50 protein-coding genes, 1 tRNA gene and 3 pseudogenes (1 of these 54 cut by a window edge) are annotated in these 56788 nt (G+C 69.7%); 33 read left to right on the top strand and 21 right to left on the bottom strand.

Translation table 11 applies throughout. The features are described from left to right. The 6 genes and pseudogenes from trxB to CJ022_RS16045 all read left to right on the top strand — a co-directional run. A protein-coding gene (gene trxB, locus CJ022_RS16070) for a thioredoxin-disulfide reductase (protein ID WP_101927646.1) crosses the window boundary here: on the top strand, positions 1 to 109 show its 3' portion. The gene continues 866 nt to the left of window position 1, outside the view; only the last 109 of its 975 coding nucleotides appear in the window; its start codon lies beyond the left edge, outside the window; its stop codon occupies positions 107 to 109. A 99-nt stretch (positions 110 to 208) separates the two neighbouring features. Next, positions 209 to 1414: a DUF2254 domain-containing protein gene (locus tag CJ022_RS16065; protein WP_101927645.1), complete on the top strand. Its 1206-nt coding sequence runs from the start codon at positions 209 to 211 to the stop codon at positions 1412 to 1414. Then, complete coding sequence (locus CJ022_RS16060) at positions 1411 to 2547, top strand: GNAT family N-acetyltransferase (protein WP_101927739.1); 1137 nt, start codon at positions 1411 to 1413, stop codon at positions 2545 to 2547. Before CJ022_RS16065 ends, CJ022_RS16060 begins: the two co-directional genes overlap by 4 nt. After that, a pseudogene (gene aat, locus CJ022_RS16055) lies at positions 2544 to 3227 on the top strand (leucyl/phenylalanyl-tRNA--protein transferase). Before CJ022_RS16060 ends, aat begins: the two are co-directional and overlap by 4 nt. A 157-nt stretch (positions 3228 to 3384) precedes the next feature. Continuing rightward, the gene (gene infA, locus CJ022_RS16050) at positions 3385 to 3603 is read left to right on the top strand and encodes a translation initiation factor IF-1 (protein WP_101927644.1); all 219 of its coding nucleotides are present in this window, start codon (positions 3385 to 3387) and stop codon (positions 3601 to 3603) included. 139 nt (positions 3604 to 3742) lie between these two features. Continuing rightward, positions 3743 to 5569 (top strand): DUF885 domain-containing protein, encoded by a 1827-nt coding sequence (locus CJ022_RS16045; RefSeq protein ID WP_101927643.1) that lies wholly within the window; start codon positions 3743 to 3745, stop codon positions 5567 to 5569. Positions 5570 to 5672: 103 nt separating this feature from the next. Here CJ022_RS16045 and clpA read toward each other — a convergent pair whose 3' ends face one another. After that, the gene (clpA, locus tag CJ022_RS16040; protein WP_101927642.1) at positions 5673 to 7955 is read right to left on the bottom strand and encodes an ATP-dependent Clp protease ATP-binding subunit ClpA; all 2283 of its coding nucleotides are present in this window, start codon (positions 7953 to 7955) and stop codon (positions 5673 to 5675) included. A 78-nt stretch (positions 7956 to 8033) separates the two neighbouring features. Next, on the bottom strand, positions 8034 to 8354 hold the full coding sequence (gene clpS, locus CJ022_RS16035; protein WP_101927641.1) for an ATP-dependent Clp protease adapter ClpS: 321 nt from the start codon (positions 8352 to 8354) through the stop codon (positions 8034 to 8036). An 81-nt stretch (positions 8355 to 8435) separates the two neighbouring features. Between clpS and CJ022_RS16030 the strand changes: the two genes are divergently transcribed. The 9 genes from CJ022_RS16030 to CJ022_RS15995 all read left to right on the top strand — a co-directional run bounded on the left by CJ022_RS16030 (position 8436) and on the right by CJ022_RS15995 (position 16951). Beyond that, positions 8436 to 8984, top strand: coding sequence for a hypothetical protein (locus tag CJ022_RS16030; protein WP_143704024.1), 549 nt, complete (start codon positions 8436 to 8438; stop codon positions 8982 to 8984). After that, entirely contained in the window at positions 8984 to 9463 is a 480-nt protein-coding gene (locus CJ022_RS16025) for an NUDIX hydrolase (RefSeq protein ID WP_101927639.1), read from the top strand. The genes CJ022_RS16030 and CJ022_RS16025 overlap by 1 nt, the downstream gene beginning before the upstream one ends. Continuing rightward, on the top strand, positions 9460 to 10623 hold the full coding sequence (gene mnmA / locus CJ022_RS16020) for a tRNA 2-thiouridine(34) synthase MnmA (RefSeq protein WP_101927638.1): 1164 nt from the start codon (positions 9460 to 9462) through the stop codon (positions 10621 to 10623). Before CJ022_RS16025 ends, mnmA begins: the two co-directional genes overlap by 4 nt. Further along, a complete protein-coding gene (gene hflD / locus CJ022_RS16015) occupies positions 10623 to 11207 on the top strand; it encodes a high frequency lysogenization protein HflD (protein WP_101927738.1) in 585 nt (194 codons plus the stop codon). The genes mnmA and hflD overlap by 1 nt, the downstream gene beginning before the upstream one ends. Before the next feature lie 373 nt (positions 11208 to 11580). After that, positions 11581 to 12774 carry a methyl-accepting chemotaxis protein gene (locus tag CJ022_RS16010; protein WP_101927637.1) on the top strand — a complete coding sequence of 398 codons (1194 nt, stop codon included), beginning with the start codon at positions 11581 to 11583 and terminating at the stop codon, positions 12772 to 12774. Positions 12775 to 12883: 109 nt separating this feature from the next. Continuing rightward, a complete protein-coding gene (locus CJ022_RS17160) occupies positions 12884 to 13027 on the top strand; it encodes a hypothetical protein (protein WP_158238443.1) in 144 nt (47 codons plus the stop codon). Positions 13028 to 13428: 401 nt separating this feature from the next. Continuing rightward, positions 13429 to 14028, top strand: coding sequence for a manganese efflux pump MntP (gene mntP / locus CJ022_RS16005; protein WP_101927636.1), 600 nt, complete (start codon positions 13429 to 13431; stop codon positions 14026 to 14028). 94 nt (positions 14029 to 14122) lie between these two features. Beyond that, positions 14123 to 16021: a StlD/DarB family beta-ketosynthase gene (locus tag CJ022_RS16000; RefSeq protein WP_101927635.1), complete on the top strand. Its 1899-nt coding sequence runs from the start codon at positions 14123 to 14125 to the stop codon at positions 16019 to 16021. A gap of 48 nt (positions 16022 to 16069) precedes the next feature. Beyond that, complete coding sequence (locus tag CJ022_RS15995) at positions 16070 to 16951, top strand: DUF6999 family protein (RefSeq protein ID WP_101927634.1); 882 nt, start codon at positions 16070 to 16072, stop codon at positions 16949 to 16951. A 92-nt stretch (positions 16952 to 17043) separates the two neighbouring features. Here the strand turns inward: CJ022_RS15995 and CJ022_RS15990 are convergent, their stop codons facing one another. Further along, positions 17044 to 17721 (bottom strand): OmpA family protein, encoded by a 678-nt coding sequence (locus CJ022_RS15990; protein WP_101927633.1) that lies wholly within the window; start codon positions 17719 to 17721, stop codon positions 17044 to 17046. Positions 17722 to 18014: 293 nt separating this feature from the next. Next, entirely contained in the window at positions 18015 to 19430 is a 1416-nt protein-coding gene (locus tag CJ022_RS15985; protein ID WP_101927632.1) for a cryptochrome/photolyase family protein, read from the bottom strand. 216 nt (positions 19431 to 19646) lie between these two features. Between CJ022_RS15985 and CJ022_RS15980 the strand changes: the two genes are divergently transcribed. After that, positions 19647 to 20087 (top strand): SufE family protein, encoded by a 441-nt coding sequence (locus tag CJ022_RS15980; protein WP_101927631.1) that lies wholly within the window; start codon positions 19647 to 19649, stop codon positions 20085 to 20087. After that, positions 20084 to 21325: an MFS transporter gene (locus CJ022_RS15975; protein ID WP_255407596.1), complete on the top strand. Its 1242-nt coding sequence runs from the start codon at positions 20084 to 20086 to the stop codon at positions 21323 to 21325. The genes CJ022_RS15980 and CJ022_RS15975 overlap by 4 nt, the downstream gene beginning before the upstream one ends. A 99-nt stretch (positions 21326 to 21424) precedes the next feature. On the opposite strand, the gene dksA is transcribed toward CJ022_RS15975, so the two are convergent. Then, positions 21425 to 22444, bottom strand: a complete 1020-nt coding sequence (dksA, locus tag CJ022_RS15970) for an RNA polymerase-binding protein DksA (protein ID WP_101927630.1) — start codon at positions 22442 to 22444, stop codon at positions 21425 to 21427. Between the two features lie 94 nt (positions 22445 to 22538). On the opposite strand from dksA, the gene yidD reads away from it, so the two are divergent. The 6 genes and pseudogenes from yidD (at position 22539) to CJ022_RS17615 (ending at position 28997) form a co-directional block, all read left to right on the top strand. Next, on the top strand, positions 22539 to 22718 hold the full coding sequence (gene yidD / locus CJ022_RS15965) for a membrane protein insertion efficiency factor YidD (RefSeq protein WP_233198859.1): 180 nt from the start codon (positions 22539 to 22541) through the stop codon (positions 22716 to 22718). Beyond that, entirely contained in the window at positions 22715 to 24067 is a 1353-nt protein-coding gene (locus tag CJ022_RS15960; protein WP_101927628.1) for a dihydroorotase, read from the top strand. Before yidD ends, CJ022_RS15960 begins: the two co-directional genes overlap by 4 nt. Positions 24068 to 24189: 122 nt before the next feature. Next, positions 24190 to 25011, top strand: coding sequence for a M23 family metallopeptidase (locus CJ022_RS15955; RefSeq protein ID WP_199171578.1), 822 nt, complete (start codon positions 24190 to 24192; stop codon positions 25009 to 25011). A 301-nt stretch (positions 25012 to 25312) separates the two neighbouring features. Next, positions 25313 to 25534, top strand: coding sequence for a hypothetical protein (locus CJ022_RS16965; protein WP_143704023.1), 222 nt, complete (start codon positions 25313 to 25315; stop codon positions 25532 to 25534). Between the two features lie 156 nt (positions 25535 to 25690). Next, positions 25691 to 26941: pseudogene (locus CJ022_RS17620) on the top strand (S8 family serine peptidase); the annotation flags it as partial. 136 nt (positions 26942 to 27077) lie between these two features. Then, positions 27078 to 28997: an autotransporter outer membrane beta-barrel domain-containing protein gene (locus tag CJ022_RS17615; protein ID WP_233198857.1), complete on the top strand. Its 1920-nt coding sequence runs from the start codon at positions 27078 to 27080 to the stop codon at positions 28995 to 28997. A gap of 107 nt (positions 28998 to 29104) precedes the next feature. On the opposite strand, the gene CJ022_RS15940 is transcribed toward CJ022_RS17615, so the two are convergent. From CJ022_RS15940 to efp, 6 genes are read right to left on the bottom strand one after another with little or no spacing between them, the layout of a single operon-like run. Further along, positions 29105 to 29776 carry a phytoene/squalene synthase family protein gene (locus tag CJ022_RS15940; protein WP_101927625.1) on the bottom strand — a complete coding sequence of 224 codons (672 nt, stop codon included), beginning with the start codon at positions 29774 to 29776 and terminating at the stop codon, positions 29105 to 29107. Then, complete coding sequence (locus tag CJ022_RS15935) at positions 29773 to 30474, bottom strand: phosphoglycolate phosphatase (RefSeq protein ID WP_101927624.1); 702 nt, start codon at positions 30472 to 30474, stop codon at positions 29773 to 29775. Before CJ022_RS15935 ends, CJ022_RS15940 begins: the two co-directional genes overlap by 4 nt. Beyond that, on the bottom strand, positions 30471 to 31196 hold the full coding sequence (ubiG, locus tag CJ022_RS15930) for a bifunctional 2-polyprenyl-6-hydroxyphenol methylase/3-demethylubiquinol 3-O-methyltransferase UbiG (RefSeq protein ID WP_101927623.1): 726 nt from the start codon (positions 31194 to 31196) through the stop codon (positions 30471 to 30473). Before ubiG ends, CJ022_RS15935 begins: the two co-directional genes overlap by 4 nt. A 10-nt stretch (positions 31197 to 31206) precedes the next feature. After that, positions 31207 to 32550 carry a TRZ/ATZ family hydrolase gene (locus tag CJ022_RS15925; RefSeq protein WP_101927736.1) on the bottom strand — a complete coding sequence of 448 codons (1344 nt, stop codon included), beginning with the start codon at positions 32548 to 32550 and terminating at the stop codon, positions 31207 to 31209. A gap of 2 nt (positions 32551 to 32552) precedes the next feature. Then, a complete protein-coding gene (locus CJ022_RS15920; RefSeq protein ID WP_233198847.1) occupies positions 32553 to 33386 on the bottom strand; it encodes a PA3715 family protein in 834 nt (277 codons plus the stop codon). Continuing rightward, the gene (efp, locus tag CJ022_RS15915; protein WP_101927622.1) at positions 33383 to 33949 is read right to left on the bottom strand and encodes an elongation factor P; all 567 of its coding nucleotides are present in this window, start codon (positions 33947 to 33949) and stop codon (positions 33383 to 33385) included. Before efp ends, CJ022_RS15920 begins: the two co-directional genes overlap by 4 nt. Before the next feature lie 92 nt (positions 33950 to 34041). Between efp and epmB the strand changes: the two genes are divergently transcribed. Continuing rightward, on the top strand, positions 34042 to 35085 hold the full coding sequence (epmB, locus tag CJ022_RS15910; RefSeq protein WP_101927621.1) for an EF-P beta-lysylation protein EpmB: 1044 nt from the start codon (positions 34042 to 34044) through the stop codon (positions 35083 to 35085). 24 nt (positions 35086 to 35109) lie between these two features. After that, positions 35110 to 37191 carry an EAL domain-containing protein gene (locus CJ022_RS15905; protein ID WP_101927620.1) on the top strand — a complete coding sequence of 694 codons (2082 nt, stop codon included), beginning with the start codon at positions 35110 to 35112 and terminating at the stop codon, positions 37189 to 37191. 147 nt (positions 37192 to 37338) lie between these two features. Here CJ022_RS15905 and htpX read toward each other — a convergent pair whose 3' ends face one another. Next, positions 37339 to 38244 (bottom strand): protease HtpX, encoded by a 906-nt coding sequence (htpX, locus tag CJ022_RS15900; protein ID WP_101927619.1) that lies wholly within the window; start codon positions 38242 to 38244, stop codon positions 37339 to 37341. 139 nt (positions 38245 to 38383) lie between these two features. Here htpX and gluQRS point away from each other — a divergent pair, with 139 nt between their 5' ends. The 4 genes from gluQRS to phbB (CJ022_RS15880) all read left to right on the top strand — a co-directional run bounded on the left by gluQRS (position 38384) and on the right by phbB (CJ022_RS15880) (position 41567). After that, positions 38384 to 39316 carry a tRNA glutamyl-Q(34) synthetase GluQRS gene (gene gluQRS / locus CJ022_RS15895; RefSeq protein ID WP_101927618.1) on the top strand — a complete coding sequence of 311 codons (933 nt, stop codon included), beginning with the start codon at positions 38384 to 38386 and terminating at the stop codon, positions 39314 to 39316. Positions 39317 to 39361: 45 nt separating this feature from the next. Next, positions 39362 to 40102 (top strand): beta-ketoacyl-ACP reductase, encoded by a 741-nt coding sequence (phbB, locus tag CJ022_RS15890; RefSeq protein WP_101927617.1) that lies wholly within the window; start codon positions 39362 to 39364, stop codon positions 40100 to 40102. Positions 40103 to 40247: 145 nt separating this feature from the next. Next, positions 40248 to 40751 carry a polyhydroxyalkanoate synthesis repressor PhaR gene (gene phaR, locus CJ022_RS15885; RefSeq protein ID WP_101927616.1) on the top strand — a complete coding sequence of 168 codons (504 nt, stop codon included), beginning with the start codon at positions 40248 to 40250 and terminating at the stop codon, positions 40749 to 40751. Positions 40752 to 40820: 69 nt separating this feature from the next. Beyond that, positions 40821 to 41567 carry an acetoacetyl-CoA reductase gene (gene phbB, locus CJ022_RS15880; protein ID WP_101927615.1) on the top strand — a complete coding sequence of 249 codons (747 nt, stop codon included), beginning with the start codon at positions 40821 to 40823 and terminating at the stop codon, positions 41565 to 41567. Here the strand turns inward: phbB (CJ022_RS15880) and CJ022_RS15875 are convergent. Next, complete coding sequence (locus tag CJ022_RS15875) at positions 41554 to 42483, bottom strand: M48 family metallopeptidase (protein ID WP_101927614.1); 930 nt, start codon at positions 42481 to 42483, stop codon at positions 41554 to 41556. The two genes, phbB (CJ022_RS15880) and CJ022_RS15875, sit on opposite strands and share 14 nt — an antisense overlap. 35 nt (positions 42484 to 42518) lie before the next feature. Then, positions 42519 to 44360, bottom strand: coding sequence for a formylglycine-generating enzyme family protein (locus CJ022_RS15870; RefSeq protein WP_101927613.1), 1842 nt, complete (start codon positions 44358 to 44360; stop codon positions 42519 to 42521). Positions 44361 to 44484: 124 nt separating this feature from the next. On the opposite strand from CJ022_RS15870, the gene rnd reads away from it, so the two are divergent. Both rnd and CJ022_RS15860 read left to right on the top strand, forming a co-directional pair. Further along, the gene (gene rnd, locus CJ022_RS15865) at positions 44485 to 45612 is read left to right on the top strand and encodes a ribonuclease D (RefSeq protein ID WP_101927612.1); all 1128 of its coding nucleotides are present in this window, start codon (positions 44485 to 44487) and stop codon (positions 45610 to 45612) included. A gap of 13 nt (positions 45613 to 45625) precedes the next feature. Then, a tRNA-Ala gene (locus CJ022_RS15860) sits at positions 45626 to 45701 on the top strand. A gap of 244 nt (positions 45702 to 45945) precedes the next feature. Here CJ022_RS15860 and CJ022_RS15855 read toward each other — a convergent pair. The 3 genes and pseudogenes from CJ022_RS15855 to CJ022_RS15845 form a co-directional block, all read right to left on the bottom strand. Next, positions 45946 to 46989, bottom strand: coding sequence for an AI-2E family transporter (locus tag CJ022_RS15855; protein ID WP_101927611.1), 1044 nt, complete (start codon positions 46987 to 46989; stop codon positions 45946 to 45948). A 269-nt stretch (positions 46990 to 47258) separates the two neighbouring features. Further along, positions 47259 to 48711 (bottom strand): annotated as a pseudogene (locus CJ022_RS15850) (protein adenylyltransferase SelO). 17 nt (positions 48712 to 48728) lie between these two features. Beyond that, complete coding sequence (locus CJ022_RS15845; protein WP_101927610.1) at positions 48729 to 49403, bottom strand: glutathione S-transferase; 675 nt, start codon at positions 49401 to 49403, stop codon at positions 48729 to 48731. 223 nt (positions 49404 to 49626) lie between these two features. On the opposite strand from CJ022_RS15845, the gene CJ022_RS15840 reads away from it, so the two are divergent. Next, complete coding sequence (locus CJ022_RS15840; protein WP_101927609.1) at positions 49627 to 51492, top strand: DEAD/DEAH box helicase; 1866 nt, start codon at positions 49627 to 49629, stop codon at positions 51490 to 51492. 211 nt (positions 51493 to 51703) lie between these two features. Further along, entirely contained in the window at positions 51704 to 52378 is a 675-nt protein-coding gene (rnt, locus tag CJ022_RS15835; RefSeq protein ID WP_101927608.1) for a ribonuclease T, read from the top strand. Positions 52379 to 52449: 71 nt separating this feature from the next. On the opposite strand, the gene sugE is transcribed toward rnt, so the two are convergent. From sugE to rnr, 4 genes are all read right to left on the bottom strand, one after another. Further along, positions 52450 to 52764 carry a quaternary ammonium compound efflux SMR transporter SugE gene (sugE, locus tag CJ022_RS15830; protein ID WP_101927607.1) on the bottom strand — a complete coding sequence of 105 codons (315 nt, stop codon included), beginning with the start codon at positions 52762 to 52764 and terminating at the stop codon, positions 52450 to 52452. Positions 52765 to 52920: 156 nt separating this feature from the next. Further along, a complete protein-coding gene (locus CJ022_RS15825; RefSeq protein ID WP_101927606.1) occupies positions 52921 to 53190 on the bottom strand; it encodes a CBU_0592 family membrane protein in 270 nt (89 codons plus the stop codon). Between the two features lie 90 nt (positions 53191 to 53280). After that, positions 53281 to 54045: a 23S rRNA (guanosine(2251)-2'-O)-methyltransferase RlmB gene (rlmB, locus tag CJ022_RS15820; RefSeq protein ID WP_101927605.1), complete on the bottom strand. Its 765-nt coding sequence runs from the start codon at positions 54043 to 54045 to the stop codon at positions 53281 to 53283. Positions 54046 to 54158: 113 nt separating this feature from the next. Further along, positions 54159 to 56648, bottom strand: a complete 2490-nt coding sequence (gene rnr / locus CJ022_RS15815) for a ribonuclease R (RefSeq protein WP_425490833.1) — start codon at positions 56646 to 56648, stop codon at positions 54159 to 54161. Between the last annotated feature and the right edge of the window lie 140 nt (positions 56649 to 56788).

Below are 56788 nucleotides of genomic sequence, written 5' to 3'. Positions count from 1 at the left end.
CGCGGCCGGCGACGTCGCCGACCAGCACTATCGTCAGGCGATCACCTCCGCCGGTTTCGGCTGCATGGCCGCGCTCGATGCCGAGCGTTTCCTCGACCAGAAGGGCTGACGCCCGCATGGCGCGCCGCGCCGCCGGCTGCCCGCACGGGGGCCGTCCGGCGTGACCCTGGAACAGCTGCGTCGATTCGTGCGACGGCTCGGTCGTCGCATGTGGGTACGCGCCACCCTGTACTGCGCGGTGGCGGTGCTGACGGCGCTGGTGGGCGCGCTGGTCAAGACCTGGATTCCCGAGTCGCTGGCGGGACGCATCGGCGCCGATTCGGTCGGCAATCTGCTCGGCATCCTCGCGACCTCGATGCTGGCGGTCACGACGTTCTCGCTGTCGACGATGGTCTCGGCCTACAGCTCGGCGTCGAACGGCGCGACGCCGCGGGCGACGCGCCTGCTGATCGCCGACAGCGCCGCGCAGGGGGCGCTGTCGACCTTCATCGGCGCGTTTCTGTTCTCGGTCGTCGGCCTGATCGCGCTCAGCACCGGCATCTATGGCGACAGCGGACGCGTCGTGCTGTTCGCGGCCACCGTCGGCGTCATCGTGCTGATCACCCTCACGCTGCTGGCGTGGATCGAACAGCTGGCGAGCTTCGGCCGGGTCGGCGCGACGATCAACCTGGTCGAGCGCGCGACACGCGAGGCGCTCGACACGCATCTCGAGGATCCCTACCTCGGCGCTGCACCGGGGGCGATCTCACCAGAAACGGGCCACGCCATCGAATCCGATGCGATCGGCTACGTCGAACACATCGACGTCGCGCGACTGGCGGAACTCGCCGAGGACGCCGGCCTGGTGCTCCACCTCGCGCTGCGCCCCGGCGTGTTCGCGGTGCCGGGGCGCCCGCTGCTGCGCTGCGAAGGCGGCCCACTGGACGCGAAGACCGCAGACGCGCTGCGCGAGGCGTTCACGATCAGCGACGAACGCAATTTCGATCAGGATCCGCGCTACGGGCTCGTCGTGCTGACGGAGATCGGCACGCGCGCCCTGTCGCAGGCGGTCAACGACAGCGGCACCGCGATCGACGTCGTCGGTACGGCCACGCGCCTGCTGTGCGAATGGGCACGGGCGCCGACGGCAACGCCCGAGACCCGCTACGGGCGCGTGTTCGTCCCGCCGCTGGCCATCGAGGATGCGTTCGACGATGTCTTCCCGTTGCTGGCACGCGACGGTGCCGGCAGCCTGGAAGTCGGGATCCGGCTGCAGAAGGGACTGGCGGCCATCGCAGCGGCCGGCGACCCGCGTTTCGCGGCTGCCGCGGCCCATCACGCCGCGCTGGCGCTGGCGCGCGCGGAAGCGACGCTGACCTTCCCGCCCGATCTCGACGCCCTGCGCCATTGCGCGGCGAAGACGGAGCGCCCGTGAACGACATCCGGATCCTGCGCGGACTCGATGCGATCCGTGCCGCCGACTGGGATGCACTGGTGCCGGACGGCAATCCCTTCGTGTCCCACGCGTTCCTGTCCGGGCTGGAGGCGCACGGCTGCCTGCGCGACGACTGGGGCTGGACGCCGCAGCACGTGACGCTGTGGTCCGACGACAGGCTGGTCGCCGCGGCACCCGCCTACCGCAAGACCAACTCGCATGGGGAATTCGTCTTCGACCACGCCTGGGCACGGGCCTATGCGCACTACGGACAGGACTACTTTCCGAAGCTGCTGGTCGCGGCGCCCTACTCGCCTGTCACGGGTCCACGCCTGCTGGCCGTCGACGCCGCCGCGCGCACTGCGCTGGTCGCGGCGCTGGAGACGACGACGCGGGACGCGGCCTGGTCGTCGGCCCACGTCAATTTCCACACCGAAGACGAGCAGGCCGCATTCGACGACCGCTGGCTGGCGCGCATCGACGTGCAGTACCACTGGCGCAATGCCGCCGGCTGGGCCAGCTTCGACGACTACCTCGCGGCGATGGACCACAAGCACCGCAAGAACATCCGCCAGGAGCGCGCCAAGGTCGCGCGCGCCGGCGTCACGTTCCGGGTGGTCCACGGCGACGAGGCGAGCGCGGCCGATCTGGCGACGATCCACCGGTTCTATCTGCAGACGTTCGCCGAGTACGGCAATTCGCCCGCACTGACACTGCCCTTCCTGGAACACCTGGCCCGCGCGATGCCCCGCCAGCTGGTGATGATCCTAGCCGAGGCCGACGGGGCGGCGATCGCCGGCGCGCTGTGCCTGCGCAGCCGCGACACGCTCTACGGTCGATACTGGGGCGCGCTGGCCACCCTGCCCGGCCTGCACTTCGAGACCTGCTACTACCAGGGCATCGACTACTGCCTCCGCGAAGGCCTGCAACGCTTCGAACCCGGCGCCCAGGGCGAGCACAAGCTGGCGCGCGGCTTCCTGCCGACGCTGGTCCACAGCCGCCACTGGATCGCCGATCCGCGCTTCGCCGACGCGCTGCGCGGCTGGTGCGCCGACGAGGCCGGGTCGATCCGCGACTACGCGGCGACGCTCGCACGCCACAGCCCGTTCCGCGATCCGCCGCCCGCCCAGTGAGCCTGCACCTGCCGCGTCTGCAGGACGATCCCCGGGCGCCGTTTCCGCCGGTCGAGACCGCATTGCGGCGTCCCGACGGATTGCTCGCGTTCGGCGGCGACCTCTCGGTGCCGCGGCTCTGCAACGCCTAGTGGTCGCCCGATCCGCGTGCGGTGTTCGAGACCGCGGCCTTCCGCCTGCCCCGGCGGTTCCGTCGCACGCTCCGCGCCAGCTCCTGGCACGTTAGTGCCGACACGGCGTTCGCGGCCGTCGTCGACGCCTGCGCCACGGCGCCCCGCGCCGGCCAGGACGGCACCTGGATCACCCCGGCGATGCGCGAGGCCTATCGCGCCCTGCACGCCGCCGGCCATGCGCACAGCGTCGAGGTCTTCGATGGCGCGCGGCTCGTGGGCGGCATCTACGGTGTGGCCATCGGCCGGATGTTCTTCGGCGAAAGCATGTTCAGCGCGGTGCCGGGCGGCTCGAAGGTCGCGCTGGCGATGCTGGCGCGGCAGCTGGCCGCATGGGAGATGCCGCTGCTCGACGCCCAGCTGGAGAACCCGCATCTGCAGCGCCTGGGCGCAGCAGCGTGGCCGCGGCCCCGGTTCGCCGCGGCGATCGCGCCCCTGGTCGAACAGGATCCTGTCAGCGACTGGTCGCCCCGGTTCGGCGTCCAGCCTGCGAGCGCGCTCGCGGGCTGAGGCGACGGAATGCGAGACCGGAGACGGTGCGGGGGCGATCCGTTGGGTCAGTTCGCGCCGTCGTCTTTTGCATCGTCACCGGCCGCGTGCGAGAATGCCCCGCTTCACTGCGGCGCGCGCTCGCGCGCCCTTCCACACAGACGAGTAATCACGACGCATGGCGAAAGACGACGTCATCGAATTCGAAGGCACGATCTCCGAAACGCTCCCGAACACCATGTTCCGGGTGAAGCTCGAGAACGGCCACGAAATCATTGCGCATATCTCCGGACGCATGCGCAAGAACTACATCCGCATCCTGACCGGCGACAAGGTCAAGGTCGAGATGACCCCTTACGATCTGAGCAAAGGCCGGATCACCTACCGCATGAAGTAAGCGCGGATCCGAGACATCCTCGAAGGCGGCCCCAGGGGCCGCCTTCGTCGTTTCGGCGGGACGCGACCATCGGCACATGGCGGGCCACGCGCGCGGCGCGCTACGCTCGGGCTCACCTCTGGCCCACCGGATTCTGCCCATGCCCAAGCTGCCCGCCCTGAGCGCCCTCGCGCTCGCCCTCGCGCTCGTCCTTCCCACCGCCGCGGCCCAGGCGCCCGCCGCGCCTGCTGCGCCCGCTGCGATGACGGTCGCACCGCCGTCCGCGGAAACCGCGCGGCTGAATACCTGGCTCGACGCCCAGTACGAAACCGCGTTGCAGTTCAGCCCCATCGGCCTGACCTTCCTCGGGCGCAAGGAGCTCTACGACCAGCTCGACGACGTCTCCGACGCCGGCATGGACCGGCAGATCGCCTGGCGCCGCGCCAGCGTCGAGGAGATGGCGCGCACCTTCGACCGCGATGCACTGGATCTCGAAGGCCGACTGTCCTACGACCTGTGGAAGCTCGAATACGAAGACGCCGTGGCCCAGCTCCCGTTCCGGCGCAACGCCTATGCCTTCACCCAGATGATGGGGCCGCAGGCGATGCTGCCGACGCTGCTGATCAACTTCCACCGCGTCGATACCGAAGCGGATTACCTCGCCTACATCCAGCGTCTGCGGGCGCTGCCCACGATGTTCGACACCCTGCTCGGGCAGGTCGCCCAGAGTGCGGAAGCCGGCATCCGCCCGCCCCGTTTCGCCTACGACGGCATCATCGGCGACCACACCGCACTGTGGGCGGACCTCGTCAAGAAGGCCGATGCGCTGCGCGACGCCGGCACGATCGACGCGGCCCGCGCCGACGCGCTGAAGGCCGACGCGCGCACCGCCCTGCTCGAATCGGTCGGACCGGGCTACCAGCGCGTCATCGCCTGGTACGAGGGCGACATCGACAACGCACTCGAGAACCCGGCCGGCGTCAGCACCACCCAGCCCGGCGGCGCTGCGTACTACGCGGCGCAGCTGCGCCAGAACACCAGTACCGACCTGACCCCGGACCAGGTCCACGACATCGGCCTGCGCGACGTCACGCGCCTGCATGCGGAGATGGATGCGATCCGCGAGGAAGTCGGTTTCGATGGCGACCTGAAGGCGTTCTTCCGCTTCATCGCCACCGACCCGCAGTTCAAGTTCCCCGATACCGACGCCGGCCGTCAGGGCTATCTCGATGAATCCACCCGCCTGCTGGCGAACATCAAGCAGCAGCTGCCACAGTTCTACGGCCTTCTGCCGAAGGCCGACCTCGTCGTGCGCCGGGTCGAGTCGTTCCGTGAGGAACCGGGCGCGGCGCAGCACTACTTCCCCAGCAGCCCCGACGGCACGCGGCCGGGGATCTACTACGCCCATCTGTCGGACATGAACGCGATGCCGAAGCCGGAGCTGGAAGTCATCGCTTATCACGAGGGCCTGCCCGGGCATCACATGCAGATCGCGATCGCACAGGAACTGACCGGCGTGCCGCAGTTCCGCACCCAGTACCGCAGCACCGCCTACAGCGAAGGTTGGGGCCTGTACTCGGAGTGGCAGGCCAAGGAGATCCCCGGCACCTATGCCGATCCCTATTCCCGCTACGGCCAGCTGAGCTCGGAGCTGTGGCGCGCGGTGCGTCTGGTCGTTGACACCGGCATGCATGCCAAAGGCTGGACCGAGCAGCAGGCGGTCGATTATTTCAACGCCAATACCGGCTTTCCGCAGGCGACGATCCGCTCGGAAGTGCAGCGCTACCTGTCGTGGCCCGGCCAGGCGACGGCCTACAAGATCGGCATGATCCGCATCCAGGAACTGCGCGCGTCGGCGGAGGAACGCCTCGGCGACCGCTTCGACGTCCGCGGCTTCCATGACGCGGTGCTCGGCGGCGGCGCGCTGCCGCTGAACCTGCTGGAGGCGCGTGTCGACGCCTGGATCGATAGCGTCGAAGCAGGCTGAGGCCACGCCGGGGGCGTCGGCGGGAGTCGACGCCCTCCCATGAAAAAGGCGCCCCGCGGGGCGCCTTTTTCGTTTCGCATGGTTTGCAGACCAAGGCCTGCGGTCACTCCACCGTCGCGGTCAGCAGCTTCTCCGGTTCGGCGAACGCATCGACGACCAGCTCGCCGTCGCGGACTTCGATGGTCACGCGGCCGCCATCGGCCAGCTTGCCGAACAGCAGCTCGTCGGCCAGCTTGCGCTTGATCTTGTCCTGGATGACGCGCGACATCGGTCGTGCGCCCATCTGCGGATCGAAGCCGTGCTTGGCCAGCCAGTCGCGCGCGTCCGGCGTCGCCGACAGCGCGACGTTCTTCTCGTGCAGCTGGCTTTCCAGTTCGATCAGGAACTTGTCGACCACGCGCAGGATGTGATCGAGGCCCAGCGACTGGAACTGCACGATCGCATCGATGCGGTTGCGGAACTCCGGCGTGAAGGCCTTGCGGATGACTTCCATCGCATCGCTGCGGTGGTCCTGGTGGGTGAAGCCGATAGACCGGCGCGACGCCTGCGTGGCGCCGGCATTCGTCGTCATCACCAGGATGACGTTGCGGAAGTTCGCCTCGCGCCCGTTGGTGTCCGTCAGCACGCCGCGGTCCATGACCTGCAACAGGATGTTGAAAATGTCCGGATGGGCTTTTTCCACCTCGTCGAGCAGCAGCACGCAGTGCGGCGTCTTGACGATCTTTTCCGTCAGCAGACCGCCCTGGTCGAAGCCGACGTAGCCTGGAGGCGCGCCGATCAGACGGCTGATCGAATGCGCTTCCATGTATTCGGACATGTCGAAGCGCACCAGCTCGATGCCGAGCTGCAGTGCGAGCTGCTTGGTGACTTCGGTCTTGCCGACACCGGTCGGACCGGCGAACAGGAAGTTGCCGATCGGCTTGTCGGGGCTGCCGAGACCGGAGCGCGACAGCTTGATCGCCGATGTCAGCGATTCGATCGCCGCGTCCTGGCCGAAGATCACCATCTTCAAGTTGCGCTCGAGATGCTCGAGCACGTCCTTGTCGCTGGCGCTGACCTGCTTGGCCGGAATGCGCGCCATCTTGGCGACGATCGTCTCCATCTCCTCGACGTCGATCAGCGCCTTGCGCACGCCCTCGGGCAACAGCCGCTGGCGGGCACCGGCCTCGTCGATGACGTCGATGGCCTTGTCCGGCAACAGACGGTCGGCGATGTGCTTGACCGACAGATCGACGGCGGCCTGAAGTGCCTCGTCGGCATAGGTCACGCCGTGGTGCGCTTCGTAGCGCGGCTTGAGGCCGAGCAGGATTTCATAGGTCTCGCCGACGGTCGGCTCGACGATGTCGATCTTCTGGAAGCGCCGCGCCAACGCCCGGTCCTTCTCGAAGATGCCGCGGTATTCCTGGAACGTGGTCGAGCCGATGCAGCGCAGCTCGCCCGACGAGAGCGCCGGCTTGATCAGGTTGGACGCGTCCATCGTGCCGCCCGACGCCGAGCCGGCGCCGATGATGGTGTGGATCTCGTCGATGAAGAGGATCGCACCCGGATGCTTCTTGATTGCAGCGAGCACGGCCTTCAGGCGCTTCTCGAAGTCGCCGCGGTACTTGGTGCCTGCGACCAGCGCGCCGAGATCGAGCGAGAAGATCGTCGCGTCGGCCAGCACCTCGGGTACTTCGCCGTCGACGATGCGCTTGGCCAGGCCTTCGGCGATCGCGGTCTTGCCTACGCCGGCTTCGCCGACGTAGAGCGGGTTGTTCTTGCGGCGGCGGCACAGGACCTGGATCGTGCGCTCGACTTCCTCGGCGCGGCCGACCAGTGGATCGATCCGGCCTTCGCTCGCGGCGTTGTTGAGGTCGCTGGCGTACTCCGCCAGCGCGTCGCCCTTGGCCTCGCCCTCGCCGTCGCCCTTCGCCGCGCCGGCTTCGTCGCCGCCGCCTTCCGCTTCTTCGCCACCGCTCTTGGCGATGCCGTGCGACAGGTAGTTCACGACATCCAGGCGGGTCACGTCCTGCTGGTTGAGGTAGTAGACCGCGTGCGAGTCCTTCTCGCCGAAGATCGCGACCAGCACGTTGGCGCCGGTCACTTCCTTCTTGCCTGACGACTGCACGTGGTAGACCGCGCGCTGCAGCACGCGCTGGAACCCGAGCGTCGGCTGGGTGTCGCGGGTGTCATCTTCGGCGAGCTTGGTCACCGATGTCAGGATGGCCTGTTCCAGATCCGCGCGCAGCCGATCGAAATCGGCGCCAGTGGACTTGAACACCGCTTCGGCGGACGGGTTGTCGAGCAGCGACAACAGCAGATGTTCGACCGTCATGTACTCGTCGCGCGCTTCGCGGGCGCGCTTGTAGCACTGGCCGATGGTGAACTCGAGATCTTTGCTGAACATGGGGCGTTTGCCTCCGGAAGCACTATGACCCTAAGTGGGGCCCGGTTCCGGCATTTCCATCCCCGTCCCGCCCCTGTTTTAGGCCTTTTCCATCGTGCACAGCAAGGGGTGAAGGTTGAGTCGCGCGTATTCGTTCACCTGTGCGACCTTCGACTCGGCGACCTCGCGGCTGTAGACGCCGCAGACGCCGCGGCCGCGGGTGTGGACGTGCAGCATCACCTGGGTGGCGCGCTCGATGTCCAGCGCGAAGAACCGGGTCAGGACATCGACCACGAAGTCCATCGGCGTGTAGTCGTCGTTGAGCAGCAGCACCGAATACAGCGGTGGCGGTGCGACCTCGGGTTTGCTGGCTTCGGCCACGGTGCCGTGGTCGTGTTCGTGCTGGTGTTTTCGACTCATGGCGCAATTATAGAGTGCCGGCGCGAATGGACGGGTCCCGCCCCCCCCTTCAGAATGCGCCATTCCATCCAGGTAACGCCCATGTCGATCCGCCCCCCCCGCTCCGTCTCCGTGTCCCTGGCCGCCCTTGCGCTGGCCCTGGCCGCGTCGGCGTCCGCACAGACGCCGGCGCCGGTGTCCGGCGGCGATGCCTTGTCCGGGCAGACCGCGGCGATGCCCGAAGGCGACCCGTCGGTACGCGCCCGGCTGGATGCGCAATCCTTGGGCTACGAAGTCGACGAGGACGGGGATTTCCGGATCGTCGTGGGCTGGCAGCAGGAAGACCGGTCGCAGCTGACCTTCGTCGCGGGCCGGACCCATCCGCTGGACACCGGCGCCGTGCGCGAGGTCTTCTCGGCCGCCGCGCGGGTGCCTGCGGGCGGATTCGGCGCCGAGCAGGCGAACCTGCTGCTGCGCGACAGCCAGACCAACGTGCTGGGCGCGTGGGAGATCGACGGCGACGTGCTGTTCTACGTGATCAAGCTGTACGACGACGCCGACGGCGCGCGCCTGCGGGAAGCGGTCGACATGGCCGCGCAGATCGCCGACGACATGGAAATCCAGCTGTCGGGCGGCAAGGACGAACTGTGATGGCGTATCGACAGGGACGGTTCTGGCAGCCCGACGTCACCGTGGCGACCGTCGTGCTCGACGGCGGACGCGTGCTGTGCGTCGAAGAACGCGTCGACGGCCGCCTGGTGCTGAACCAGCCCGCCGGCCATTTGGAGCCCGACGAGTCGCTGGTCGATGCGGCGCTGCGCGAGACGCTCGAGGAGACCGGCTGGACGGTCGCCCTGACCGGCTTCATCGGCGCCTACCAGTGGAAGTCGACGCCGCGCGCCGACGAAGCCGACGGCCGCCATTTCCTCCGCTTCGCCTTCGTCGCGACACCGGTCTCGCACGATGCCGATCGCGCCCTGGACGACGGCATCGCCCGGGCGCTGTGGATGACGCCCGACGAGCTGCGCCAGGCGCAGACCCGCCACCGCAGCCCGCTGGTCTGGCAGGCGGTGTCCGACTGCCTCGCCGGTCAGCGGTATCCGCTGTCGCTGCTGCAGCACATCGCATGAGTGCGCCCGACGTCATCGTCGGCATGTCGGGCGGCGTCGATTCGTCGGTCGCGGCCCTGCTGCTGCGCGATGCCGGCCAGTCCGTCGCCGGATTGTTCATGCAGAACTGGGCGGAAGACGAGCCGCAGGACGGTACGGGTGCCGCTGCAGGCGCGGGGAATGCGGCCGGGCACTGCCGCGCCGAAGACGACCGCCGCGACGCGGTCGCGGTCTCCGGCCGGCTCGGCCTGCCGATCCATTTCCGAGATTTCTCGTCGGAATACTGGGACGGCGTGTTCGCCCACTTCATCGCCGAGTATGCCGCGGGGCGCACACCGAACCCGGACGTGCTCTGCAACCGCGAGATCAAGTTCAAGCATTTCCTCGACGCCGCGCAGGCGCTGGGTGCGCCGCGGATCGCGACCGGCCATTACGCGCGCGTCGCGCAGGCAGGCGGCCGGTGGCAGCTGCTGCGCGCGCACGATCGCAGCAAGGACCAGAGTTATTTCCTGCACCAGCTGGGCCAGCAGCAGCTGGCGGCGACGCTGTTCCCGCTGGGCGAACTGCCGAAGACGGATGTCCGCGCGATGGCCCGCGCCGCCGGCCTGCCGACCGCGGAAAAAAAGGATTCGACCGGCATCTGCTTCATCGGCGAACGCGATTTCCGCAGCTTCCTCGCCCGGTACCTGCCCGCCCGCGAGGGCGAGATGCGCACCCCCGACGGGCGCCGCGTGGGCACCCATCCCGGCGTCTTCTATTTCACCCTGGGCCAGCGCGAGGGCCTGCAGATCGGCGGCGTGCGCGGCTTCGACGCCGCGCCCTGGTATGTGGTCGGCAAGGATGTGGGCGACAATGTGCTGCTGGTCGCCCAGGGCGCCGACACGCCGTACCTGCTGTCGTCGCGCCTGTGGAGCGAGCCGGCGCACTGGATCGCCGGTGCGCCGTCCGCGCAGCGCTTCCGCTGTACGGCCCAGACCCGCTATCGGCAACAAGAGGAATCCTGCCACGTGACCATCGACGACCAGACCGGCCAGCTCGACATCGCCTTCGACCGCCCCCAGCGCGCCGTGACGCCCGGACAGTCGGTGGTGCTCTATGCCGGCGACGTCTGCCTGGGCGGCGCGGTGATCGCGCGGACCGACGCGCCGCTGGAACTGCGCGCACGCGGGGTGGCGGCATGATGGAGCAACGCGTCCTCGCCCTCGCCGGCCTTGCCCAGGCGCTCAAGCAGGTCCGGCGCATCGCCGAGACCGGCCAGGCCGACGCGGCCGTGCTGTCGACCGCGCTCGACAGCGTGTTCCGCATCGATGCGGCATCGCCCGAGGACGTCTACGGGGGCCGTCAGGCGCTGGTGCCCGGCCTGATGCTGCTGCGCGAGTACTTCGGCAACCAGGGCAGCGACAACCTCCTGCCGCGCCTGGCGCTGTCGGTGATCCAGCTCGAGCGTCGCTTCGTGGCGCACAAGCAGATCGCGGGTGATGTGCGCGACGGCATCCTCGACATCCGCCCGAAGGCCGACGAACTCGGCCACACCCATCCCGAAGTCCTGTCGGCGCTCGGCGCGCTGTATGCCGATACGGTCAGCCACCTGCGGCCCAAAGTCATGGTCCAGGGCAATCCACACTACCTCGGCCAGGCCGACGTGGTCGCCGAGATCCGCGCGGTGCTGCTGGCCGCGCTGCGTTCGGCGGTGTTGTGGCGGCAGATGGGCGGCAGCCTGTGGGATTTCCTGCTGCGTCGTCAGCAGATGCTCAAAGCGCTCTGACACCCGGGTCGCCGCGCGCGACCCGCGTCCAACGGCGAACAAACAGAGCGCTTCGGGTGTGCGGACGCACGGCGGTCAGGGGGTTTCTCAGTTAAGTCATTGCATCGGTGGCCTCGCACGCGCGGGTGCGGCGTCGGCGCGAATCCGGAGCCTCCTCTCGGGCCCTGTTGCGGGCGGCCGGTTCCGGCCGGCTCCAATCCGCGGGCCGGGCAGGCTTACGGGCCGCGCCGGCTTTGAGTCGGCGCGCCGTGCGCTGTCGAGTCTGAACGCATGCGGCGTCCACGCGGGCCAGTCGCCATCGCGCGCCATCCGCGCTAAAGCCGTCGACCGTGGTGCCGATACCGGGAATGTAAGAATCTCCCTGAGAGCGCCCATGTACGTACGCATCCTGATCCGCCTCGCCGCGCCGCTGGCGCTGACGCTGCTTCTCCCGCTGGCGTTCGCGCTCGACTGGCCCGCGCCGGTCCGCTGGGCGATTCTGTCGACCTTCCTCGCCAGCTGGCTCGTTCTGGGCGCGTGGATCGTCCGGCGCGACACCCGGCGCTCGCCCGAGCAGCAGAAGGTCATGAAGGAACAGGACCAGCTGCTGACCGAGCTGCGCCAGTTCGTCGGTACCGAGATCGAGGGCTCGCGCGTCGAAGTGGAGCGCGCCCGCGAACTGATCCGCCAGGCCGTCGGCGCCCTCGGCAGCAGCTTCGACGCGATGAACCGCAAGTCGCGGCAGCAGTCGCAGGCGATGAGCCGGTTGCTCGACCACACCAGCGATCAGGACGGCATGGGCGGCGCCGACGTCGCCCGCTTCGCCCAGCACGCCAGCAGCCGCATGGAGCAGCTGGTCGAAGCGCTGGAGCAGGTCAGCGGCCAGAGCGTCACCACGGTGACCCACATCGACGAGATGGCCGGCCATCTCGACGGCATCTTCGCCTTGCTCGAAGACGTCAAGTCGATCGCCGACCAGACCAACCTGCTGGCGCTCAACGCGGCGATCGAAGCAGCGCGTGCCGGTGAGGCCGGTCGCGGCTTCGCGGTGGTCGCCGACGAGGTGCGCAACCTGTCGGAACGCTCGACTGCGTTCAACGAACAGATCCGCAAGCTGGCGCATTCGTCGAAGGAATCGATCGCCAAGGTCCGCGATACCGTGTCGAGCATGGCCTCGCGCGATCTCGATCGCTCCCGCGAAGCCCGCGCCGAAGCGGCCGGCATGCTGAACCAGGTCGCCGGCATCAACCGCTCGCTCGGCGACGGCATGCGCGAGATCTCGGAGTGCGGCAAGGCCATCGATGCCAGCGTCACCGATGCGGTGCGCGCGCTGCAGTTCGAGGACATCGCAACCCAGGCCCTCGGCGGCGTGCACTCGCACCTCGAGCGGCTCAACGCGATCAACCGCGAGGCGATCGAACTGCAGGAACTGCTGCATCGCAACGGCGGCGTGCTCGACGACGAAATGATGCACGCCCTGCAGCGCATCGGCCAGCGTCTGCGCGATTCGCGCAGCACCTGGGAGAAGCCGCCGCACAAGCCGGTCGCGCAGGAATCGATGGGATCCGGCACCGTCGAGTTGTTCTGACTTGGACGGCGGCGGCGCCAGCGCGGGGGACACCACGGGCACCGCGTCCGGGACGGGCGGTGCCGCCGCGCCACCCACCGGTGCCGGTGAGGAGCGAACTTCGCCCTGCATGCCGCTGGATCTGCTGCAGCGGTTGGAGCGCGCATCGCGGGAAGAACTCGAGAGACTCGCGGTCGCGCTGCCACCCCTCGCCGCGACGCCGCGGCGAGATCCCGTCGAAGCGGTCATCGCCTGGGATCTCGCAGGTCTCTGATCATTGACGCGCCGCGGCACCGCGTCACGCGCAGGCAGGCGCACCACGCGACGCAGTCTTCCGAACTCCACGCTGACATCGCGCACGCGCAGCCGCGACGCGCACGACGACACCACCGTCTACCGCACGCGATCCGCATCGACACACGACCATACCGCGTCAGCGCTATGACGCATGTCACCGGCTATACGTGTGCATCGCGGAAACGACGCTGCTAGCATGCGCCACCCCTTGGGGAGTAGCCGGCTTCCGCCACGCGGAAGCGTCTGCGTCAACACACTCGATCCGATGCGATCGTGGCGCAGATCACCAGTCCAGGTTGGCGAGACCAGCGGCATGCCGGCGCAACGAAGGTTGGGCGTGCCGCATGCCGACGTCCGTCCGCCCGGCCTCGAGTTCCCATGTCCCTGCTGTCGATCCTGCTCATCGGCTTCGCGATGTCCACCGACGCCTTCGCGGCGGCTGTCGGCAAGGGCGCGGCGATGCGGTCTCCGCGATTTCCCGACGCCCTGCGCGCCGGCGTCATCTTCGGCGTCATCGAGGCGCTGACGCCGATCATCGGGTGGGCCCTCGGCCTGGCGGCCGCCGCCTACGTCACGCGATGGGACCACTGGATCGCGTTCGTCCTGCTCGCCGTGCTCGGTGCGCGCATGATCCACGCCGGCCTGCGCGAGGATCCCGCGGACGACGCGTCCGACGCGTCCGACGCCGATCAGCACCATGGCTTCTGGAACCTGGCCACGACCGGCTTCGCCACCAGCATCGATGCGATGGCGATCGGCGTTGGGCTCGCGTTCCTCGACGTCAACATCGTGCTGGTCGCGTCGATCATCGGCCTGTGCACGCTGGTGATGGTCACCACCGGCATCATGCTCGGGCGTGCGCTGGGCGCGCTGGTCGGCAAGCGTGCGGAAATCGTCGGTGGCGCGGTCCTCATCGTCATCGGCTGCGTGATCCTCTACGAGCATCTCAGCGGCGCAGGCGGCCTGCCCGTCGGCTGACGCGCGTCGCTCGGGGGCCGCTCGCGCACTGCGCCGACTGCGCGCGGCCAGGCGCGTCGGGTATAAGGATGCGGTCCCGTTTCCGGTGCCCTGCATGCATTTCGACGCCGTCTACATCACCGCCACCGGCGCCTGCTTTCCCGGTGCGCCGATCGACAACGCCACGATCGACGACTACATCGCGCCGATCAACGCGATGTCCCCGAGGATCCGCCGCCGGATCCTCGCCGAGAACGGCATCCGCACCCGGCACTACGCGCTCGATACGGACGGCAACAGCACGCACACGACGGCCGGACTCGCCGCGGCGGCGATCCGCGACTGCATCGGCGACGCTCCGGGCGCGCTCACGGACATCGATCTGCTGGCCGCCGCCACGTCCTGTGGCGATCTGCTGCTGCCGGGCTTCGCCAACCAGGTGCAGGCCGCGCTCGCCGCGCCCGCGATGACCACCGCCAGCCATCACGGGGTCTGCGCGTCCGGCATGGCGGCGCTGCAGCACGCGGCGCTGGCGCTGCAGCACGGCGCGCACCGGAACGCACTGGTCACCGCCGCCGAGTTTCCCTCGCGTCTGTTCAAGCGCTCGCGTTTCGCACCCAGTGGCTACAACGCGGATTTCGACGCGCACTTCCTGCGCTGGATGCTGTCCGACGGCGCCGGCGCGTGGCGGCTGTCGCGCACCCTGCCCGCGTCCGGCATCGCGTTGCGGCTCGACTCGCTGCATCTCAAATCGTTTTCCGGCGAAATGCCGCTGTGCATGCAGGCCGGTCTGTCCGCCGACGGGCGCCGCTGGGGCGACTATCCGGACTTCAGCGCCGCCGACGCGGACGGCGCGATGCTGCTGCGCCAGGACATCCGCCTGCTGCCGCAGCTGTTCGACGTCGCGACGCACGAATACGTGCGGCTCGCACGCGAAGGCGCCATCGAGCCGGACCGGATCGATCACTTCCTCTGTCACTACTCGTCGCAGAAGTTCGCGCCGGTGGTGCGTCGCTGCCTGCAGCTCGCGCAGCTCGAGATTCCCGAAGCGCGCTGGTACAGCAATCTCGCCGACCGCGGCAATCTCGGCGCCGCCTCGATCTTCACGATGCTGCACGACTTCCTGCGCGAGAAGTCGCCGCGTCCTGGCGAACGGATCCTGCTGTTCGTGCCCGAGTCCGGCCAGTTCAGCGTCGCGTTCGCCACGCTGACCGTCGTCGATGCAGCCACGGCGCAGACGCCCGCCACGTCGGACGCGCGCGTCGGGCCATCGCCCGGCGTGTCGATCGAAGCAACCGGGACCGACGCGCTGCCACCACCACCGCATGCACCGGATCCGGCGACCCAGCTGCCGGAAGTCGCGCGTCTGCTGCGCGAGCTCGCCGGCGTCTGGCATGACTACCGCAGCCAGGTCTGGCAGACGCCGCTGGTGCGCAAGATCCGCGACGGCAGCATCGACAAGGCCGACTACGTCGCGTGGATGGCGCAATGGGTGCCGCAGGTGCGCGAGGGCAGCCTGTGGATGCGCGAGGCCGCCGATCACCTGACGCCGACCTACGCCGCGCTGCGCGAGACCGTCCACCACCACGCCGACGACGAGCAGTACGACTACAACGTGCTGTTCGAGGACTACCACGCCGCCGGTGGCGACGCGCCGTCGCTCGACGCCCTGCGGCGCAATCCCGGCGGCGAGGCGCTCAACGCCTATCTGCATGCGCGCGCCTCGCAGCCCGACGCGGTCGGCCTGCTGGGCGCGATGTACATCATCGAGGGCACGGGCCAACGCATCGTGCCGGCGCTGCTGCCGCTGCTGCGCCAGCGCCTGGGCTGGCTCGGCAAGAGCTTCCGGTTCCTCGCGTATCACGGCGAGAACGACGTCGCGCATCTGGCCCGCTGGCTCGAGGCGCTGGACGTAGTCCTCGCGATCGGGGGACGCGCGGCCGCCGACGAGATCCTCGACGATGCGCGTCACGTCGCCGTGCTCTACGCACGCCAGCTGGCGATGATCCGCTGATATGCGCGCCCCCGACTCGACGCCCGCACACGTGGCAGGAGCCCTGCGATGAGCAAGACCGAAGACTGGCTGCACACGCCGCACGACCCGCGCGATCCCAATCCGTGGCTCGCGCTGTACCTCGACGCCAGCGGTCCGCTGGCGGATGCGGTGAAGCAGGCCTGGCTGACGGATGCCGCGTCGCGCTCGCGCCAGTTCGTGCTGCCCGTGGTGCGTCCGCTGGCGCGGCTGTCGATCGTGCTGATCCAGATGCTGAAGATCGTGCTGCCCGACGGCTTCACGTCCTCGAAGTGGCTGCATCGCACGATCGTCTGGGGCATGAAGACCTTCGTCCGCCCCGAAGCCAACTGGCTGATCCTGCGGCACTTCCATCTCGGCTCGCAGGTGCTGGCCTTCATCGGCCGCAACGCCCTGCCGGGCCAGGACCTGCCCTCGCACCCGCTGCAGCCGCGCGACATCGATGCCCTGCGCGACGACGTCTTCCTGCAGCACGACCTCAACCTGTTCAATTTCATCATCCATCTGAACCAGGCGCTCGGCGGCCGGCCGATCACGCCGCCGGCGACGCTGGACTTCTCGATGCTGCACCAGCCCGACCTGCCGCTCGCGGACATGCCGCGCCGTTGGACCAATTTCATCGACCTGCAGACCGCGATCGAGGTCTATACGCCGGTCTACCAGCTGTTCCTGACCGACAACGACTTCTGGCGCGCGACCAATTCGCTGCAGCTCGACGAGATCGTCGGCATCTACGCCTCGACGCTGCTGCAGCGCCCGGACTATCTGGTGTTCCTCAACAACAAGCACCCGCTGGTGCCCCTGACGACGCTGCGCGCCGGGTACCGGCTGGTGCTGCACGGCCTGTCGACCGAGATGCTGCACGCGCTGTTGAGCCGGGCGAAGGACGCGCACCCCCAACCCGTGGCCTGACGCCCGCGCAAACGGAAGGGCCGCTTGCGCGGCCCTTCCGGAAACACACCGCCGTCCCGACATCGGACGCGGCGGTCACGCACGCATGTCGATCACGACTGCAGCGGCACCACGCGGATCTCGACGCGACGGTTCAGCGCGCGGCCCTGGTCCGTGCTGTTGTCGGCGATCGGGCGCGACTTGCCGAAGCCGACGATCTCGAAGCGCTGGCGCAGCAGGCCCTGGCCCATCAGGTAGTTGCCCACCGAGTTGGCACGCTGCTCGGACAGACGCTGGTTCACGGCGTCGCTGCCGACGCTGTCGGTATGGCCGGAGATCTCGACGATCGTCTGGTCGTACTCGGCCAGCGTGCGGGCGACGTTGTTGAGCGCCGGGTAGAACTGCGACTTCAGGTCGGACTTGCCGAAATCGAAGGTCACGCCGTCCGGCAGGTTGAGCTTGATCACGTCGCCTTCGCGATCGACTTCGATGCCGGTGCCCTGGGTCTGGCGACGCAGTTCGGCTTCCTGGCGATCCTGATAGGCGCCGACTGCGCCGCCGGCGAGGCCGCCGACACCCGCGCCGACCATGGCGCGCTGGCGACGCTCGGTGGCGTCACCGCCGCTGAGCAGGCCGGCGACCGCGCCGATGCCGGCGCCGATCAGCGCGTTGTTGCGCGTGCGGTTCGGGTCGTCGGGGGCACTGGTCTGGCCGGTGTAGGTGGCGCAGCTGCTGAGCAGCAGGGCGCTGGCGATGGCGCTGGTGAAACCCGCGGTGGTGAGTTTGCCCATGATCAGGATCTCCTGTGTTGCGAACGGACTTGAGGCGAGCGGACCGTTGGCGGCTCCGCGGATGAGAACGCGGCGACGGTATCGCGGTTCCGATGCATGCGAGGTGACGGGGCGATCGCCTATTCAGCAGGAATTTCGCCAAGGCGTATCCGCATCGCGTGGACACTCGAGAACCTCTGCGCGGCAGCGCGCATGCACAGCGGTTCGCCTGCGGCGGTCCGCATGCTCACGACGTCTTTTCGATGTCGTCGCCGCCGGAGCGCGGCGCTGGCGGAACGACGACGTGCCGGCGGTCAGCGCGTGCGTTGGTACGCCGCCAGCGCCGCCTCGCGTCCGGCAGCGAGATCGACGATCGGCGCCTGCGGATAGTCGGGCGCCTCGCGCGCGAGACGCGTGGGATCGGTCCAGGGACTGAAGCGCAAGGGCACCGGCAGGGCGGCGAGTTCCGGTACCCAACGGGCGATGTACTCGCCGGCCGGATCGAACTTCTGCGCCTGGGTCACCGGATTGAACACGCGGAAATACGGCGCGGCATCGGCGCCGGTGCCTCCGATCCATTGCCAGCCCAGCGAGTTGTTCGCCAGATCCGCATCGACCAGCGTGTCCCAGAACCAGCGCGCGCCTTCGTGCCAGTGCACCCGCATGTGCTTGCACAGGTAGCTGCCGACGATCATGCGCACGCGGTTGTGCATCCACCCGACCTGCCACAACTCGCGCAGGCCGGCGTCGACGATCGGCACACCGGTCATGCCGTCCCGCCAGGCGGCCAGCGCGGCGCCGTTGCGTCGCGCCCACGGGAACGACTTGAACCGCGGATTGAAATCCTCCGCCGGGGTCCTGGGGAAGTGGTGCAGCAGGTGATGGGCGAACTCGCGCCAGCCCAGCTCGCGGATGTAAGCGTCGATGTCGGCTTCGGTGCCGGCGCGGCGTTCGCCCTCCAGCGCCGCGACGACCCGCCACGGCGCGATCTCGCCGAAGTGCAGGTGCGCCGACAGCCGCGACGTGCCGGCCTGGTCGGGCCGATCGCGGCTTTGCCGATACCCGCGCATCGCGCCATCGATGAACACCTCCAGCGCCTCGTGTGCACCCGCCTCGCCGGGCGTCCACAGGGTCCAGAATTCCTGGTCCCAGTCGAGGTCGGGCTGCAGCAGCAGATCGTCCAGCGGGACGCCGGCGGGGCCGTCGGTCACCGCCGGCAGGCTTGCCGGCGCAGGGACGACCGGCGCGGGCTCCCACTGCGTCAATGCCTTGCGCCAGAACGGCGTGAACACTTTGTACGGCCCGCCCTGCCCGGTTTCCAGCTGCCACGGTTCGAACAGCAGCGCACCATTGAAGCTGTCGGCCTGCAGGCCCGACACGCGCAACCTGCGCTTGATCGTCGTGTCGCGACGCTCGATCGCCGGCTCGTAGCGGCGGTTCCAGAACACGGCCTCGGCCTCGCAGGTATCCGCCAGGGTCTGCAGCGTCGCGAGCGTCGGCCCGTGGAAATAGCGCAGCCGGCTGCCGCGCTTGCGCAGCGCCGCATCGAGCGCGGCCAGCGCGCGATGGCGGTAGGTGTTCGAGGCCGCGCCCGGCGCCCAGTCGCCTTCCTCCTCGGGCGCGTGGATGTAGACGCAGACCGGTGCCAGGCCGGCGTCGAGCGCGGCCCGCAGGGCCGGGTTGTCGTCGAGCCGGAGATCGTTGCGGAACCAGACGAGCGCGTTCGCCATCACGCGATACCAGAGGCCGGGGAGCGGGCGGACACGGTAACTGAACCGGGGTGATGGATTCGAGCGTGCACGCGTCGCGGTGTCCGGCCACGCGTCGCCAGCGCACGCGGTTTCCGCTCGGCCTGGCTCACGGGTGTTTCGCGGCCGTTTCCGTCAAAATTGCGGGCCCGGTCTGCGCGCGCCGCGTGCTGCCTCTCGCTTCCCGGTTCCCCCGCTGTGACCCAGACGCCGTTTCCGCTCGAACCCACGCCCGCCGACGCCCAGGCCGCCATCGCGGAAGAATTCGCCTTCTTCGGCGACTGGTCGGAGCGCTACCAGTACCTGATCGATCTCGGCCGCAAGCTGCCGCCGTTCCCCGACGACTGGAAGACCGAGCAGTACCGCCTGCACGGCTGCCAGTCGATGGTCTGGATCGTGCCCTCGGGCGATGCGGACCGGCTCGACTTCGCCGCCGCCAGCGATTCGGCGATCGTCTCGGGCCTGATCTACCTGGCACTGCGTGTGTATTCGGGTCGCAGCGCGCAGGCGATCGTCGAGACCGACGCCGACTACATCGGCGACATCGGGCTCGCCAAGCACCTGTCGCCGACCCGCAGCAACGGTCTGGCCGCCCTGCTCGCGTTCATCCGCGACCACGCGCAACGCACCCTGGGGTGAGCGGCACGCCACCGCCCGCCGCCGACCGCGATCCAGCCGCCGATTCGAGTCGCGCCGCGCCGCTGCGCAACCGCAATTTCCGGATCCTGCTGGGCTACCGCATCTGCACGATCCTGTCGTACCAGATCGTCGCGGTCACGATCGGCTGGCACATCTACGCCGAAACCGGCGATCCCTGGATGCTCGGGCTGGTCGGGCTGGCCGAGGTGCTGCCCTACTTCTGCGTCGCGCCGTTCGCCGGCTACCTCGTCGACCAGCTGCCGCGGCGCAAGCTGGGCATGGCCGCCGCGGCCGGTCTGGCGGTCACGCCGCTGCTGCTGGCGGCGATCGTCCTCGGTGTCATCGAAGGCGGCATCTGGCTGCTGTATCTGCCGATCGTGCTGACCGGCATGGTCCGCGCCTTCCTCGGGCCGGTGTACAACGCGCTGTTCGCGCGGGTCCTGCCGAGGGCGCAGTACGCGCGCGGCGCCAGCCTGGGCAGCATCGTGTTCCAGAGCGCGCTGGTGCTCGGCCCGGCGGTCGGCGGCCTGCTGATCCAGCCGATCGGCATCCCCGGGGTGTTCATGCTCGCGGCAGCGCTGGCGCTGCTGGTGATCGTGCTGCTGGCGCGTCTGGAGGTGACCGAGCCGGCCCGGCAGCTGCAGCGCGACCCCATCTTCGCGAGCATCGCCGAAGGCGCGCGCTTCGTCTTCGGTCACCAGATCCTGCTGGGCGCGCTGGCGCTGGACATGTTCGCGGTGCTGTTCGGCGGTGCGATCTCGCTGGCCCCGGCCTTCATCCACGACATCCTGCATTACGGCCCCGAAGGCCTCGGCATCCTGCGCGCCGCGCCGGCACTGGGCGCGGTGGCGATGGGGGTGTGGCTGGCGCGTCATCCGATCCACGCCGTCGCCTGCTTCGGCGCCTGCATGGTCGGCTTCGGCCTGTCGACGGCGTTCTGGCTGTCGGCATTCTTCCTGCTGCTGTCGGGCATGTGCGACGGCGTGTCGGTGGTCATGCGCTCGACGATCATGCAGCTCGCCACGCCCGACCACATGCGCGGCCGGGTGTCGTCGATCAACGGGCTGTTCGTCGGCTCGTCGAACGAGATCGGCGCGTTCTACATGGGTTCGATGGCGCGATTGCTGGGCCTGGTGCCGGCCGTCGTGCTCGGCGGCTTCGTGACGATGGGCGTGGTCGGCGTCACCGCCAGGAAAGCGCCCGTGCTGCGGCGGCTGGATCTGCGCGACCTGCAGTGACGCGCAAACCCGCAAGGCCTGCGCCCGACCGGGATCGCCCCACAAAAAAGCCCGCCGATCGGCGGGCTTTCTGCGTCACTGCATGGACAGGACCGGCGATCAGTCGCCCATCTGCTTCTGCATGTGCTCCCAGCGTTCCTGCTCGTCGATCGTACGCTCGGCGGTGAGGCGTGCTTCGAGACGGTCGAGACCGATCTCTTCGCCCGAGTCGACGCTGTAACCGTATTCACCCGAGTCGACCCGCTTGAGCGTGCTGTCGATCTTGCCGATCAGCTTGCGGTAGCGGTCGCGGGTGCGCAGCTCGAGCGAATTCTCGGTCTCGCGGGTCGCGCGCTCGGCTTCGTCGCCGACGTCGCGGACTTCGTCCTTCAGGTTCTCGATGGTCTGCTTGGATTCTTCGACCAGGTCCGCGCGCCACTGTTGCAGGCGCTGACGGAAATACTCGAGCTGCAGCGTGCTCATGTATTCCTCGTCGGCGGACGGCTTGTAACCGACCGGCACGATGGGGCGGCCGGTTTCTTCGTCAGTCTTGTACGACACCACTTTCACTTTGCTCCTGGGTGCGGGCTCGGCCTGCCGCGCGACGACCGCGACGGCAACCTTGCCCGTCGGACGTGCGCGCGGCGCGGGCGCCGCGGATTTCGAAACGACCGCCTTCGGCGCGGACGCCTTGGCGGGTGCGGCCTTCGCCGACGACGTGGCGCTGGCGGCGACCGACTTCGCCGGCGCCGCCTTCTTGGCGACCGGCGCCTTGGCGACGGGTGGCGTCTTCGCAGCTGCCTGCTTCGCCGGTGCCGCCTTGGCGGGGGCCGCCTTCTTGGCAGGAGCCTTGGCGGGCGTCTTGGCAGCCGTCGCCTTCTTCGCAGCCGGCTTGGCGACAGGCTTCGCCGCCGCCTTCTTGGCCGGCGCCGACTTCGCGGCGGGCTTCTTGGCGGGCGCGCTCTTGGCCGCAGCCTTCTTCACTGCCGCTTTCTTGGCAGGGCTCTTGGCGGCGGGCTTGGTGGCCGGTTTGGCGGCCTTTTTCGCGGGTTTCTTGACTGCCACGTGCTGCGATCCTTGTCGTTCCCTTGGACGGGGAAGCGGGGTGTTATACCCTGCAAACCCTGCAGCGGCAACCATTCCCCGCCGCGTTGTTCACCGCGTCAGCCGGACCCCCGTGATCGAGCGCTTCCTGATAGTCCTGCTGCGTGGCTACAAGCGTTGGATCAGCCCGATGCTGGGCCAGCGCTGCCGCTTCCATCCCACCTGTTCCGAGTACGCGATGGTCGCCATCGCCCGCTACGGCGCCCTCAAAGGCGGCTGGCTGGCGGCGCGCCGGCTCGGACGCTGCCACCCCCTGCATCCGGGCGGGCTCGATCCCGTGCCGATGCCGAACCAGGACTCCGACCGATGACCGAGACCCTCATCCGCAATGCCCGCCTCGTCAACGAAGGCCGGGTGACCGAAGGCGACCTGCGCATCGGCGCCGACGGCCGCATCGCCGCGATCGGCGGCGACCTCGCCGCGCGCGATGGCGACACGGTGGTCGACGCCGCCGGCCGCTGGCTGTTGCCCGGCATGATCGACGACCAGGTGCATTTCCGCGAACCGGGCATGGAATACAAGGCCGACATGGCGACCGAATCCGGCGCCGCGGTCGCCGGCGGCCTGACCAGCTTCATGGACATGCCCAATACCAGTCCGCCGACGCTCAGTGCCGAGGTGCTGCAGGACAAGTACGACCGCGCCTCGGGCCGCGCCCGCGCGAACTTTGGCTTCTACATGGGCGCGAGCAACGACAACCTCGACCACGTCCGCCGGATCGATCCCCTGACCACGCCGGGCGTCAAGGTGTTCATGGGCGCGTCGACCGGCAACATGCTGGTCGACAATCCGGACACCCTCGACGGCATCTTCCGCGAGACCCCGGTGCCGATCATCACGCACTGCGAGGACACGCCGACGATCGACGCGATCCAGCGCGAGTACGTGGCCAGGTACGGCGACGACATCCCGGCCGAATGCCACCCGGACATCCGCTCGCGCGAGGCCTGCATGAAGTCGACGCAGCTGGCGCTCTCGCTGGCGCGCAAGCACGACACGCGCCTGCACGTGCTGCACATCTCGACGGCCGAGGAACTGGCGCTGTTCGAAGCCGGCCCGCTGGTCGATGCGCAGGGCCGCCTGCGCAAGCGCATCACCGCCGAGACCTGCATCCACTTCCTGCGCTTCGCGCGGCCCGATTACGCGCGCCTCGGCCATCTGATCAAGTGCAACCCGGCGATCAAGGACGAGCGCGATCGCGCTGCATTGCTCAAGGCGCTGGCCGACGACGTCATCGACGTGCTTGCCACCGACCATGCGCCGCACACGCTCGAGGAAAAACAGAATCCCTACACGCGCGCGCCGAGCGGCCTGCCGCTGGTGCAGTTCGCGCTGACGGCCGCGCTCGAATGCGTGCACGAAGGCCACTTCGACATCACCCGCGTGGTGCAGAAGTTCGCGCACGCACCGGCCCAGTTGTTCGACGTCGCCGAGCGCGGCTTCCTGCGCGAGGGCTACTTCGCCGATCTGGTGCTGGTGGAAGACACGCCGTTCACCGTGACCCGCGAGCAGGTGCTGTCGAAGTGCGGCTGGTCGCCGTTCGAGGGCACGACGTTCCGCTCGCGGATCGCGTCGACCTGGGTCAACGGCCGGCTCGCCTGGGACGGCACGCAACTGGTCGGCGCGCCCGCAGGCGCCCGGCTCGCGTTCTCGCGTTGATTGCGTACACCCGACCCGGCCTCGCAAAACACACTGCGCGCGCCGCCGTCACTGACGCCCCCTCGCGGCGTCACGCGCAGCGGATGTCCGTCGCGCCTTCGCACCCGAACCTTCGAGACGACATGACCGCACGCCACCTGTTCGCCACGCTGCTGCTCTGCCTCGCCATCGCCGCCCCGGCGTCCGCACAGGAGCCCACCGCGTCGCGGTTCCCCGCCCAGGTCCAGCAGGGCAGCCTCGTCATCGGCAAGGTGCCGGCCGGCAGCCGGGTCACGTATCGCGACCGGGCGCTGCGCGTCAGCGACTACGGCACGGTCGTGCTCGGCATCGGACGCGACGAGACCGGGCCCGTGCGGATCGCGATCGCAACGCCCGACGGCGCGCAGGAGACCGCGTCGATCGCGATCACGCCGCGCGACTGGCCGGTCGAGCGCGTCAACGGCGTGCCGCCGGCGACGGTCAATCCGCCCCCGGCGATCGCCGAGCGCATCCGCCGCGAACAGGCCCAGGTCACGACGGCGCGCGAACGCGACGATGCCCGCGTCGATTTCGGCAACGGGTTCATCCGCCCGGTCGAGGGACGCATCAGCGGTCGCTTCGGACGCGCGCGTTCCTATAACGGTCAGCCGGGCTCGCCGCATTCGGGCATGGACATCGCCGCGCCCACGGGCACCCCGGTCAAGGCGCCGGCGGCCGGCATCGTGACCTTCGCCGCGCCCGACCTCTATCTCACCGGCGGCACGCTGCTGCTTGACCACGGCCACGGCATCAGCTCCAACTTCCTGCACCTGTCGCGGATCGACCTCCAGGTCGGCGACCGCGTCGAACAGGGCCAGGTCATCGGCGCCGTCGGCGCCACCGGCCGCGCGACCGGCCCGCACCTGCACTGGGGCATGAACTGGCTGGACGTCCGCATCGATCCGCAGCTCGTGCTGGAACGTTGACGCCGCGCGCCGACCACGCCGCGCCCAAAGGTTGCCGCGGTTCGGGAGCGGGATGTCCTCCGCGCAAGGTCCGCGCGTTGGACCGGCGGGCGCAGCGGCTGTTCTCCGGGCGTCCGCGATGACGCGTCGCATCGCCGCGGTGGCGATCGTCCTCGCCTCCGGTCTCGCGTGCAGCACGACCGCGCATCGCGGCGGACCGGAGACACCAGCCCGCGGAAGCACGGCGGCGCACTCGTCCCCGCCCCGCCCGACCCGGGCATTCGTGCCATCGCAGCCCGGCGAGCGCGTTCCCGCGAGCACGGTGTCGCTGCCCGCCCGCGCCGGCGCGGGCACAACGGTGCTGCTGCGTGCGCCGGTGGGCAGCCAGGTCGACGCCTTCGGCGGGTCCCATCGCGTGCCCGCGTCGGGCCAGCTCGCGTTGACGGTTCCCGATGACGTCGAAGGCCGCGTCCCCGTGCGCGTGCAGCGTCCGGCGGGTCCGGCGCTGGTGCTGCAGCTGCATGTGACGCCGCCCGTACCCTGAGCGCGCGTCACAGTCCGCGACATCCGGGACGCGATTCGCACGCGCCCTGCCCTGCGGGGCTTGCGCCGGCGGGCCATAACGCGAGAGTCTCGAAAAACCGGACACCGTCGCAGGACGGGCCGGTTTTTTTTCTCATCCAGACACACAGGACCTTGCATGAAAAGGACGTTGCACCCGATTTCCGCGTTTGCTCGCACGCGCTCCAGGCACTCGCGCCTGTCCACCGCCATCGCCACCGGCCTCGTGGCCCTGATCGCGACGCCTGCCGTCTGGGCGGTCGACAGCGCCGCTGCGCCCGCCCGCGACGACGTGGCGCACACGATTGCCGCCGCCTTCGAGGCCGGCGCGCCGCAGGCGCACGCGGCAGTTCCCGCGCGTGCGCCGTGGTCGATCGATTTCAGCCGCCGCTGGCAGCCCGCCGCCGCCACGACGATCCGCAGCGCGGCAGCGCCGGTCGCGACGCCGGCAGCGCCGCCGTCGGACGACCTGCGCGACGCCGAAGCATGGATCACGCCGGAATTCGAAGGCGACTGGGGACTCCAGGCGATCAACGCGCACCACGCGTATGCGCGCGGCCTCTCGGGTGCCGGCGTGCGGCTCGGCCTGCTGGATTCCGGCGCGGGTCTGGACCATCCGGAGTTCGCGGGCAAGGACCACCGTTCGATCGTGATGGCCGAGCTGCTGGCCGATGGCAGCCGATGCGCCGACGGCACCGTGCTCGCCGGACCGGACGCGTGCTTCTACTCCGAAGGCGACCAGGTCGCGATCGACGCCGAGTACTACGACCCGTCGCTGGCCCAATACTTCCCCAACCCCGCCAACGATTACCTGTGGGGCAACACGTTCTATTACTACGGCAGCCACGGCACGCACGTCGCCGGCACCATCGCGGCCAATCGCGACGGCAGCGGCATGCACGGTGTCGCCTTCGGCGCGGACCTGAGCTCGGCGCGGCTGTTCAACGACAGCCTGACCATCGTCGACGTCCCGTGCTATTTCTTCGGTCAGTGTTCGACCTACGGCACCGGCGCCGACAGCACCGCCTTCGCGCAGATGTACGAGCAGGCCATCGCACACGGCGTGCAGGCGATGAACCACAGCTGGGGCTACACCTACGAGGCCTATACGCCGGACGAGGTGGAGCTCTACCACGAGGCGCTGATGGCGGATCCGGGCATCGCCGCGACTTTCGAGCAGATGGCCGCCGCCTCGCGCGACTCCGGCATGCTGCAGGTCGTGGCGGCAGGCAACAGCGGCGTCAACGCCACGCCGGCATCGAGCCCGCAGGCCAGCGCGCCGGCAACGCTGCCGATGCTCTTCCCCGAGATCGAGCAGTACTGGGTCAGCGTGGTCAACGTCGACCAGCAGCTCGGCCTGAGCAGCCAGTCGATGAAGTGCGGCGTGACCGCGGAATGGTGTCTGGCGGCGCCGGGCTCGTTCATCACGTCGACGGTGTACGCGGGTGACGAGAACATCGTGGCCGACTGGGTGGTCGACGCCGGCGGCAACCTGCGCTTCGAATGGCGCCCAGGTCCGCGACGTGATGCTGACCACGGCGACCGACCTCGGCGAAGAAGGCGTCGACGAGATCTACGGCTGGGGTCTGCTCGACCTCCGGAAGGCGATCGAAGGGCCGGGCCTGCTGCGCGTCGACACCGACGTCGACATGCGCACGGTCGCCGGCGGCCACAAGGTCTGGGAAGGCGGGGCCTGGGACGACTGGACCAACGACATCGGCGGCCCCGGCCGGCTGACCAAGTCCGGCATCGGCTGGCTGCGCCTGTCCGGCGACAACAGCTTCGCCGGTGCGACCGTGACCGACGGCCTGCTGGAACTCGACGGCGACAACGCCCTGACCGGCGACGTCCGCGTCGATGGCGGCGGCCTGCTGGTCAACGGCAGCCTGAGCGGCAGTGCGCTGACGATCGCCAGCGGCGAGGCCGTGGTCAACGGCACCGTCTCCGGTGGCCTGACCCGCGTCGAGCGCGACGGCGTGCTCGGCGGCAGCGGCACGCTCGGCGACACCTGGGTGGCGGGCCTCATTGCGCCCGGCAATTCGATCGGCACCCTGACGGTCGACGGCGACTACACCCACACCGCGGACGCGACGCTGCTCGCGGAGCTGGCGCCGCCGGACCAGGCGGATCTGCTGCGCGTGACCGGGACCGCCGAGCTGCTTGGCGGCACCCTGACCGCGGCGCCGGAACCGGGCACCTATCTGCTCGGCCAGCAGTACCGCGTGCTGACCGCCGACGGCGGTCTGACCGGTGAATTCGACGCCGTCGACGGCTCCGCGCTGTCGCCGTTCCTGTCGCTGTCGCTGCTGTACGCGCCGACGACGCTGGACATCGCCGTCGCCCGCGGCGCCTCGCTCACCACGGCGGCCGTCACCGGCAACCAGCAGGCCACCGCGACGGCATTGGATGCGCTGGCGGACGACCAGGGGCTGCTCGTCCCGTTGACCCAACTGGGCGTCGACGAGGCGCGGGCCGCGTTCGACCAGTTGTCGGGCGAGATCCATGCCAGCGCCCAGCAGGTGCTGATCGACAGTGGCCGGCTGGTCCGCGACGCCGCGCTGTCGCGCGCCGCCAGCGGCCAGGATGGGTTCCGCAGCCAGCACGACGCGGACGCCGGCACCGGCGCCTGGGTCGAAGTGCACCGTCAGGGCGGCCGTATCGCCGGCGACGGCAACGCGGCACGCGTCGACTACAGCGGCACCGCTGCGCTGGTCGGCATCGACCACGTGTTCGGCGACGGCTGGCGCGTCGGCGCTTTCGGCGGCACCGGCACGACCGACTTCGACGCGCGGCTGCGCAGCGCCGAGGGCGAGGTCGACACCCGCCACGTCGGCGTCTACGCGAGCCAGTCGTGGGCCGGGTTCGGCGTGCGCGCCGGCTATTCGTACGCGTGGCACGAGCTGGACGCCGAGCGGCAGGTGGCGTTCGCCGGTTACACCGACGACCTGCGTGCGGGCTACGACGCCACCGCCTGGCAGGGCTTCATCGAAGCGGGCTACCGTCTCGGCTTCGATGCCTGGGAACTCGAGCCTTACCTGCAGTACGCGCATGTGGCGCTGGACACGGACGGCTTCCGCGAAGACGGCGGCGCGGCCGCGTTGCAGGGCCAGGCGACGGACACGCGCCTCGACCTGACGACGGCGGGCCTGCGCTTCAACGTCAATCTGCGCGGCAGCGCGCAGGAGCAGACCTGGTTGAGCCTGCGCGGCAACGTCGGCTATCGCTACGCCGGCGGCGACCAGCACCGCACCTCGCAGGTCTCGTGGGACGGCAGCAACTGGGCCGGCGTACGTGGTCCGGCGATCACCGACGAGGCGACCCTGGTCGAGCTGGGGATCGCGGCGCGCACGTCGGCCAACAGCCTGCTGGAACTCGGCTACAGCGGCGTGCTCGCGGACGACGCCCGCGATCACGGCGCGAACGCACGGTTCTCCGTGCAGTTCTGATCGCGGCGCTCTGTTGAACGAAAGGGAGCGGCTCCGGCCGCTCCCTTTTTTTTTACTGGCGCCGACCCGTCGTCAGGTCGTCCTCGCCTCCCGGACGGACCACCGCCTCAGCCCGCGCGCGCCGCGCGCCAGCTGCGGACCAGCATCGCCGGTGCGGACACCGCGTCGACCTGGCCGCTGCGCGCCAGGATCTGCAGGCGGCCGTGCAGGATGGTGTCGTGGAGACGGCGCGGCCGGGTGCCGCTGCCACGTGCTGGCCAGGCCGCCAGCAAGGCCTCGGCCAAGATGCGACTGCCTGTCAGGAAGGCCTGGGAGGCCAACAGGGGCGCCGCATGCGGATGGACCGCGGCGCTCGCCTGCCCGTTCTCGTCGAACAGATGCCGCTCGCAGGCGGCGACGGCGCGAGCCAGATCCTGCAGCGACGCGAGATGCGCGCCAGCGGCGTCGGGATCCTCGCGCATGGCCGGCAGGTTGCGCAGCGCCAGCGCGAGCGTCTGCCACGGTGCGTCGCTGCGATACAGCGGCACCGCCAGCGGATGGCGACGCGCCTGCTTCGCCCAGCCCTGCAGTTCTTCCTGCCACCACGCGAGCTTGGCCAGACCCGGGGTCGGATCGGCGCCCGCCCACGCGGCGTCGGTCAGCTCGTCGAGCAGGCCGAACCAGGCCTGCAGGCGCGTGCGCTGGGCTTCGGGCACGAAGGCAGCGGCGATCCGCCACTCCGGCCAGCGCGCCTGCCACTTGGCGAGGAAATCGGTGTCGCCGTCGCTCGTGGCGTTCATTCGAATACGGGCCAGGTCGCGGCATCGCACAGCGCCGCGGCGGCGTCGACCATCACGTCGCCGCCCCAGGCGACCGGGTCGTCGTCGTCGAGGCGGTAGCCCCACAACGCGACGACCGACGGCATGCCCGCGGCCTGCGCGGCGAGGATGTCGCGCGCGTCGTCGCCGACGTAGGCGCAACGGTGCGCGGGAATGCCGATCGCGTCGGCGGCATGCAGCAGCGGCAGCGGATGCGGCTTGCGCTCGGCCAGGGTGTCGCCGCCGACCAGCACGCCGCAACGCGTCTGCCAGCCGAGCTGCGGCAGGATGTCGCGCGCCAGATACTCCGGCTTGTTGGTGACGATGCCCCAGGGCGTGCCCGCCGCTTCCAGCGCCGCCAGCATCGCCTCGACGCCGTCGAACAGCACGCTGTGCCGGCCGAGTTCCTGCTGGTAGACCGCGAGGAATTCCGGCACCAGATCGATGACCTGGGCCGGATCGAACTCCGGGAACGCCGCCGACGCCATCGCGCGCGCGCCGCGCGAGACATGCGGACGGATCGCGGCCAGCGTCACCGGCGGCCGCTGGCGGTCGGCGCGCATGCGGTTCACCGTCGCGAGCATGTCCGGGGCGCTGTCGAGCAGGGTGCCGTCGAGATCGAACAGCACGCCGTCGGGAAACCGGGCGCGCGCAGGCGCGGCATCGGAGACGGCGGTCAAGCCGGCTTCCGCGCGCAGGCCAGATAGTTGACGTCGGTCCGCGAGACGATGCGGGCGGCGTTGCGCCACGGTTCGTACATCAGGCCGCTGACGTCCTCGAGCGCCAGCCCGGCATCGCGCAGCCACGCGGCGAGTTCGGCGGGCTTGATGAACGCGTCGTACTGGTGGGTGCCGCGCGGCAGCAGGCGCGCGACGTATTCGGCGCCGACGATCGCCAGTGCGAACGCGGCCGGCGTGCGGTTGAGCGTCGAGACGAAAAGCCGGCCGCCCGGCTTGAGTAACGTCGCGCAGGCCTGCAGGATCGCGCCGGGATCGGGCACGTGCTCCAGCATTTCCATGCAGGTGATCGCATCGAAACTGCCCGGCCGCTCGGCGGCCAGCGCCTCGACCGACTGCACGCGGTAGTCGACCTGCACGCCGGATTCGAGACCGTGCAGTTTGGCCACGCGCACCAGATCCTCGGCCAGGTCGATCGCGACGACCTTCGCGCCGTTCCGGGCCATCGCTTCGCTCAGCAGGCCGCCACCGCAGCCAACATCGAGGACGGCCGCGCCGTCGAGCTGGACGCGCTCGCGCACGTAACCGAGCCGCGCGGGATTCAGCGCGTGCAGGGCCTTTTGCGGCCCGGCCTGGTCCCACCAGCGATTGGCCAGCGCGCCGAACTTGTCGAGTTCGGCCTGGTGGAAGTTGTCGTGTCGTGCGGACTCGTGGGGGGCGGTCATGCGAACCTCGTCAGGCGCGGGTCTGGAGCGTGGAAATACGGTCGCGCCACTGGCGCGCGTTGGCGCCGATCGCGTCGAGGTCGAGGTCGACCAGCACGCGCTCGCGCAGTTTGGACTGCCCGGCGATCCACACGTCGCTGACCTGGTGGCGGCCCGCGGCGTAGACCAGCTGCGACACCACATGGTGCAGCGGCTGGGTCTCGACCGGCGACAGGTCGACACAGATCAGGTCGGCCTGCTTGCCCGGCTCGATCGAGCCGACCAGATGCTCGAAGCCGATCGCCTTCGCGCCGCCCAGCGTCGCCGCGCGCAGCGCCGTGAACGCGTCGAAACCGGCGGCATCGTTGGCGACCGCCTTGGCCAGGATCGCCGCGGTGCGGGTCTCGCCGAACATGTCGAGGTCGTTGTTGCTGGCGACGCCGTCGGTGCCGATCGCGAGCGTCACGCCTGCGCGCTCGAGCGCACAGGCCGGGCAGAAGCCGGACGCCAGCTTGAGATTCGATTCCGGGCAGTGCACGACGCTGACGCCGCGTTCGGCGCACAGGTGGATCTCGGCGTCGGTCAGCTGGGTCATGTGGACCGCGATCAGCCGGTCGTTGACCAGGCCCAGCCGATCCAGGCGCGCGAGCGGACGCTGGCCGTGCTCGGTGATCGACTGCTCGACCTCCTGCGCCGTTTCGTGCAGGTGCAGGTGCACCGGCAGGTCGAGCTGGTCGGCGAGCATGCGGATGCGCTCGAAATTCGCATCGTTGACCGTGTACGGCGCATGCGGCGCGAACGCCATCGCGATCAGCGGATCGTCGCGCCACTGGTCGTGGACCTCACCGGCCTTGTCGAAGTATTCGTCGTCGCTGGACGCCCAGGCGGTGGGGAAATCGATGACCGGCAGACCGATCCGCGCGCGGAAGCCGTGCCGCTTGTAGACGGCGGCCTGCACGTCGGGAAAGAAGTAGTTCTCGTTGACGCAAGTGGTGCCCCCGCGAAGCATTTCCGCGAGCGCCAGGGTGATGCCGTCGGCGACGAACGCCGGGCCGATCACCGCGCCCTCGATCGGCCAGATGTGCTCCTGCAGCCACACCTTCAAGGGTAGGTCGTCGGCGATGCCGCGCAGCAGCGTCATCGGATTGTGGGTATGCGCGTTGACCAGTCCGGGCAGCACCGCCGACTGCGGGCGCGACACGGTCTCCTTCGGCGCGAAGCGGGTGCGCGCCTCGGCGACCGGCAGCACGGCCACGATCTGGCCGTCGTGCACGGCGACCGCGTGGGCTTCGAGCACGACCGCGTGCGGCTCGACGGGGACCACGAAACCCGCCTCGATCAGCAGGTCGATGGTGTGCAGGGGGGCGTCATGCATGTTCATTCGTCCACGGGATCCCGGATCCAGAAAAAGCCGTTGTGCAAGGCATCGACATCGTATCGGGCGCCGTCGTAATGCACGACCCGGCTCGCCCGGCGCTGCGTCGTCACCGCGTCGTCCCCGCTACTGCCCGTCGCGCGTTCGGTGCGCGACACGTTCGCGATCACGCGCAGGTCGGCATAGCCATGGTGCGTGCCCGGCTCCACACCGATGCTGAGGGCCGCGTCTTCGGTCACCAGACGCTGGTCGAGCGTCCAGCTGCAGGGTTCGCCTTCGATCCGTTGCCAGAGCTCGAGATAGCTCGAGAACACGGGCCGCAAGGCGCTGCCATTGCGCACGTACAGGGTGAGTTCGTCATTGAAGCGCCCGTCGGGACAGCTCGCCCCCGGCGCGGCGCTGCGCAGCACCACGCCGAACGCGCGCACGCCGGGGGCGAGGTCGTAGCGCGCGGTGTCGAGGCGCAGGCCATCCGCATCGAGCGCGAAGACCGCGTCTTCCGCCAGATCCGTCGTGTGCACGGCGAGCGGCCGGGTATCCTGCGTCCCGAGTACGGCGACGACCAGGCGCAGTTCGCGCGGCACAGGGGCCTCGGACGCCGGCAACGGATACGCCACCGCCGCGAGCGACAGCGCGGGATCGAACGGCCACACGCGACAGGCCTGGGCCACGAGGGCCGGTGCGCCATCGGCGGGGAGCAGCGACGCATCGGCGAGCGCGCGGATGATCGGCGCAGGACAGGCCTCGGCTGCGAAGACGACGCCCGGCGCGCCAACGGCCGCGAGCAGGAGCGCCAGCGCGCCTGCCCCCGTGCGCCGGGCGCGCGTCGCGATCACTTGACCCGGCTGACGTACTCGCCGGAGCGGGTGTCGACCTTGATGGTCTCTTCCTGACTGACGAACAGCGGCACACGCACCACCGCACCGGTTTCCAGCGTGGCCGGCTTGCCGCCGCCGCCGGAGGTGTCGCCGCGCACGCCGGGGTCGGTCTCGACGATCTTCAGGTCGACGAAGTTCGGCGGCTGCACCGCGATCGGATTGCCGTTCCACAGGGTGACCACGCAGTCTTCCTCGCCCTTTAGGTACTTGGCGGCATCGCCGACGCCGGCCTTGTCGGCCTGGACCTGCTCGAAGGACTCGGGGTCCATGAAGTGCCAGTATTCACCGTCGGCGTAGAGGAAGCGCATGTCGGTGTCCATGACGTCGGCCACTTCCAGCGAATCGGTCGCCTTCATCGTCAGCTCGACGACGCGGCCCGACTTGATGTTGCGGTACTTGATGCGGGTGAACGCCTGGCCCTTGCCCGGCTTGACGTATTCGGTCTCGGTGATCACGCAGGGATCGTTGTTGACCAGGATCTTCTGTCCGTTCTTGACGTCGTTCATGCCGTAGCTGGCCATCTTCGCTCCTGCTGGGCCGCCATCGGCGGCGGCTACACTATGGGGATTGCGGCCGCGGCACGGCCGCGTTCCGCTTCTGGATCACAGTCCCCATGATACCCGCTGCTCCCGCCACGATGCAGCCACGCCGCTGGCAGCAGGCGTGGCGCGACGCCATCCGCGACCCCCAGGACCTGCTGGCGGCGCTCGGCCTCTCCGATGCCGGGCTGCCGGTGTCGACCGCAGCGACGACCCAGTTTCCGCTGCGGGTACCCCGCGGTTTCGTTGCCCGCATGCGCCATGGCGATCCCCACGACCCGCTGCTGCGGCAGGTGCTGCCGCTGGACGCCGAACTGCGCCCCGCGCCCGGTTTCGATTTCGACGCCGTCGGCGACGCGGCCGCCAAGGCCGGCCACGGCGTCCTGCACAAATACGAAGGCCGCGCCCTGCTGATCGCCACCGGCAGCTGCGCGGTGCACTGCCGTTACTGCTTCCGCCGGCATTTTCCGTATGCGGAAGAAACTGCCGCGGCCGCCGGCTGGGCCTCGGCGCTGGCGGTGGTCCGCGACGATCCGAGCATCCACGAGGTCCTGCTGTCGGGCGGCGACCCCCTGTCGCTTGCGACGTCGAAGCTGGCCGAACTCACCGACGCCCTGCGGCACATCCCGCATCTGCGCCGGCTGCGGATCCACACGCGTCTGCCGATCGTGCTGCCCGAGCGCGTCGACACCGAACTCTGCGCCTGGCTGGCCGCGCTGCCCTGGCCGGTCACCATCGTGGTGCACGCCAACCACGCCAACGAGTTCGACGGCACCGTCGACACCGCGATGCGCGACCTGCGCGCCGCCGGCGCGATGCTGCTGAATCAGGCGGTGCTGCTGCGCGGCGTCAACGACGACGTCGACGCGCTCGCCGATCTCGCCGAGCGCGGTTTCGAGGCCGGTGTGCTGCCCTACTACCTGCACCAGCTCGACCGGGTCGCCGGCGCGGCCCATTTCGAGGTGACGGACGCGACCGCATTCGTGCTGCATGCCGCATTGGTCGCCCGCCTGCCCGGCTACCTCGTGCCGCGTCTGGTCCGCGAGGTCGCGGGGGACACGTCCAAGCGCGCCCTGCATGCGCCGGACGATGGACGGAAAGTGGCGCCCGTGGCATAACGCCCACTGCCCTCGGAGACCCGAATGCCGAACCACACCGACACGCCGCTGCGCCTGCTGATCGTCGACGACCGCGTCGAGGATGCCGAGGCGGTCGTCAGCGGCCTGCGCAACGCCGGGATCGCGGTGCGCCCGCAGCGGCCGGCAGATGTCGACGAACTCGAAACGATGATCGGCAGCCAGTCGCTGGACCTGGTGCTCGCGGCGATCGCGTCGACGTCCCTGCCATTCGCACGGGTCATGCAGAGCGTCGCCGGGACCGGCAAGGACGTCGCCGTCATCGCGCTGGCCGACACGCTGGACGAGTCGTCCTACGTCGACACCCTGCTGGCCGGCGCGCGTGCCGTCGCGCTGCGCCATGCGCCGCAGCAGCTGCTGGCCTGCGTGCGCGAACAGTGGGCCGACCGCGACGCGCGACGCGCCCTGCGCCGGCTCGAATCGCGGGTCCGCGAGACCGAGCGCCGCTGCGATGCGCTGATCGATTCCTCGCGCGACCCGATCGCCTACGTGCACGAAGGCATGCACATCCGCGCCAATCCGGCGTATCTGGAAATGTTCGGCTACGAGGCCTTCGAGGACGTCGAAGGCGTCTCGCTGCTGGACATGGTCGCGCCGCAGCACGTCGAGAACTTCAAGACGCTTCTGAAGAGCCTCAGCAAGGGCGAACCGCCGCCGGCGCGCCACGAGATCGAAGCGCGCGACATCGAGGGCAACGTCTTTCCCGCGTCGATGGAATTCGCGACCGCGCAGTACGAAGGCGAACCCTGCCTGCAGGTGGTCTTCCGTCGCCGCGAGCTGATCGACCCGGGCCTCGCCCTGGAGCTGGAGGAACTGCGCCAGCGCGACCAGGTCACGGGCCTGCTGAACCGGCCGACCTTCCTGCGCTCGCTCGAGGACGCGGTCGACGACGCCGCGCAGAGCGACGGCAAGCACGGCTTCCTGATGATCGAGCCCGACCATCACCAGCAGTTGCTCGGCGACATCGGCCTCGACCACGCCGACGAACTGCTGCACGCGGTCGCGGTCCATCTGCAGGCGCAGCTGGGCGACAACGCCACCGCGGCGCGCTACGCCGAGCACACGCTGGCCGTGCTGCTGCACCACGACGGCTACCACGCGACCGCGGCGATGGCCGAACGCATCCGCGAAGCCTTCGCGTCGCACGTGTTCGAGATCGGTGCGCGCTCGAGCGTGGTCACCGTCAGCATCGGCGGCGTCCAGATCGGCGAGAAGATCGCCAACGTCGGCCAGGTGCTGGCGCGCGCCACGCGCTCGGTCGAATCCGCGCTGGGCACCGGCGGCAACCGCTGCGAGATCTTCGATCCCGGTGCGGTCGACCGTGCCGAAGAAGAGCAGGTCCGGGCCTGGGTGGCGAAGCTCCGCAGCGCGCTCGACGATGAAGGTTTCCTGCTGCACTACCAGCCGATCATCAACCTGCAGGGCGACACCGCCCCGGTCTACGAGACGCTGCTGCGGCTCGACGGCGGCGATGGCGAACTGATCGCACCCGGCAGCTTCCTGCACATCGCCGAAGAGAACGGCATGCTGGCCGAGATCGATCAGCACGTCGTCGGCCGCACCATCGCGGCGCTGGGCCAGCGCCTGCGCGAAGACCGTCCGACGACATTGCTGGTGAAGATCAGCCAGGCCTCGCTGGAAGGCGACGCGCTGCCCCGCTTCATCGGTGCGCAGCTGGCCGAGCACCAGGTACCGGGCGAATACCTGGTGCTGCAGTTGCCGGAATCGAAGGTCTTCACGCATCTGAAAGCAACGCAGGAATTCGCCGCCGCGATCGGCGTCTACGACTGCCGCTTCGCGCTCGAGCAGTTCGGCGTGGGCCTGGATTCGTTCCAGCTGCTGACCCATCTGCAGCCGCATCTGCTCAAGCTCGACCGCAGCTTCACCGAGGATCTGCCGCAGAACGCCGAGAACCAGGAACGGGTGCGCGAGATCGCCAAGCGGGCGCGGCAGATCGGCATCCGCACGGTCGCCGAGTTCGTCCAGGACGCGGCCAGCATGTCGATCCTGTTCTCGGCCGACATCGATTACGTGCAGGGCAACTTCCTCGCCGCGCCGACGCCATCGATGAACTACGACTTCGAATAAGCCACCGCGGTCTGCGATGCGCACGAGCCCGCCGCAAGGCGGGCTCTTCGTTTCGGGACACGCCGTCCGCCCTGGGCCCGCGACCGTACTGCGCACAAGAAAAAGCCCGCCATCAGGCGGGCTTTCCGGTGCCAGCATCGCGTAACGTCAGGCGACGATGCCCTGACGCACCGCGTCGCGGTCGAGCGGCGCATTGCGCAGCGCGGCGATGCGCTCGTCGAGCGGCGGATGGCTCATCATCAGCTTCTTCAGGCCCGTGCCCACGCCACCGCTGATACCGAACGCGGCCACCTGCTTGGGCAACGTGCTCTGGCCGTAGGTCTGCGCCAGACGCTCGAGCGCGGCGATCATCTTGTCGCGGCTGGCCAGCTGCGCGGCGCCGGCGTCGGCGCGAAACTCGCGGTGGCGCGAGAACCACATCGTGATCATCGAGGCGAACAGGCCGAAGACCATGTCGAGCACGAAGACGATCGCGAAGTAGCCCAGCCCACCGCCGCCGCTGTCGCGGCCACCGCTGAGAAAGTTGTCGACCACGCGGCCGACGACGCGCGCCAGGAAGATCACGAACGTGTTCACCACGCCCTGCAACAGGGTCATCGTCACCATGTCGCCGTTGGCGACGTGGCTGACCTCGTGCGCGAGCACCGCTTCCGCCTCGTCGCGCGTCATCGCACGCAGCAGGCCGGTCGAGACCGCGACCAGCGAGGCATCCCGGCGCGCGCCGGTCGCGAACGCGTTGATCTCCGGCGCGTCGTAGATCGCGACTTCCGGCATGCCGATGCCGGCCAGTTGCGCCTGGCGCTGCACGGTCGTCAGCAGCCAACGCTCGGATTCGTTGCGTGGCTCGGTGATGACCTGGGCGCCGGTGAAGCGCTTGGCCGACCACTTCGACAATGCGAGCGAGACGAAGGCGCCGCCGAAGCCAAACAGCGCTGCGAACACCAGCAGGCCCATATTGCTGGACGCGTTGAGGCCGAACACGGCCATGACGACGCTGACGAGTGCCAGCACCGCGAGGTTGGTGGCGATGAGCAAACCGAATCGCTTGAACATGGAATTCTGTCGGGCTTGATGCCTGCGCTGGCGGGGAATCGCGCCTGCATGATCTGTGCATGCAGGCGACGATTTCAATCGGCGCGCACGGGTGGCAGAGTGTCGACCCCGCAAAAATTCATTTCCGAGACAGGTTCACGTGCCGACGCGTCCTTCCCTCGCCCACGAAGACGGCGCGTACGTCGGCCGGTTCGCGCCGTCCCCGACCGGTCCGCTGCATGCGGGCTCGCTCGTCGCGGCGTTCGGCAGCTGGCTGCTGGCCCGCCACCACCACGGGCGCTGGTCGATCCGCATCGAGGACCTGGACCCGCCGCGCGAAGTCGCCGGCGCTGCCGCGGCGCAGCTGCACATGCTGGCGGCGTGCGGGCTGACATCGGACACGCCGGTGCTCCATCAGCACGCGCGCGGCGCGGCCTACCAGCAGGCGCTCGACCGTCTGCTCGCACGCGGCGACGCCTTCGTCTGCCACTGCAGCCGCAGCGACCTCGCGGTGCACGACGGCCTCCACCGCGGGGCGTGCGTGGCGACGCAGGCCCGTCCGGATCCCGCGGTCCGCCTGCGGGTCACGCCCGGCACCCGCATCGTGTTCGACGACGCGATCCAGGGGCGCATCGACGAAGACGTCGCGGCGACGGTCGGCGACTTCGTGCTGCGACGCGCCGACGGCCCCTGGGCCTATCAGCTCGCGGTCGTCGTCGACGATGCGGCGCAGGCCGTCACCGATGTCGTGCGCGGCGCCGACCTGCTCGGCTCCACCGCGCGCCAGATCCTGCTGCAGCAACGCCTGGCGCTGCCGGCGCCGCGCTATGCGCACCTGCCGCTGCTCGTCGATGCGCAGGGACACAAGCTCTCCAAAACGGACCAGGCGCCCGCGCTGGATCCGGGGCATCCGCTGCCCGCCCTGCGCGCGGCGTGGCAGGCCCTGGGCCAGCCGCTGGCTGCGCTCGCATCCGCCGACGACGTCGACGGTCTGCTGCGCGCAGCACACGATGCGTTCGATCCGCTGCGCATTCCACGCGGCCCGGTGCCGATTGCTGCGACGCACAACGCGCCTGACATCGACGATGACTAGACTCGGGCGACGCCGCATCCGCGGCTTATCGACGAGGAAACGATGATGGGCGCACGCGTGGCACTGGTGACGGGCGGCATGGGCGGCATCGGCACATCGATCGTGAAGCGGTTGGCCGACAACGGCTACCGGGTCGCGACCAATTACCGCAACGCCGAGAAAGCCGACGCCTGGAAGCGCCAGATGCGCGACGAGGGCTACGACATCGCGATCGCCCGGGGCGACGTGTCCGATCACGACGAGGCCGAGGCGATGGTGCGCGACGTCGAGTCGCAGCTCGGGCCGATCGACATCCTGATCAACAACGCCGGCATCACCCGTGACGGCACCTTCCACAAGATGCACGCGCTGCAGTGGCAGGACGTCATCAACACCAATCTCAATTCGGTCTACAACGTGACGCGCCCGGTGATCGAAGGCATGCGCGAGCGCAAGTGGGGCCGGATCATCCAGATCAGTTCGATCAACGGCCTCAAGGGCCAGTACGGCCAGGCGAACTACGCGGCGGCCAAGGCCGGCATGCACGGCTTCACGATTTCGCTGGCGCGCGAGAACGCCAAGCTCGGCATCACCGTCAACACGGTGTCGCCCGGTTACGTCGCGACCGACATGGTCATGGCCGTACCGGAAGACGTGCGCGCGAAGATCGCCGCCGACATTCCGACCGGCCGCCTCGGCCGTCCGGAAGAGATCGCGTACGCGGTCAATTTCCTCGTTGCCGAAGAAGCCGCGTGGATCACCGGCTCCAATCTCGACATCAACGGCGGCCATCACATGGGCTGGTAGCCGCGCGGCATCCGCGCGCGCCGTACGCCGGCGGACGGACGCCGCGCCGCGCGCAGACCCCTCGCATTCAGTACTTTCGGGCGGTTGCGCCCACTCCGACGCTGCGCCATGCTGCGCGGCATCAATGGATCAGAGTGTTGGCTGTATGAGCGCAATGCGCATCATCAAGAAGTATCCGAACCGTCGGCTCTACGATACGGAAATCTCCAGCTACATCACCATCGAGGACGTGCGCCAGCTGATCGTCGATGGCGAGACCTTCGAGGTGCGCGACGCCAAGAGCGGCGACGACCTGACGCGTTCGGTGCTGCTGCAGATCATCGCCGAGCACGAATCCGACGGCGAACCGGTGCTGTCCACGCAGTTGCTGAGCCAGATCATCCGCTTCTACGGCGATTCGATGCAGGGCTTCATGGGCAGCTATCTCGAGCGCTCGATGCAGGTCTTCCTCGACCAGCAGCAGCAGTTCCGCCAGCAGATGGGCGGCCTGCTGGGACAGACGCCGTGGACGATGATGAACCAGCTGACCGAACGCAACATGGAACTCTGGACCGAATTCCAGAAGACCATGGTCGGCGGTGCCAGCGGCGGCGGCGCGGGCGCACCCGGCGGCAAACCCGGCGACCGGGATCCCAAGCGCGGTCGCTGACCGCATGACCCTCGCTTGCTGGAACGGCGCGCTCTCGCGCCGTTTCCGTGTCCGGCTGCGGAGTTCCACATGACCCCGACCCATCGCGTCGCCCTGGTCACGGGCGGCCTCGGCGGCATCGGCCGCGCCATCTGCACGCAGCTCGCCGGGCGCGGCATCCAGGTCGTCGCTGCCGACCTGCCGACCGACCCCGCGCGCCTCCACACCTTCACGGCCGACATGGCCGGCCTGCCGGTGACGACGCTTGCGGTCGACGTCGGCGACGCCGAGGCCTGCGCCGCCGCGATCGCCGAGGTCGAGGGCCGGCACGGGCGGCTCGACATCCTCGTCAACGCCGCGGGCATCACCCGCGACGCCACGCTGCGCAAGATGGCGACCGCGCAGTGGGACGACGTGCTGCGGATCAATCTCGACAGCGCCTTCCACCTGTGCCGCGCCGCGGTCGACGGCATGGTCGCGCGCGGCTTCGGCCGCATCGTCAACATCAGCTCGGTCAGCGGCCAGACCGGCAACTTCGGCCAGACCAACTACGCCGCGGCCAAGGCCGGCCTGCACGGCTTCACGATGTCGCTGGCGCGCGAGGTCGCGGCCAAGGGCATCACCGTCAACAGCCTGTCGCCCGGTTACGTCGCGACGCCAATGACGGCCGCGATGCCGGACGAGGTACTCGCGCGCACGATCGCCAGCGTGCCCGTCGGTCGCGTCGGCCAGCCCGACGACATCGCGCGTGCGGTCGTCTTCCTCGTCGCCGACGACGCCGGCTACATCACCGGCATCAACCTGCCGGTCAACGGCGGCCTGCTCATGGGGTTCTGAGCGCGGCGGTCGCGCTGCCGCCTGCGTCCTCGCAGAACTTCGCGCGATACGCCATCGCCTTGGGCAGCAGCGACTGCAGGTTCTGGATGCGCGTGCCGGGATTGGGATGGGTCGACGAGAATTCCGGCGGCGCCTCGCCACCGCTGGCCGCGCTCATGCGTTCCCACAGCGGCACCGATTCGTTCGGATCGAAACACGCGGCCGCCGCCAGCATCAGGCCGACGACGTCGGCTTCGGTCTCGTGCTTGCGCGCATACGGCAGCAGGTAGCCGTAGCCCATCGCGGCCATCACCATCTGCTGCTGCTGCGGGTCCATCCCGCTCATCGCGCCGGCCATCTGCCCGACCTGGGTCAGCTTCTGCTGGGCCATGCGCTGCGCGCCGTGGCGCAGCAGCGCATGCGCGATCTCGTGGCCCATGACCACCGCCATCGCGTCCTCGTTCTGCGCCACCGGCGCCAGGCCGCTGTAGACCGCCATCTTGCCGCCCGGCAGGCAGAACGCGTTGGCCTGGTCGGACTCGATGACGTTGACTTCCCATTCGAAACTTTCGGAGAAGCGGCTCGGTTCGAGGCCGTTCTCGCGCGCGAGTTCGGCCTCGACGACGTCGATCTTGGCGATCAGCCGCTCGGCGATGTTGCGCACGTCCCGCGACAGCGGGCTGTCTGGGTCGGCCGGCCGCTCCTGCGCCAGGATTTCCTCGTAGGCCTGCAGGCCCAGCGCCTTTTCGTCGTCGACCGACAGGCCGCGATCGATCAGCACGGTCTCGCCGGTCACCGGATCGACCGAGCGGTTGGAGATGTAATAGAAGATCCCGTAACCCGCGAACAGCAGCAGGATCACGAACCGCATGTTGATGCCGCGACGCGGACGGCCGGGCTGCTGCTGGCGCCTGCCGCCGAAGGGATCCTGCCTCATCTGAACGCTCCGAATGCCGGATTCCGGCGCACTGGTCAAAGGTCGCGGACGACCCGGAAGCCGATTCTGGCATTGGTCGTGTCGACGGGCGCGAGTGCACGCCAACTGGCGCGCGTCTGCGCCGGCGAGCTGGCCCAGGAGCCGCCGCGGATGACCTGGTTGCGGCAGCCGGGATTGACCCAGGCCGAACCGTCCTTGGGCGCGCGGCGGTAGTTCTCGTGCCAGCAGTCGGCCATCCACTCGCTGACGTTGCCGGCCAGATCGTGCACGCCCCAGGTGTTGGCCTCGAAACTGCCGACCGGCGCCGGGCCCCAGTAGTCGTCGCCGTAGTCGGGGAACGCGTTGCCCCAGGCGCGGCCGCCGGGCGAGCGGTCCAGCGCGCCGGTCATGTTGCCGCTGCCCTCGGGCGGCGTGCCCTCGCCCCAGGGATAGCGCTCGCTGCTGCCGCTGCGGAAGGCGTATTCGAATTCCGCCTCGCTGGGCAGGCGGTAGTTGCGCCCGCTCTGCGCGCTGAGCCACTGCGCGTAGGCCTCGGCGTCCTTGGCGCTGACGTGCAGCACCGGCATCGTGTCGCCGGCCGGCCGGCCGACGTAATCCGAGCGCCAGTCGACCCGGCTCCGGCGCAGGAAATTGCCGGTGCGCTCGTCGTAGGCCATCGAGAAACCGCGGCGAATGGCGCGCGCCTGGTAGCCGCTGGCGTCGATGAAACGGCGGAATTCGCCGACGGTGATCTCGCGCACCGCCATCGCGAAACCACGCTCGAACCGCACCCCGTGACGCGGCTTCTCGTTGTCGTCGGCGTCCGGGTCCTCCGGCAGCGCGCCCATCATGAAACCGCCATGCGGCAGCACGACCATCTGCGGCCCGCGGGCGCCGCCCTCGAGCGCATCGGTGAATGCCTGCCCCGGCCGGAAGGTGCCGTAATGCACGGCCTGGTCGATCCGTTCGCGCAGGTCGTTGGCGACCGGATCGCCAGGCCGCGCGATGCTGAGGATCTCGGCCAGCTTCGCGCGCGCCGCACTCGCCCCGTTGATCTTCGGCAGCGCGGCGACGCCCTCGTCGCGCAGGCGGGCGATCCGGGCGTTGCGCATGCCTTCGATGCGGGCGACGGCGTCCGGCACCGTCGGGAACCCGGGCCGGATCCGCTCCGCATGGCCGAGCCAGCTCGACGCGGCGTCGAAATCGCCGGCGACGCCGGCCGTCTCGGCCCGGCGGATCAGCGCGCTCTCCACCGCGGCCAGGCCTTGCAGCGCACGCCCCTGCTCCGGTCGCAGCGCCAGCGCCTCGCGGAACGCGGCGATCGCACCGCCGCCGTCCTCGCCCAGCGCGTCGTCGCGCAACGCGCGTTCGCCGCTGCGATTGAGCTCCCACAGGCGATCGCTGATGTCGACCCGTTCGAGGTAGCGCAGCACCGGCTCCTCGTCCGGCGCGATGTAGCGGGCGACCGCCGCGACGCTCTGCGCCGTGCGCAGACCGGCGATGTCGTCCTGGTTGTCGGCGGCGTCGAGCGCGGCGTCGCCGATCCGCAGCAGGGCGGCGCGGGCGCGCGCCAGTCCGGCCGCGGCGGCATCGGCCTGGTCCGGGCGTCGGGCGAGCGCGAGATACAGGGGAATCGCGGAGTCGGCATCGGCGTACAGCGCTCCCGCCTCGAGCGCGGAATCGGCGCGCGCGAGCGCCGACGCCGCGTCGCCGTCGGCGATCACGACCTCGGGCGGCGTCCAGTTCAGCGCGGCCGCCGCGCTGTCGTCGCCGCTGATCGTCACGCTGCCGTCGGCGTCCGGGCCGTCGGCATCGGTCGCCCGTTCGCCGCCGCACGCGGTCGCCAGGACCAGCAGCAGCGATCCCAGCGCTCCCTTGAGCAACCCACCTGCGCGCAACGCGGACTCCCGATTCCGGACCTCGCCAGATTAAGCGATCGGGCCGACCGCGGCGACGACGCGCGCCGGGCCCGGGCGCGGCTTGCGATTGCCGCACCCCGTCGTCGCCGCTAGGCTGTCGCGCATGCCTTCCTCTCCCGCGTGCTGGATCGACGATCCAGCGGTCCTGTCGTCCCGGCTGCCTGCCGGCCCCGCCCGTGTCGGGCTCGATACCGAATTCATCCGCGAACGCACGTTCTGGCCGCAGCTGGCCCTGGTCCAGATCGCGGTCGAGCGCGACGACGGCATCGACGTGCTGCTCGTCGATCCGCTCGCGCCCGGAATCACCGAAGCGCTGCGCCCGCTGCTCGCGGACCCGGGCATCGTCAAGGTCATGCACAGCGCCAGCGAGGACCTGGTCGCGCTGGGGCACACCTGCGGGGTCGTGCCGACGCCACTGTTCGACACACAGATCGCAGCCGGTCTGGCCGGCGTCGGTGCCGGGATGGGCTACCAGCGCCTGGTGCAGGACACGCTCGACGTCGCCCTTCCCAAGGGCGAGACGCGGTCCGACTGGCTGCGGCGTCCGCTGTCGCCGACCCAGCTGGAGTACGCGGCCGACGATGTCGAATACCTGTTCGCCCTGCACGACGACCTCGCCGCCCGGCTCGAGACGCTGGGCCGCAGTGCCTGGCTGCACGAGGACTGCGCCCGCCTGGTCGCCAACGCGGCGCACACCGACGGCGAGCGCTGGCCGCAGCTCGGCGGCCGCGCCGGCCAGTTCCTCGATGCCGACAGCCAGCTGCGGCTGATGCGGCTGCTGCGCTGGCGCGAGCAGTACGCGCGCAGCCACGACCGCCCGCGCACCTGGATTCTCGACAACGAGCTCGCCACGCTGCTGGCACGCGATCCACCGGCCGATCCGGCTGCGTTGCAGGCCAGACTCGATGCGCACCCGAAGGCGCCGCGCAAGCTCGGTGCGCCGATCTGGCAGGCCCTGACCACGCCGCTCGACGACGAGGCCGACGCGCCGCTGTCTTCCGGCGAGGAGCCGGACCGCAAACTGCTCAAGCGCCTGCAGCAGGCCGTCGCCACCCGCGGCGCGGCGCTCGGCCTGCCCGATGGCGTGCTCGCGTCGCGGCGCTGGCTGGAAGCGCTGATGGAAGGCGACGACTGGCCGGGCGCCCTGTCGGGCTGGCGCCGCGGCGAGCTGGAAGCGGATCTCGCGCCGTTGTTGCAAGGTGCTGGCGACAAACGCGCGGCATCCGTATAATCGGCGACTTCGTGGGGCGGTAGCTCAGCTGGGAGAGCGCCACGTTCGCATCGTGGAGGTCAGGGGTTCGATCCCCCTCCGCTCCACCACGAAACTGGAAACCCCGGAAAGCGCAGGCTTTCCGGGGTTTTTCTTTTGTGGCCCCGCGGCTGTCAGCCGTCCTGGCATGCGTTGCGGGCGCGCGTGCGGCGCCGATCCATCGCATGCGGAATCGACGCACGTTCCACGCGCACGACCAGCCGAAATGCGCCGCAGCCGCAAAGGCCGGCACGTTCCCGTTGCGGCGCGAGGAATCCTGCGGTGACCCGCACCTTGCGGGCCCCGGTGGAAAGATCAGGTGTTCGATTCACCGGGAATCGTGGTCTCCGTCCCGAGCAGCTCGCGCACGTAGAGCCGCTTCACCAGCACGTACAGCACGACGGTCAGCGGCGCCGCAAGCAGCAGGCCGGCAAACCCCGTCAGGGTGCCGAAGGCCAGCAGCGCGAACAGCAGCAGCGCAGGTGGCAGTTCGACCGCGCGCTGCTGGATCAGGGGCTGCAGCAGATTGCCCTCGATCTGCTGGATGACCAGATACAGGCCGGCCGTCGCCAGTCCGATCCGAGGGCTGACGGTGAAGCCGAGCAGGATGCCGGGCACGGCCGCGGCGATCGGCCCGATGATCGGCACGAAATCCAGCAGGAACGCGATCAGCGCCAGCGCGAACGCCGCAGGCACGCCGAGCAGCCACAGGCCGAGCCAGGTCAGCAGCCCGACCGCCGCCATCGCCACGAGCTGGCCTCCGAGCCACAGGCGCAGGGCGCGGGCGCTGGTGTCGAGCGCGTCGGCGGCCACGTCGCGCACCGATGTCGGCACCAGCTGCAGCAGGCCGGCGCGGTACATCCCCGGCTGCGCCGCCATGTAGATGCCGCCCACCAGCACCAGCAGAGGGTTCATCAGGCCGCCGGAGAACGTCATCGCGACCGCGCCCGCGCCGCTGGCGAGGCGGCCCATGTTGTTGCGCAGAGTGTCGATCTGCTCGCCGAGGACGCCGCCGATGCTGGTGTCTTCGACCCAGGCCTGGAAGGCCTCGTAGGCCGGCGGCAGGGCCTCGATCAGCGTCGACATCTCGCGCGAGACCTGCGCGCCGAACATCCACAGCATCAGGCCCAGGCCGCCGGCGAGCACGACCAGCACGATGGCGAGCGCCACACCGTCGCCGACCGGCGCGACCCGTTGCAGCAGATGCGTCAGCGACAGCAGCAGGGCCGCGAACACGACCGCACCGAAGACCAGCAGCAGCACCGGGATCAGCTGCCACAGGAGTGCCAGCAGCGCGACCAGGGCGAGGACGACGAGCACCTGGCGGGTGAAACGGGACAGATCGGCGGTAGGCGGCATGCGGTTCCAGAATGGGCGCGTCGGCCGCACCGCGAGTTCGGTCCGGCGAGCGGTAGCGACGCAAGGGCGCACCGGGCGTGCCCGATGCGGTCGCGCGTTGTGCCACACACTACGTGCACGGGCGGTGGAGTCCGGTGACGGTCCCGGATCGCCCGTCGTTCCCTGCCCGCCTCGTCGCAGCATCCGCGCTCCAAGCCGCGCAACCGCCTGTCGCGACCCGCGCCGTCAGCGGCACGCGCGCGTTGCGCGGATCGCGCCGCGGCGCCCGCTCAGGAACTGCAGGACAGCATCGAACAGCCGGCCTTCGAACGGGCCCAGTCAGGACGCCGGGCGGCGTAGGCATCGCGTCCCGGCTGTTCTTCGTACGGCTGCCGCATGACCTCGGCCAGCGTCGTGATCCCCGACAGATCGCCGGCGGTCGCCAGGTCGATGGCCTGCTGCGCGAGGTAGTTGCGCAGGACGAAGCGCGGGTTGGCGGCCCGCATCCGCGCCTGTCGCGCCGCATTCGACAGCGGGTCCGCGTGCAGGCGCGCGGCGTAGTGCTGCAGCCAGGCCTCGAACTCCACGCGCAGCGATTCGCGTCGCGCGTCGTCGTAGAACGCATCCGCGACCGGGGCCAACGCCGGCGCATCCGGGTCGAGCCCGATCAGCCCGCGGAAGAAGCGCGTCATGTCGACTTCGCCGGCGTGCAGCAGTCCCTGCAATCGCTGCATCAGTGCGACATCCTCGTCGGCGCAGGCGGACAGGCCCAGCTTCGCGGCGATCGACTCGCGCTCGCAGGCCGCATACACCGCGGCGTACTGCGCCAGACCGTCTTCCAGCGGCGCCGTGTCGGTGAACAGCGGCGACAGCGCCTGGGCCAGGCGGCTGAGGTTCCAGTGCGCGATCTTCGGCTGCCAGCCGAAGCGGTAGCGCCGGTGCTGCGCGTCGGTGGTGTTGGGGGTCCAGTCGGGATCGTAGTCGTCGATCCAGCCGTAGGGCCCGTAATCGATCGTCAAGCCGAGGATCGACATGTTGTCGGTATTCATGACGCCGTGGACGAAGCCGACCCGCATCCAGGCCGCGATCATCCGCGCCGTGCGCGCGCAGACCTCGGCGAACCAGGCGCCGTAGCGGGCGTCGCCCTCCGGCAACGCGAGCAGGTGCGGGAAATCGCGGTCGATGGTGAAGTCCGCGAGACGCCGCAGCAGCGCGACGTCGCCGCGCGCATACGGCAATTCGAAATGGCCGAAGCGGATGAACGACGGCGCGACCCGGCACACGATCGCGCCGGGCTCGGGCGCCGCGTGGCCGTCGTAGAACATGTCGCGGACCACCGCATCGCCCGTCGTCACCAGCGACAGCGCACGGGTCGTCGGCACGCCGAGGTGGTGCATCGCCTCGCTGCACAGGAACTCGCGCACCGACGAGCGCAGCACGGCGCGCCCGTCGGCGGTGCGCGAATACGGCGTCGGTCCGGCGCCCTTGAGCTGCAGTTCCCAACGTCCGCCGTCCGCGGTGACGGCCTCGCCCAGCGAGATCGCCCGGCCATCGCCGAGCTGGCCCGCCCAGTGCCCGAACTGGTGACCGCCGTAGTTGCCGGCGGCCGGCTGCATGCCGGGCATCAGCGCGTTGCCGCCGAGGCGACCACAACGCGCCTTCGACCTGGCGACGTCCGCCACCGATGACCGGGTCGCCCGGCAGCTCACGCACGAACCGGTTGTCGAAATGCAGGTCCGGCAAGGATGCAGCGACGGCGCTCATCCGGCGAGCGCGTACGGGCCGCCGGCGACCAGCGCACGCTGGTAGGCGGGACGCGCATGGATGCGGTCGACGAAGTCGCGGATGTTGGGGCCGACGTGCGCCGACGCCCGCGCCACCGCGGCCTCCAGCGGGAAACTCATCTGGACGTCCGCCGCGGTGAAGCGCGTGCCGGCGAACCAGGGCCGGGCGCCGAGTTCGCGCTCGACATGGCCCAGATGCGTCGCCAGCTGCGGACCGACGAAGGTCTGCATCGCCTTGTCGGCAATGCCGCGCGCGACGGGCCTGGCGAAGAACGGCATCGGCGCGCCGCGGATGCGGCCGAACACCAGCGCCAGCAGCAACGGCGACATCAGCGATCCCTCGGCGTAGTGGAGCCAGGTGCGGTAGCGCAGACGTTCGTCGGCGTCGTCGGGCGCCGATGACAGCGCATGCGCGGTGTCGTAGCGCTCGGTCAGTGTCTCGATGATCGCCCCCGACTCCACCAGCGTCAGGCCATCGACCTGCACCACCGGCGACTTGCCCAGCGGATGCACGTCGCGCAGGGCCTGCGGCGCCAGCATCGTCTTCGCATCGCGCTCGTAGCGGATCACTTCGTAGGGCTGGCCCAGTTCCTCGAGCAGCCACAGCACACGCTGCGAGCGGGAGTTGTTCAGATGGTGGACCTGGATCATCGGGGCGTCCGCGTCGGTGGCGCCCCCGAAACTGGGGGCGGCAGGCCATCGAGAGAAGGGGCGATGCGCATGTCCACACAATTCGTGGCCACGCAACCCGCACGTGAATCGTGCCCATCGAATGCGCCCCGATTATCTCCGGATGCTGCAGCGCAGCACGCTGGTGCCTTACACTATGCGGTTCCCCGACCGGCGCCGAGCCGGCGCTACGAGAGCCCGCATCATGAGCGCCGAGACGCACATCACGCCTCCAGAATCCCCGAAATTCGCCGACCTCGCCCTGCCCGACACGTTGATGCGTGCGCTGGCGGACGTCGGCTACGAGTCCCCCTCCCCAATCCAGGCCGCGACGATCCCGCCGCTGCTGGCCGGCCGCGACGTGCTGGGCCAGGCCCAGACCGGCACCGGCAAGACCGCCGCGTTCGCGCTGCCGGTGCTGGCGCGCATCGATCCCGCGCAGCGCAAGCCGCAGGCGCTGGTGCTGGCACCGACCCGCGAGCTCGCGATCCAGGTCGCCGAGGCCTTTCAGAAGTACGCTGCGCACATGCCCGGCTTCCACGTCCTGCCGATCTACGGTGGCCAGGGCTATGCCCAGCAGCTCAGCGCGCTCAAGCGCGGCGTGCAGGTCATCGTCGGCACGCCGGGCCGGATCATCGATCATCTCGAGCGCGGCTCGCTGGACCTGTCGGAACTGCGCGCGCTGGTGCTCGACGAAGCCGACGAAATGCTGCGCATGGGCTTCATCGACGACGTCGAGGCGGTGCTAAAAAAGACGCCGGAGTCGCGCCAGGTCGCGCTGTTCTCCGCGACGATGCCGCAGCAGATCCGCCGCATCGCCCAGACCTACCTCAAGGATCCGGTCGAGATCGCGATCAAGTCGACGACGACGACCGCCGCCAACATCCGCCAGCGCTACTGGATGGTCAGCGGCGTCAACAAGCTCGACGCGCTCACGCGCATCCTCGAGGCCGAGCCCTTCGACGCGATGATCATCTTCGCGCGCACCAAGCTCGCCACCGAGGAACTGGCGCAGAAGCTGTCGGCGCGGGGACTCTCGGCCGCCGCGATCAATGGCGACCTCGACCAGAAGCAGCGCGAACGCGCGATCCAGAACCTCAAGGACGGCCGCCTCGACGTGCTGGTCGCGACCGACGTCGCCGCACGCGGCCTCGACGTCGAGCGCATCAGCCACGTGCTGAACTACGACATCCCCTACGACACCGAGAGCTACGTCCACCGCATCGGCCGCACCGGCCGCGCCGGCCGCAGCGGCGAGGCGATCCTGTTCGTCGCCCCGCGTGAGCGCGGCATGCTCGGTGCGATCGAGCGCGCGACCCGGCAGAAGATCGAGCAGATGCAGCTGCCGAGCGTCGAGACGGTCAACGAGGCGCGCGTGGCGCGCTTTCTCGAGAAGATCACCGGCGCGCTGGAAAGCAGCGAGCTCGGCATGTTCCGCGACCTCATCGAACGCTACGAGCGCGAGCACAACGTGCCCGCCGCCGAGATCGCGGCGGCGTTGGCGAAGGTCGTCCAGGGCGACACGCCGCTGCTGCTGGAGCCGCCGCGCAAGCCCGAGAAGCCCGCCTTCGAACGCGAGTTCGTCGAGCGTCCGGGCGGCCGCGAGGCCTCGCGTTCCGCGCGCGAACCGCGTGAGCCCCGCGAACCGCGTGCACCGCGCCCCGACACCGGTCCGCGCGATGCCGACGTCGGCATGGAGACGTTCCGGATCGAAGTCGGCCATGCGCACGGCGTGCAGCCGGGCAACATCGTCGGCGCGATCGCCAACGAGGCGGACCTCGAGAGCAAGTTCATCGGGCGCATCGACATCCGTGATGACTACAGCCTCGTCGACCTGCCCGAAGGCATGCCGCGCGAGCTGCTCGAACATCTGAAGAAAGTGCGTGTCGCCGGCCAGGCGATCCGCATGCGGGTCGCCGACGACAGCGACAAGAACGCGCCGCCGTCGCGTGGTGCTCCGAAGCGCCCGTTCGCCGGCAAGCCGCACGGCAAGCCCGGTGGCGGCTTCCGCGCCGGCGGCCCGTCCGGCCCCGGGGGTGGTCCGCGCCGCGGACCGCCGAAGCCGCGCTGAACCCGTCCAGCGCCTCGCCTCGTCGGCGAGGCGCCCGCGTATTGGGTGCCGCAGCGCATGGCGGCACGTCGATGGCCGTGTCGGCAGCGGCCCCGAGCGGAATCGCGAGGGACACTGACGACCGCATCGCGTCGCCGCGCATGCCCACGTGCACTGCCGCGCGCTCCGGTCGCCGGCGGTCGCGTCTTTCTCCTCTGCTAGGCTTGCGCGCATGAATGATGCTGCAGCGATGGACGCGACACTCGCGCCCGCCCCCATGTCGAAACGGTTCCGCGGCTTTCTGCCGGTGGTCGTCGACGTCGAGACCGGCGGCTTCGACGCGAGCCGTCATGCCCTGCTGGAGATCGCTGCGATTCCGCTCGATCTGGACGCCGACGGCCAGCTGATCCTCGGCGAATCCGTCCATGCGCACGTGACGCCCGCACCCGGCACCCAGATCGATCCGCAGTCGCTGGAAGTCACCGGTATCGACATCCACCATCCGTTCCGGCTGGCGAAATCGGAACACGACGCGATCGAGCACATCTTCGCCGCAGTCCGGCTCGCGGTGCGCAAGCACCAGTGCCAGCGTGCGATCCTCGTCGGTCACAACGCGCACTTCGACCTGGGCTTCGTCAACGCGGCGGTGGCGCGCACTGGCAACAAGCGCAATCCCTTCCATCCTTTCAGCGTGTTCGACACCGTGACGCTGGCCGGCGTCGCCTACGGCCAGACCGTGCTGGCGCGGGCCGTGCAGGCTGCGGGCTTCGAATGGGACCAGGAACAGGCGCACTCGGCCCTCTACGACACCGAGCAGACCGCGCGCCTGTTCTGCCGCATCACCAACGCCTGGCCGTGGCCGACGCGCGCGCCGCCCAGCGCGACCGCGGCGACCGATCGCCAGTAGCGCCGTTGCGTCGCGTCACCGGATGACGGGTTGCGACCCGGGCGCCGCCGCGACGCGGCGGCGGCAGGCGATCAGGACGCGAGCTTCAGACCGACGATGCCGGAGACGATCAGCGCCAGGCTGATCAACCGCCCCGGATTCGCCGGATCGCCCAGCAGCACGATGCCGAGAATCACCGTCCCGACGGCGCCGATGCCGACCCAGATCGCATAGGCGGTGCCGACCGGCAGCGTCCGCATCGCGATGCCCAGCAGGCCGATGCTGATCGCCATCGCGGCAACCGTGCCGACGGTGGGCCAGAGTCTGGTGAAGCCTTCGGTGTATTTCAGGCCGATCGCCCAGCCGATCTCGAACAGGCCGGCGAGTACCAGGATGATCCAGGACATGTGCGCGCTCCATCTTGCGAGGGGCCGTCCCCGGATGCGGATGGAGCGGCGGGGTCGTCCCCGCGTCCTGTGGCAGCCATTGTCGCAACGACGGGAACGCGAGGCATGACCCCGGCCTGACCCGCCGACGCGACGGCGCCAGACGCTGGCCTTGGATCAGCCCAGCGGTGCGCCGGGCTTCGCGCGGGCGCGGAGCGTGCGGATGAGGCCGTAGAGACTGATCGCGATCCAGGCGAGCTGCATCAGCAGCACCGGCAGGTTGAACTGCCCGTACAGCGACAAGGCGATGCCGGTCGCACCGAGCAGATTCAGCAGCAGATACGGCAAGCCGGCGCCCGAGAGGCGCGTGACCTGCAGCAGGAAGTACGCGAGCACGATCAGGATCGCGCCGAGGATGCCGCTCCACTGATGCCATTGCAGGTCCATGGGTCGCTCCGTTCGTCATGCGAGGCCGGACGGCGACGCTGCGCGGATCTTCCGCGCGGGCGCGTCGACACGGCGTGGGGATGCCGCGGCTCAGCCGATGCGCTGGCGCACGGCCTCGAACAGGGTCACGCCGGCGGCGACCGACACGTTGAGACTCTCGACACCGCCCAGCGCATCGCCGCCCGGCATCGGGATCGTCACCAGGCCGTCGCAGTGCTCGCGGGTCAGGCGCCGCAGGCCGTCGGCTTCGCCGCCGAGCACCAGCGCCACGTTGCCGCGCAGGTCAGTGGCGTACAGCGAGGCCGTCGCCTCGCCGGCCAGGCCGTAGATCCAGACGCCCTGCTTCTGCAGGTCGCGCAGGCTGCGCGAGAGATTGGTCACGCGCACCACCGGCACGCTGTCGGCGGCGCCGGCCGAGGTCTTGCGCACGGTCGCGTTGACCTGCACCGCCTTGTCCTTCGGGATCACCACCGCGGTCACACCGGCGGCCGCCGCGCTGCGCAGGCAGGCGCCGAGGTTGTGCGGGTCCTGCACGCCGTCGAGCACCAGCAGCAGCGCCTTGCCCTCGGCCGCGTCGACCAGGCCTTCGAGTTCGTTTTCGTCCCAGGTCTTCGCTGCCGCATAGCGTGCAACCGCGCCCTGGTGGCGCAGGCCGCCGGCGACGCCGTCGAGCGCCTGCTGGTTGACCCGGCGCACGTCGATGTCGCGGCGCCGTGCGCTCGATTCGATCTCGACGATGCGCGGATTCTTCGCACCCGCCTCGAGCAGGATCTCGCGCACGTTGTCGGCGTCGTGTTCGACGGCCGCGGCGACGGCATTGATGCCGACGATCCACTGGTTCTGCTTGTTGCTCATGACGATGTCCGGCTGGTCCCGTGACGGACCGCCCGTCCGGAGACGGACGAGCGGTCGGGCTGGGGGCGATTCCGCGGCGGGAACCGGCCGCGCATTCTAGCGGGCGCGGCGGCTCAGTACTTCTTCTTCTCGCGTCGCGCCGGCTTGCCGTGCGGCGGTTGCGGCGCCGGTGCACCCGGGTCGCGTCCGTCGGCGTCGACGAGCCGGAAATCGATCTTGCGATCCTCCAGGCTGGCCTTCAGCACGACGATGCGCACCCGGTCACCGAGCCGGTACTCGCGTCCGGCGCGCTCACCGGCCAGCAGCCGGCGGATCGGATCGAAGCGGTAGAAATCGTTCGGCAGCTGGGTCACGTGGACCAGGCCGTTGACCTTGGACTGGTCCAGCTCGACGAACAGGCCGAAGCTGGTGACGCCGCTGATGACGCCGTCGAACTGGCCACCGACGTGCTGTTCCATCCACGCGGCGCGGTAGCGCTCGTCGACTTCGCGCTCGGCTTCGTCGGCGCGACGCGAACGCTCGGAGCACTGCAGCGACAGGCTTTCCATCAGGCGCGGCGTGTAGATGAACTTCGCCAGCGGCTGGCCCGACAGCACGTGCTTGATCGCGCGATGCACCAGCAGGTCGGGATAACGGCGGATCGGCGAGGTGAAGTGCGCGTACGAGGCCAGCGCCAGACCGAAGTGGCCGATGTTCTCCGGCGTATAGACCGCCTGGCTCTGACTGCGCAGCAACACCGATTCCAGCAGCGTCGCATCGGGGCGCTCGCGGATCTTCTTCAGCAGGACGGTGAAATCCTTGGGCTGCACCTTCGACCACGGCGGCAGACGCAGCTGGAATTCCTTGAGGAATTCCAGCAGGTCGGCGTACTTCGCTTCCGGCGGCTTGTCGTGCACGCGGTACGGCGCGGGAATGGCGGCCTCGAGCAGGAACCGCGCGGCCTCCACGTTCGCCGCGATCATGCATTCTTCGATCAGCTTGTGCGCGTCGTTGCGCTGGAGCATGCCGGCCTGGGTCACCTCGCCGGTGTTGTCGAGGACGAAACGCACTTCGGAGGATTCGAACTCGATTGCGCCACGCTTGGCGCGTGCCTTGGCCAGCACGGCGTAGAGCTGATGCAGCCGTTCGACCTGCGGCAGCACCGGCTTGATCGCGGCGCGCGTATCTTCGTCGAGTTCGCCGACCGCCTTCCACACCTGGGTGTAGGTCAGGCGCGCGTGCGAATGCATCACCGCTTCGTAGAACCTCGATTCCGACACCGTGCCGTCGCGCAGCACCTGCATGTCGCAGACGAAGCACATGCGGTCGACCTTCGGCTTCAGCGAGCAGATGCCGTTCGACAGCGTCTCGGGCAGCATCGGCACGACGAAACCCGGGAAGTACACGCTGGTCGCGCGCAGCTGGGCTTCGTCGTCGAGCGGCGTGCCGGGGCGCACGTAGTTCGACACGTCGGCGATCGCGACCACGAGGCGGAAGCCGTCGCGGTTGGGTTCGCAGTAGACGGCGTCGTCGAAATCCTTGGCGTCTTCGCCATCGATCGTCACCAGCGGCAGCGCGCGGATATCGACGCGACCGCCGACCATGCGCTCTTCCACATCGACCGGCACCGCGGCGGCTTCGTCCAGCACCGCCTGCGAGAATTCGTGCGGCAGGTTGTGGCCGTGGATCGCGGCCTCGACCACCAGCGTCGGCTTGAGCACATCGCCCAGCACGGTCAGCACGCGGCCGATCGGCGGACGGTGCGCATCGCCCGGCGCGGTGATCTCGCAGACCACCAGCTGGCCGTGCGTCGCGTCCTGGCGCGCGTCCACCGGAATCTGGATGTTGCGCTGGATGCGCTTGTCGTCGGGCACCACATAGCTGATGCCGTGCTCGATCGAGAAACGCCCCATCAGGCGCGTCGTGCGGCGCTCGAGCACTTCCACCACGACACCCGCGCGGCGGCCGCGTGCATCGACGTTGGTCAGGTTGGCCAGTACGCGGTCGCCGTGCATGACCTTGCGCATCTCGGCCGGCGGCAGGAACAGGTCCTCGCCCGCGCCTGAATCCGGCCGCAGGAAACCGAAGCCTTCCGGGTTCGCGATCACCGTGCCGGGAATCAGGTCCATGCGCTTGGCCGGCACCAGGCCGCCGCGCCGGTTCTGCAGCAGTTGGCCGTCGCGCTGCATCGCGCCCAGCCGCTTGTTGAGGGCTTCGGCGCGAGAGGGTTCGGTCAGGCCGAGCTGTTCGGCGAGTTCGTCGGCGGTCTGCGGGCCCGACGCATCCGACAGCAATTGCAGGATTGCTTCGCGGCTGGCGATGGGATGCTCATAGCGCGCGGCCTCGCGGCCCGCGTAGGGATCCTGGACGCCGCCACGTTTGCCGCCGGATCGGGGCGCGACCGGCGCGGCGGCGCGCGGGGCCGGCGGCGTGGCGTCCTGCGCCGGCTTGGGGCGACCGGAACGCAGCGCGCGGGCCAATCCCGGGTCAGGCATCCACGCCGGCAGGGCCGGCGTCGACTTGGGGCTGCGGGGCTCGCCATCACGCGACGACGCGGGATTGGCGGGATTCTGGGTATCGCGGCTGCCGCCGCGCTTGCTGGGAGTTTTTGGCATCCGCGCCATGTTACACCCCGCCCCCGCGGGTCGATCGTCGACACGACCGCGAAACGCGTTGACAAGCGCGAGGCGCATCGACAACATACGCGCCCTGACCTGCCCGGGTGGCGGAATTGGTAGACGCACTAGCTTCAGGTGCTAGCGGG

Origin of the sequence: Luteimonas rhizosphaerae (assembly GCF_002849595.1) — a bacterium.
Classification (GTDB): domain Bacteria; phylum Pseudomonadota; class Gammaproteobacteria; order Xanthomonadales; family Xanthomonadaceae; genus Luteimonas; species Luteimonas cellulosilyticus.
This window is presented reverse-complemented; position numbering and strand designations above follow the sequence as displayed.

Bases quoted from the DNA above. Each gene is read 5' to 3' on its own strand.
- CJ022_RS15845 (WP_101927610.1), bottom strand. From the start codon at position 49,403: ATGATCCAGGTCCACCATCTGAACAACTCCCGCTCGCAGCGTGTGCTG.
- rnt (WP_101927608.1), top strand. From the start codon at position 51,704: ATGAATGATGCTGCAGCGATGGACGCGACACTCGCGCCCGCCCCCATG.
- CJ022_RS16065 (WP_101927645.1), top strand. From the start codon at position 209: ATGTGGGTACGCGCCACCCTGTACTGCGCGGTGGCGGTGCTGACGGCG.
- infA (WP_101927644.1), top strand. From the start codon at position 3,385: ATGGCGAAAGACGACGTCATCGAATTCGAAGGCACGATCTCCGAAACG.
- CJ022_RS16045 (WP_101927643.1), top strand. From the start codon at position 3,743: ATGCCCAAGCTGCCCGCCCTGAGCGCCCTCGCGCTCGCCCTCGCGCTC.
- yidD (WP_233198859.1), top strand. From the start codon at position 22,539: ATGCTGGGCCAGCGCTGCCGCTTCCATCCCACCTGTTCCGAGTACGCG.
- rnd (WP_101927612.1), top strand. From the start codon at position 44,485: ATGCCTTCCTCTCCCGCGTGCTGGATCGACGATCCAGCGGTCCTGTCG.
- CJ022_RS15955 (WP_199171578.1), top strand. From the start codon at position 24,190: ATGACCGCACGCCACCTGTTCGCCACGCTGCTGCTCTGCCTCGCCATC.
- phbB (WP_101927617.1), top strand. From the start codon at position 39,362: ATGGGCGCACGCGTGGCACTGGTGACGGGCGGCATGGGCGGCATCGGC.
- efp (WP_101927622.1), bottom strand. From the start codon at position 33,949: ATGGCCAGCTACGGCATGAACGACGTCAAGAACGGACAGAAGATCCTG.
- CJ022_RS16030 (WP_143704024.1), top strand. From the start codon at position 8,436: ATGTCGATCCGCCCCCCCCGCTCCGTCTCCGTGTCCCTGGCCGCCCTT.
- CJ022_RS16010 (WP_101927637.1), top strand. From the start codon at position 11,581: ATGTACGTACGCATCCTGATCCGCCTCGCCGCGCCGCTGGCGCTGACG.
- CJ022_RS16025 (WP_101927639.1), top strand. From the start codon at position 8,984: ATGGCGTATCGACAGGGACGGTTCTGGCAGCCCGACGTCACCGTGGCG.
- htpX (WP_101927619.1), bottom strand. From the start codon at position 38,244: ATGTTCAAGCGATTCGGTTTGCTCATCGCCACCAACCTCGCGGTGCTG.
- ubiG (WP_101927623.1), bottom strand. From the start codon at position 31,196: ATGACCGCCCCCCACGAGTCCGCACGACACGACAACTTCCACCAGGCC.
- hflD (WP_101927738.1), top strand. From the start codon at position 10,623: ATGGAGCAACGCGTCCTCGCCCTCGCCGGCCTTGCCCAGGCGCTCAAG.
- CJ022_RS15840 (WP_101927609.1), top strand. From the start codon at position 49,627: ATGAGCGCCGAGACGCACATCACGCCTCCAGAATCCCCGAAATTCGCC.
- CJ022_RS15960 (WP_101927628.1), top strand. From the start codon at position 22,715: ATGACCGAGACCCTCATCCGCAATGCCCGCCTCGTCAACGAAGGCCGG.
- CJ022_RS15905 (WP_101927620.1), top strand. From the start codon at position 35,110: ATGCCGAACCACACCGACACGCCGCTGCGCCTGCTGATCGTCGACGAC.
- dksA (WP_101927630.1), bottom strand. From the start codon at position 22,444: ATGGTTGCCGCTGCAGGGTTTGCAGGGTATAACACCCCGCTTCCCCGT.
- clpS (WP_101927641.1), bottom strand. From the start codon at position 8,354: ATGAGTCGAAAACACCAGCACGAACACGACCACGGCACCGTGGCCGAA.
- CJ022_RS15875 (WP_101927614.1), bottom strand. From the start codon at position 42,483: ATGAGGCAGGATCCCTTCGGCGGCAGGCGCCAGCAGCAGCCCGGCCGT.
- phbB (WP_101927615.1), top strand. From the start codon at position 40,821: ATGACCCCGACCCATCGCGTCGCCCTGGTCACGGGCGGCCTCGGCGGC.
- CJ022_RS17160 (WP_158238443.1), top strand. From the start codon at position 12,884: ATGCCGCTGGATCTGCTGCAGCGGTTGGAGCGCGCATCGCGGGAAGAA.
- CJ022_RS15925 (WP_101927736.1), bottom strand. From the start codon at position 32,550: ATGCATGACGCCCCCCTGCACACCATCGACCTGCTGATCGAGGCGGGT.
- CJ022_RS16000 (WP_101927635.1), top strand. From the start codon at position 14,123: ATGCATTTCGACGCCGTCTACATCACCGCCACCGGCGCCTGCTTTCCC.
- epmB (WP_101927621.1), top strand. From the start codon at position 34,042: ATGATACCCGCTGCTCCCGCCACGATGCAGCCACGCCGCTGGCAGCAG.
- rnr (WP_425490833.1), bottom strand. From the start codon at position 56,648: ATGGCGCGGATGCCAAAAACTCCCAGCAAGCGCGGCGGCAGCCGCGAT.
- CJ022_RS15940 (WP_101927625.1), bottom strand. From the start codon at position 29,776: ATGAACGCCACGAGCGACGGCGACACCGATTTCCTCGCCAAGTGGCAG.
- CJ022_RS15990 (WP_101927633.1), bottom strand. From the start codon at position 17,721: ATGGGCAAACTCACCACCGCGGGTTTCACCAGCGCCATCGCCAGCGCC.
- rlmB (WP_101927605.1), bottom strand. From the start codon at position 54,045: ATGAGCAACAAGCAGAACCAGTGGATCGTCGGCATCAATGCCGTCGCC.
- phaR (WP_101927616.1), top strand. From the start codon at position 40,248: ATGAGCGCAATGCGCATCATCAAGAAGTATCCGAACCGTCGGCTCTAC.
- clpA (WP_101927642.1), bottom strand. From the start codon at position 7,955: ATGTTCAGCAAAGATCTCGAGTTCACCATCGGCCAGTGCTACAAGCGC.
- CJ022_RS15825 (WP_101927606.1), bottom strand. From the start codon at position 53,190: ATGGACCTGCAATGGCATCAGTGGAGCGGCATCCTCGGCGCGATCCTG.
- CJ022_RS15995 (WP_101927634.1), top strand. From the start codon at position 16,070: ATGAGCAAGACCGAAGACTGGCTGCACACGCCGCACGACCCGCGCGAT.
- mntP (WP_101927636.1), top strand. From the start codon at position 13,429: ATGTCCCTGCTGTCGATCCTGCTCATCGGCTTCGCGATGTCCACCGAC.
- CJ022_RS17615 (WP_233198857.1), top strand. From the start codon at position 27,078: ATGCTGACCACGGCGACCGACCTCGGCGAAGAAGGCGTCGACGAGATC.
- sugE (WP_101927607.1), bottom strand. From the start codon at position 52,764: ATGTCCTGGATCATCCTGGTACTCGCCGGCCTGTTCGAGATCGGCTGG.
- mnmA (WP_101927638.1), top strand. From the start codon at position 9,460: ATGAGTGCGCCCGACGTCATCGTCGGCATGTCGGGCGGCGTCGATTCG.
- CJ022_RS15985 (WP_101927632.1), bottom strand. From the start codon at position 19,430: ATGGCGAACGCGCTCGTCTGGTTCCGCAACGATCTCCGGCTCGACGAC.
- CJ022_RS15855 (WP_101927611.1), bottom strand. From the start codon at position 46,989: ATGCCGCCTACCGCCGATCTGTCCCGTTTCACCCGCCAGGTGCTCGTC.